This is a genomic window from Pseudomonas sp. TE3786 (assembly GCF_054057335.1).
In genome coordinates this window covers 1-55,460 of sequence record NZ_JBSRZF010000003.1, presented here as the reverse complement: position 1 = coordinate 55,460, position 55,460 = coordinate 1, and the positions used below count along the sequence as shown (strand labels likewise).

Annotated in this window: 53 protein-coding genes and 4 tRNA genes (1 of these 57 running past the window's edge); 30 read left to right on the top strand and 27 right to left on the bottom strand. The window is 61.0% G+C overall.

The genetic code is table 11. The features are described 5' to 3' along the window. From ACVW0Y_RS04655 to ACVW0Y_RS04645, 3 genes are all read right to left on the bottom strand, one after another. On the bottom strand, positions 1-1,039 hold the 5' portion of the coding sequence (locus tag ACVW0Y_RS04655) for an ATP-binding response regulator (RefSeq protein ID WP_457436404.1). Its footprint begins 524 nt before the window's first position; the window shows 1,039 of its 1,563 coding nt (coding positions 1-1,039); its start codon is at positions 1,037-1,039; its stop codon lies beyond the left edge, outside the window. A gap of 34 nt (positions 1,040-1,073) precedes the next feature. Further along, positions 1,074-2,222, bottom strand: a complete 1,149-nt coding sequence (locus ACVW0Y_RS04650) for a response regulator (protein WP_457436403.1) — start codon at positions 2,220-2,222, stop codon at positions 1,074-1,076. 105 nt (positions 2,223-2,327) lie between these two features. Continuing rightward, the gene (locus tag ACVW0Y_RS04645; protein ID WP_457436402.1) at positions 2,328-6,014 is read right to left on the bottom strand and encodes a PAS domain S-box protein; all 3,687 of its coding nucleotides are present in this window, start codon (positions 6,012-6,014) and stop codon (positions 2,328-2,330) included. A 231-nt stretch (positions 6,015-6,245) separates the two neighbouring features. Here ACVW0Y_RS04645 and ACVW0Y_RS04640 point away from each other — a divergent pair, with 231 nt between their 5' ends. From ACVW0Y_RS04640 to ACVW0Y_RS04620, 5 genes are all read left to right on the top strand, one after another. After that, entirely contained in the window at positions 6,246-8,030 is a 1,785-nt protein-coding gene (locus ACVW0Y_RS04640) for a DUF1538 domain-containing protein (RefSeq protein WP_457436401.1), read from the top strand. Continuing rightward, positions 8,027-8,389 (top strand): P-II family nitrogen regulator, encoded by a 363-nt coding sequence (locus tag ACVW0Y_RS04635; protein ID WP_457436400.1) that lies wholly within the window; start codon positions 8,027-8,029, stop codon positions 8,387-8,389. Before ACVW0Y_RS04640 ends, ACVW0Y_RS04635 begins: the two co-directional genes overlap by 4 nt. Further along, positions 8,386-8,778, top strand: coding sequence for a hypothetical protein (locus ACVW0Y_RS04630; RefSeq protein ID WP_457436399.1), 393 nt, complete (start codon positions 8,386-8,388; stop codon positions 8,776-8,778). The genes ACVW0Y_RS04635 and ACVW0Y_RS04630 overlap by 4 nt, the downstream gene beginning before the upstream one ends. Positions 8,779-8,853: 75 nt before the next feature. Further along, positions 8,854-9,528, top strand: a complete 675-nt coding sequence (locus tag ACVW0Y_RS04625) for a DUF3313 domain-containing protein (RefSeq protein ID WP_457436398.1) — start codon at positions 8,854-8,856, stop codon at positions 9,526-9,528. 51 nt (positions 9,529-9,579) lie between these two features. Continuing rightward, positions 9,580-11,079, top strand: a complete 1,500-nt coding sequence (locus tag ACVW0Y_RS04620; protein WP_457436397.1) for a transglycosylase SLT domain-containing protein — start codon at positions 9,580-9,582, stop codon at positions 11,077-11,079. A 21-nt stretch (positions 11,080-11,100) separates the two neighbouring features. Here ACVW0Y_RS04620 and ACVW0Y_RS04615 read toward each other — a convergent pair whose 3' ends face one another. Beyond that, positions 11,101-12,732, bottom strand: a complete 1,632-nt coding sequence (locus ACVW0Y_RS04615; RefSeq protein ID WP_457436395.1) for a SulP family inorganic anion transporter — start codon at positions 12,730-12,732, stop codon at positions 11,101-11,103. A gap of 92 nt (positions 12,733-12,824) precedes the next feature. On the opposite strand from ACVW0Y_RS04615, the gene ACVW0Y_RS04610 reads away from it, so the two are divergent. Next, positions 12,825-13,160 carry a hypothetical protein gene (locus tag ACVW0Y_RS04610; RefSeq protein ID WP_457436394.1) on the top strand — a complete coding sequence of 112 codons (336 nt, stop codon included), beginning with the start codon at positions 12,825-12,827 and terminating at the stop codon, positions 13,158-13,160. A gap of 43 nt (positions 13,161-13,203) precedes the next feature. On the opposite strand, the gene ACVW0Y_RS04605 is transcribed toward ACVW0Y_RS04610, so the two are convergent. Beyond that, complete coding sequence (locus ACVW0Y_RS04605) at positions 13,204-13,683, bottom strand: type II toxin-antitoxin system MqsA family antitoxin (protein WP_457436392.1); 480 nt, start codon at positions 13,681-13,683, stop codon at positions 13,204-13,206. Next, a complete protein-coding gene (locus tag ACVW0Y_RS04600) occupies positions 13,680-13,991 on the bottom strand; it encodes a type II toxin-antitoxin system MqsR family toxin (RefSeq protein ID WP_457436390.1) in 312 nt (103 codons plus the stop codon). The genes ACVW0Y_RS04605 and ACVW0Y_RS04600 overlap by 4 nt, the downstream gene beginning before the upstream one ends. Before the next feature lie 286 nt (positions 13,992-14,277). Here ACVW0Y_RS04600 and dusA point away from each other — a divergent pair, with 286 nt between their 5' ends. Next, complete coding sequence (dusA, locus tag ACVW0Y_RS04595) at positions 14,278-15,291, top strand: tRNA dihydrouridine(20/20a) synthase DusA (RefSeq protein WP_457436388.1); 1,014 nt, start codon at positions 14,278-14,280, stop codon at positions 15,289-15,291. Between the two features lie 59 nt (positions 15,292-15,350). Here dusA and ACVW0Y_RS04590 read toward each other — a convergent pair whose 3' ends face one another. Continuing rightward, on the bottom strand, positions 15,351-16,373 hold the full coding sequence (locus ACVW0Y_RS04590; protein WP_457436387.1) for a zinc-dependent alcohol dehydrogenase family protein: 1,023 nt from the start codon (positions 16,371-16,373) through the stop codon (positions 15,351-15,353). A 188-nt stretch (positions 16,374-16,561) separates the two neighbouring features. Here ACVW0Y_RS04590 and ACVW0Y_RS04585 point away from each other — a divergent pair, with 188 nt between their 5' ends. The 5 genes from ACVW0Y_RS04585 to tal all read left to right on the top strand — a co-directional run bounded on the left by ACVW0Y_RS04585 (position 16,562) and on the right by tal (position 24,703). Continuing rightward, positions 16,562-17,485 carry a LysR family transcriptional regulator gene (locus ACVW0Y_RS04585; RefSeq protein ID WP_457436385.1) on the top strand — a complete coding sequence of 308 codons (924 nt, stop codon included), beginning with the start codon at positions 16,562-16,564 and terminating at the stop codon, positions 17,483-17,485. 230 nt (positions 17,486-17,715) lie between these two features. Then, positions 17,716-18,963 carry a multidrug efflux RND transporter periplasmic adaptor subunit MexE gene (gene mexE / locus ACVW0Y_RS04580; RefSeq protein WP_457436384.1) on the top strand — a complete coding sequence of 416 codons (1,248 nt, stop codon included), beginning with the start codon at positions 17,716-17,718 and terminating at the stop codon, positions 18,961-18,963. Positions 18,964-18,987: 24 nt separating this feature from the next. Beyond that, positions 18,988-22,167 carry an efflux RND transporter permease subunit gene (locus tag ACVW0Y_RS04575; RefSeq protein ID WP_457436383.1) on the top strand — a complete coding sequence of 1,060 codons (3,180 nt, stop codon included), beginning with the start codon at positions 18,988-18,990 and terminating at the stop codon, positions 22,165-22,167. Continuing rightward, positions 22,164-23,570: an efflux transporter outer membrane subunit gene (locus tag ACVW0Y_RS04570; protein ID WP_457436382.1), complete on the top strand. Its 1,407-nt coding sequence runs from the start codon at positions 22,164-22,166 to the stop codon at positions 23,568-23,570. The genes ACVW0Y_RS04575 and ACVW0Y_RS04570 overlap by 4 nt, the downstream gene beginning before the upstream one ends. Positions 23,571-23,776: 206 nt before the next feature. Beyond that, complete coding sequence (gene tal / locus ACVW0Y_RS04565) at positions 23,777-24,703, top strand: transaldolase (protein ID WP_457436381.1); 927 nt, start codon at positions 23,777-23,779, stop codon at positions 24,701-24,703. A gap of 63 nt (positions 24,704-24,766) precedes the next feature. On the opposite strand, the gene rssC is transcribed toward tal, so the two are convergent. Together rssC and rssB are read right to left on the bottom strand one after the other, a co-directional pair. Next, positions 24,767-25,249, bottom strand: coding sequence for an anti-sigma factor antagonist RssC (gene rssC / locus ACVW0Y_RS04560; RefSeq protein ID WP_457436379.1), 483 nt, complete (start codon positions 25,247-25,249; stop codon positions 24,767-24,769). Between the two features lie 46 nt (positions 25,250-25,295). Continuing rightward, positions 25,296-26,480, bottom strand: coding sequence for a two-component system response regulator RssB (gene rssB / locus ACVW0Y_RS04555; RefSeq protein WP_457436378.1), 1,185 nt, complete (start codon positions 26,478-26,480; stop codon positions 25,296-25,298). A 218-nt stretch (positions 26,481-26,698) separates the two neighbouring features. Here rssB and ACVW0Y_RS04550 point away from each other — a divergent pair, with 218 nt between their 5' ends. After that, positions 26,699-26,998 carry a PilZ domain-containing protein gene (locus ACVW0Y_RS04550; protein WP_457436377.1) on the top strand — a complete coding sequence of 100 codons (300 nt, stop codon included), beginning with the start codon at positions 26,699-26,701 and terminating at the stop codon, positions 26,996-26,998. Between the two features lie 137 nt (positions 26,999-27,135). Here ACVW0Y_RS04550 and ACVW0Y_RS04545 read toward each other — a convergent pair whose 3' ends face one another. Next, the gene (locus ACVW0Y_RS04545) at positions 27,136-27,837 is read right to left on the bottom strand and encodes an MlaA family lipoprotein (RefSeq protein WP_457436376.1); all 702 of its coding nucleotides are present in this window, start codon (positions 27,835-27,837) and stop codon (positions 27,136-27,138) included. Between the two features lie 228 nt (positions 27,838-28,065). On the opposite strand from ACVW0Y_RS04545, the gene ACVW0Y_RS04540 reads away from it, so the two are divergent. Both ACVW0Y_RS04540 and ACVW0Y_RS04535 read left to right on the top strand, forming a co-directional pair. After that, entirely contained in the window at positions 28,066-28,803 is a 738-nt protein-coding gene (locus tag ACVW0Y_RS04540) for an HAD family phosphatase (protein WP_457436375.1), read from the top strand. Between the two features lie 124 nt (positions 28,804-28,927). After that, complete coding sequence (locus ACVW0Y_RS04535; protein WP_457436374.1) at positions 28,928-29,191, top strand: DUF4404 family protein; 264 nt, start codon at positions 28,928-28,930, stop codon at positions 29,189-29,191. 136 nt (positions 29,192-29,327) lie between these two features. Here ACVW0Y_RS04535 and queF read toward each other — a convergent pair whose 3' ends face one another. From queF to ACVW0Y_RS04510, 5 genes are all read right to left on the bottom strand, one after another. Next, positions 29,328-30,158 carry an NADPH-dependent 7-cyano-7-deazaguanine reductase QueF gene (queF, locus tag ACVW0Y_RS04530; RefSeq protein ID WP_457436372.1) on the bottom strand — a complete coding sequence of 277 codons (831 nt, stop codon included), beginning with the start codon at positions 30,156-30,158 and terminating at the stop codon, positions 29,328-29,330. A gap of 71 nt (positions 30,159-30,229) precedes the next feature. After that, positions 30,230-31,009, bottom strand: coding sequence for an ABC transporter permease (locus ACVW0Y_RS04525; RefSeq protein WP_457436770.1), 780 nt, complete (start codon positions 31,007-31,009; stop codon positions 30,230-30,232). A gap of 11 nt (positions 31,010-31,020) precedes the next feature. After that, on the bottom strand, positions 31,021-31,953 hold the full coding sequence (locus ACVW0Y_RS04520) for an ATP-binding cassette domain-containing protein (protein ID WP_457436370.1): 933 nt from the start codon (positions 31,951-31,953) through the stop codon (positions 31,021-31,023). 106 nt (positions 31,954-32,059) lie between these two features. Continuing rightward, positions 32,060-32,677 (bottom strand): glutathione S-transferase family protein, encoded by a 618-nt coding sequence (locus ACVW0Y_RS04515; protein ID WP_457436368.1) that lies wholly within the window; start codon positions 32,675-32,677, stop codon positions 32,060-32,062. Positions 32,678-32,793: 116 nt separating this feature from the next. Further along, positions 32,794-33,450: a transglutaminase-like domain-containing protein gene (locus tag ACVW0Y_RS04510; RefSeq protein WP_457436367.1), complete on the bottom strand. Its 657-nt coding sequence runs from the start codon at positions 33,448-33,450 to the stop codon at positions 32,794-32,796. A gap of 159 nt (positions 33,451-33,609) precedes the next feature. On the opposite strand from ACVW0Y_RS04510, the gene ACVW0Y_RS04505 reads away from it, so the two are divergent. Together ACVW0Y_RS04505 and ACVW0Y_RS04500 are read left to right on the top strand one after the other, a co-directional pair. After that, positions 33,610-36,057: an acyl-CoA dehydrogenase gene (locus tag ACVW0Y_RS04505; protein WP_457436366.1), complete on the top strand. Its 2,448-nt coding sequence runs from the start codon at positions 33,610-33,612 to the stop codon at positions 36,055-36,057. A gap of 81 nt (positions 36,058-36,138) precedes the next feature. Beyond that, on the top strand, positions 36,139-36,549 hold the full coding sequence (locus tag ACVW0Y_RS04500; RefSeq protein WP_457436364.1) for a PA2817 family protein: 411 nt from the start codon (positions 36,139-36,141) through the stop codon (positions 36,547-36,549). A 123-nt stretch (positions 36,550-36,672) separates the two neighbouring features. Here ACVW0Y_RS04500 and ACVW0Y_RS04495 read toward each other — a convergent pair. The 4 genes from ACVW0Y_RS04495 to ACVW0Y_RS04480 form a co-directional block, all read right to left on the bottom strand. Then, positions 36,673-36,748 (bottom strand) — tRNA-Gly (locus ACVW0Y_RS04495). Between the two features lie 20 nt (positions 36,749-36,768). After that, a tRNA-Glu gene (locus ACVW0Y_RS04490) sits at positions 36,769-36,844 on the bottom strand. Between the two features lie 46 nt (positions 36,845-36,890). Next, positions 36,891-36,966: transfer RNA gene (locus ACVW0Y_RS04485), tRNA-Gly, on the bottom strand. 24 nt (positions 36,967-36,990) lie between these two features. Next, positions 36,991-37,066: transfer RNA gene (locus ACVW0Y_RS04480), tRNA-Glu, on the bottom strand. 223 nt (positions 37,067-37,289) lie between these two features. Here ACVW0Y_RS04480 and ACVW0Y_RS04475 point away from each other — a divergent pair. Beyond that, entirely contained in the window at positions 37,290-38,060 is a 771-nt protein-coding gene (locus ACVW0Y_RS04475; RefSeq protein WP_457436363.1) for a hypothetical protein, read from the top strand. Positions 38,061-38,208: 148 nt separating this feature from the next. On the opposite strand, the gene ACVW0Y_RS04470 is transcribed toward ACVW0Y_RS04475, so the two are convergent. Together ACVW0Y_RS04470 and ACVW0Y_RS04465 are read right to left on the bottom strand one after the other, a co-directional pair. Beyond that, positions 38,209-38,691 (bottom strand): GAF domain-containing protein, encoded by a 483-nt coding sequence (locus ACVW0Y_RS04470; RefSeq protein ID WP_457436362.1) that lies wholly within the window; start codon positions 38,689-38,691, stop codon positions 38,209-38,211. Next, positions 38,688-39,578, bottom strand: a complete 891-nt coding sequence (locus ACVW0Y_RS04465) for an ATP-binding protein (RefSeq protein WP_457436360.1) — start codon at positions 39,576-39,578, stop codon at positions 38,688-38,690. The genes ACVW0Y_RS04470 and ACVW0Y_RS04465 overlap by 4 nt, the downstream gene beginning before the upstream one ends. A gap of 63 nt (positions 39,579-39,641) precedes the next feature. On the opposite strand from ACVW0Y_RS04465, the gene ACVW0Y_RS04460 reads away from it, so the two are divergent. Then, positions 39,642-42,008, top strand: coding sequence for a response regulator (locus ACVW0Y_RS04460; RefSeq protein WP_457436358.1), 2,367 nt, complete (start codon positions 39,642-39,644; stop codon positions 42,006-42,008). On the opposite strand, the gene ACVW0Y_RS04455 is transcribed toward ACVW0Y_RS04460, so the two are convergent. From ACVW0Y_RS04455 to ACVW0Y_RS04445, 3 genes are all read right to left on the bottom strand, one after another. Beyond that, positions 41,992-42,483, bottom strand: a complete 492-nt coding sequence (locus tag ACVW0Y_RS04455; protein ID WP_457436357.1) for a MarR family winged helix-turn-helix transcriptional regulator — start codon at positions 42,481-42,483, stop codon at positions 41,992-41,994. The genes ACVW0Y_RS04460 and ACVW0Y_RS04455 overlap by 17 nt on opposite strands. Positions 42,484-42,493: 10 nt before the next feature. Continuing rightward, a complete protein-coding gene (locus tag ACVW0Y_RS04450; RefSeq protein WP_457436355.1) occupies positions 42,494-42,979 on the bottom strand; it encodes a glutathione peroxidase in 486 nt (161 codons plus the stop codon). An 84-nt stretch (positions 42,980-43,063) separates the two neighbouring features. Continuing rightward, the gene (locus ACVW0Y_RS04445) at positions 43,064-44,275 is read right to left on the bottom strand and encodes a YbfB/YjiJ family MFS transporter (protein ID WP_457436354.1); all 1,212 of its coding nucleotides are present in this window, start codon (positions 44,273-44,275) and stop codon (positions 43,064-43,066) included. A 140-nt stretch (positions 44,276-44,415) separates the two neighbouring features. Here ACVW0Y_RS04445 and ACVW0Y_RS04440 point away from each other — a divergent pair, with 140 nt between their 5' ends. Beyond that, complete coding sequence (locus tag ACVW0Y_RS04440; protein ID WP_457436353.1) at positions 44,416-45,000, top strand: TetR/AcrR family transcriptional regulator; 585 nt, start codon at positions 44,416-44,418, stop codon at positions 44,998-45,000. Between the two features lie 54 nt (positions 45,001-45,054). Here the strand turns inward: ACVW0Y_RS04440 and ACVW0Y_RS04435 are convergent, their stop codons facing one another. After that, positions 45,055-45,312, bottom strand: a complete 258-nt coding sequence (locus tag ACVW0Y_RS04435; RefSeq protein WP_457436352.1) for a transmembrane sensor/regulator PpyR — start codon at positions 45,310-45,312, stop codon at positions 45,055-45,057. A gap of 228 nt (positions 45,313-45,540) precedes the next feature. Here ACVW0Y_RS04435 and ACVW0Y_RS04430 point away from each other — a divergent pair, with 228 nt between their 5' ends. Beyond that, positions 45,541-46,272 (top strand): substrate-binding periplasmic protein, encoded by a 732-nt coding sequence (locus tag ACVW0Y_RS04430; protein WP_457436351.1) that lies wholly within the window; start codon positions 45,541-45,543, stop codon positions 46,270-46,272. Here the strand turns inward: ACVW0Y_RS04430 and ACVW0Y_RS04425 are convergent. Continuing rightward, positions 46,269-47,477: a PilT/PilU family type 4a pilus ATPase gene (locus ACVW0Y_RS04425; protein WP_457436349.1), complete on the bottom strand. Its 1,209-nt coding sequence runs from the start codon at positions 47,475-47,477 to the stop codon at positions 46,269-46,271. The two genes, ACVW0Y_RS04430 and ACVW0Y_RS04425, sit on opposite strands and share 4 nt — an antisense overlap. A gap of 297 nt (positions 47,478-47,774) precedes the next feature. On the opposite strand from ACVW0Y_RS04425, the gene ACVW0Y_RS04420 reads away from it, so the two are divergent. From ACVW0Y_RS04420 to ACVW0Y_RS04410, 3 genes are all read left to right on the top strand, one after another. Further along, positions 47,775-48,038: a hypothetical protein gene (locus tag ACVW0Y_RS04420; RefSeq protein ID WP_457436347.1), complete on the top strand. Its 264-nt coding sequence runs from the start codon at positions 47,775-47,777 to the stop codon at positions 48,036-48,038. 52 nt (positions 48,039-48,090) lie between these two features. Beyond that, a complete protein-coding gene (locus tag ACVW0Y_RS04415) occupies positions 48,091-48,369 on the top strand; it encodes a peptidylprolyl isomerase (RefSeq protein ID WP_457436346.1) in 279 nt (92 codons plus the stop codon). A 214-nt stretch (positions 48,370-48,583) separates the two neighbouring features. Further along, positions 48,584-49,432 (top strand): hypothetical protein, encoded by an 849-nt coding sequence (locus tag ACVW0Y_RS04410; RefSeq protein WP_457436345.1) that lies wholly within the window; start codon positions 48,584-48,586, stop codon positions 49,430-49,432. 50 nt (positions 49,433-49,482) lie between these two features. Here ACVW0Y_RS04410 and ACVW0Y_RS04405 read toward each other — a convergent pair whose 3' ends face one another. After that, positions 49,483-50,709 carry an acyl-CoA dehydrogenase gene (locus ACVW0Y_RS04405; protein ID WP_457436344.1) on the bottom strand — a complete coding sequence of 409 codons (1,227 nt, stop codon included), beginning with the start codon at positions 50,707-50,709 and terminating at the stop codon, positions 49,483-49,485. 160 nt (positions 50,710-50,869) lie between these two features. Between ACVW0Y_RS04405 and ACVW0Y_RS04400 the strand changes: the two genes are divergently transcribed. From ACVW0Y_RS04400 to ACVW0Y_RS04375, 6 genes are all read left to right on the top strand, one after another. Continuing rightward, positions 50,870-51,778, top strand: a complete 909-nt coding sequence (locus ACVW0Y_RS04400) for a LysR family transcriptional regulator (RefSeq protein ID WP_457436343.1) — start codon at positions 50,870-50,872, stop codon at positions 51,776-51,778. 85 nt (positions 51,779-51,863) lie between these two features. Beyond that, entirely contained in the window at positions 51,864-52,268 is a 405-nt protein-coding gene (locus ACVW0Y_RS04395; RefSeq protein ID WP_457436341.1) for an MbcA/ParS/Xre antitoxin family protein, read from the top strand. A gap of 29 nt (positions 52,269-52,297) precedes the next feature. Further along, positions 52,298-52,948 (top strand): RES family NAD+ phosphorylase, encoded by a 651-nt coding sequence (locus tag ACVW0Y_RS04390; RefSeq protein WP_457436769.1) that lies wholly within the window; start codon positions 52,298-52,300, stop codon positions 52,946-52,948. Positions 52,949-52,979: 31 nt separating this feature from the next. Next, entirely contained in the window at positions 52,980-53,630 is a 651-nt protein-coding gene (locus tag ACVW0Y_RS04385) for a DUF502 domain-containing protein (RefSeq protein WP_457436339.1), read from the top strand. 90 nt (positions 53,631-53,720) lie between these two features. Further along, on the top strand, positions 53,721-54,098 hold the full coding sequence (locus tag ACVW0Y_RS04380; RefSeq protein ID WP_457436338.1) for a MerR family transcriptional regulator: 378 nt from the start codon (positions 53,721-53,723) through the stop codon (positions 54,096-54,098). Between the two features lie 59 nt (positions 54,099-54,157). After that, positions 54,158-55,321 carry an isovaleryl-CoA dehydrogenase gene (locus tag ACVW0Y_RS04375; protein ID WP_457436337.1) on the top strand — a complete coding sequence of 388 codons (1,164 nt, stop codon included), beginning with the start codon at positions 54,158-54,160 and terminating at the stop codon, positions 55,319-55,321. Positions 55,322-55,460 lie beyond the last annotated feature (139 nt).

Below are 55,460 nucleotides of genomic sequence, written 5' to 3'. Positions count from 1 at the left end.
TGATCAGGTTCATCGCCTGCAGCGCGTTATCTTCCAGCAGGCGCAACATGCGCTTCTGCCCGGGCAGCAGGTTGCCGCCATCGAGCATGCCACGGGCGATACCAAGCACGCCGCTCAGCGGGGCCTTCAAATCGTGGCGGGTGATCTGCTCGACCTCCTCGCGCAGCCGCGCCTGCATCAGCAGCTCGTTGCATTCGGCCTGCACCTGCTGGTGCCGTTCGACATGGCGCAACAAGTTGCTCACCCGCAGCTTCAGCAGGCGCATATCCATCGGTTTGTGCACAAAGTCCACGGCACCCAGTTCCAGGCCACGGTGCAGCGCCTCGGGGTCGTTCATCGCGGTGATAAAGATCAATGGAATCTGGCTGGCATGGGGATGGCTGCGCAGCTGTTCGGCCAGCTCGAAGCCGTCCATATCCGGCATCATCACATCCAGCAGAATCAGATCCGGCGGCGTACTCGAGGTGCAGATACCCAGCGCGGTCTGCCCATCCTGGGCCAGACGGACCCGGTACTCGGGCTTGAACAGCCCGGCGATCAGGCCGAGGTTTTCCGGCATATCGTCCACCGCCAGCAACGTTGGTCGCCGCTTGCTGGCCGCAGGTGCTGGTACAGGTGCCGGTGCTGCAACCGGTTGCGTCGGCAGTGCCTGGTATTTCGGCCGATGGCGCATGGCCTGCTCCAGCTGCTGCGCCAGGCTCTGCGGGTTGTAGGGTTTGATCAGGATGCTGCTGACACCACTGTCGATCAGCCGGGTGATCTGCTCCCGCTCGCATTCGGCGGTGATCATCATAAATGGCAGGTGCGCGGTACGTTTGTCGCTGCGCACCTTGATCAACAGCTCCAGCCCGGTCATCACCGGCATGTTCCAGTCCGAGACGATCACATCGACGCGACGGCTATTGATGATGTTCAACGCCTCCAGGCCATTGTTGGCCAGCAGTATCTGCCGCGCCCCCAAACGGCTCAGCTGGTTGCTGTTGATCTTGCGCATGGAGTCGGCATCGTCGACGACGAGGAAGACGGTCTGTTCAAACATCGGTAAACGCTCCGAGGGAAAGGCTGGCGGCTGTTCAGGCACTCAACCGCGGTTGGGCAGTGGCCAGGAGTTCCTGCTTGGCGTGCAGCGTCTCGTCGGTGTCGGCATAGCGCTGGGCGATATCCTGAAACTCCTGCTCCAGGCTCAGAAAGGCCTGCACCACATCCGGATCGAAGTGCGTGCCGCAGCCCTCGCAAATGATTGCCGCCGCCTTGGAGTGGGGCATTTCCGGTTTGTACACGCGGCGGCTGATCACCGCGTCGTAGACGTCGGCAACCGCCATCAAGCGGGCGCTAAGGGGAATCGCCTCGCCGCTGAGGCCCTCGGGGTAGCCGCTACCGTCCCACTTCTCGTGGTGGCAGAGGGCAATTTCCTTGGCGATGCGCAGAAACGGCACGGGCATGCCCAACAGCTCTTCTGCCTTGACCAGCGCTGCGTAGCCCAGGCGCGGGTGATGCTTCATCACTTCGAATTCGTGGGGTTCGAAACGCCCTGGCTTGAGCAGGATATGGTCGGGAATGCCGACCTTGCCGATGTCGTGCAGGGGCGCGGATTTGTACAGAAGTTCGATGCTCGCCTCGTCCAGCACAGCGGCGAAGCGCGGCAACTTGCGCAGCTGGTAGGCCAGCGCACGCACATAGTGCTGGGTACGGCGCAGATGGTTGCCGGTCTCGTTGTCGCGGGTTTCGGCCAGCGAAGCCAGGGCCAGAATGGTCACATCGTGCACCGCCTGCAGCTCGCTGGTGCGCTGTTCTACCTCCTGGTCGAGGTCGGCGTTGCGCTGGCGCAACTGGTCGGCAGCCAGCTTCAGGCGCAATTGGCTGCGAACCCGGGCCAGCAGCACGGTGGGCTCCAGTGGCTTGCTGAGGTAATCGACCGCGCCAAGATCCAGGCCGTACTGCTGGTCTTCGGCTTGCTGCTTCGCGGTGAGAAACAGCACTGGCACGTCGCGGGTCAGTGGGTTGGCCTGCAGACGGCGGCACACCTCGTAGCCGTCCATGTCCGGCATCATCACATCCAGCAGGATCAGGTCGGGCTGGGTGCGCTGGGCGATCTCCAGGGCATTGGTGCCGTTGGAGGCCACCCGCAAGTGGTAGTCGCGGTGCAGCAACTCGTGCATCAGGCGCAGGTTCTCGGGGCCGTCATCCACCACGAGCAGCGTGTGTCGTTTTTTATCGGTCATTTTCAGACACTCCAGGCGGCCCATAGCGGGCTATGACCATTACTCCACGGCCCCGGCTGAAGTGCTGTGAAATGGGCTGAATCAGCATGAATTGCGCTGAATCCTTTAACCGGCCGGTTCCAGCCGCACGCATAGCGCCTCCTCCAGGCAAGCCCTGGCCTTGTCGAATTCGAAACGCTGTAGCGCCGCCGACAAGCGCGCCACCTGCTGAGGAAACGCCGCGCGTAATAACGGCGCATGGCTGGTGAAACAGGACAAGGCTTCACTGTCGTAGTCCGCCAGCAGCTCGGAGAGTTGCGCGCATATCTGCCGCAAGAGCGCGTCGTCCACCTCGGCCGCCACCTCGTACTCAGTGGTCTGCAACTGGCGCAACTGCTCGAGCAACGGCTGCAGCGCCGCTGCCAGCGCCGCCAGCAGCGGCTGACAGGCAAGCGTGACGCCGTGCTCGCGCAACTGCTGTTCCAGAGCACCGGCAGCAGTGGCCACGGCCTCTGCCCCCAGGGTCGCGGAAATTCCGCGGCAACCATGGGCGAGCAGTTCGGCACCCGGTGCGTCGCCAGCGCTCAGCCGGCTTTGCAGTTGCGCCAGCAGGTGTTCCTGGCCGAGTAGAAACTGACCGAGCAATTGTCGGTACAGCGCCTCATTGCCCAGCAGCCGACGCAGCCCCGCCTGGGTATCGACACCCTCCAGCTGCAGCTGCGCTGTCTGGATCGGGGCCTGCACCGGCTGCCAACGCCCGCCCAGCCAGCGTTGCAGCACGCCTTGCAGGGTCTGTGGTTCAAAGGGCTTGCTGATAAAGTCGTTCATCCCGGCGGCCTGACAGGCCTCGCGATCTTCCCGCATGGCATTGGCGGTCATGGCCACCACCGGCAGCCCGGCCAGCTCGGGGCGCAGCCGCAGTGCGCGGGTTGCGGCCAGGCCATCCATCACCGGCATCTGCATATCCATAAACACCAGCTCGTAGTCCTGCCCGGCGAGCAGCTCCAGGGCCTGCTGACCGTTGCCGGCGATATCCACCTGACAACCCATGGCCTGCAGCAATTCGGCCGCCACCTGCTGGTTCAAGTCGTTGTCCTCGACCAACAGCACCCGCACGCCCAAGGCCTGCCCCGCTACCCAACTGGAGCCGCCGCTCGGCTGCTCGCGCAAGGGCGCATGGGCCAACTGCAGGTTGGCGCTGAAGCTGAAGGTGCTGCCCTCGCCCGGCGTGCTGAGCACCTTGACCTGGCCGCCCATCAACTCCGTCAGCTGCTTGGCAATGGCCAGGCCCAGGCCGGTCCCGCCGTAGCGCCGGGTGGTGGAGGCATCGGCCTGCTGGAAACTCTGGAACAGCTTGGCGCACTGTTCGGCACTCAGACCAATGCCGGTGTCGCGCACCGAGAACTCCAGGCACAACCCCGCGCCGCTCGACTGGCAGCGCTGCACAGCGACCTCGATACTGCCCCGCTCGGTAAACTTCACCGCGTTGCTCAGGTAGTTGAGCAGGATCTGCCGCAGGCGCAACGGATCGCCGTGCAACTGGTCCGGCACCTGCGCGGCCACCACCAGGCTCAGCGCCAGGCCCTTATCGAGCAGACGCGCCTGGACCAGGTCGGTGGTCTCCTGCAGCAGGCACTTGAGGCTGAAATCCTGGGGATCGAGTTGCAGCTTGCCGGCTTCGATCTTGGAGAAGTCCAGAATATCGTCGAGGACCCCCAGCAGGTGCCGGCTGGAGCTCTGCACCTTGCCCAGATAGTCGCGCTGGCGCTCGTCCAGGCGGGTCGCCAACACCAGGTGGGTCATGCCCATGATGGCGTTCATCGGCGTGCGGATTTCGTGGCTCATATTGGCCAGAAACTCGGCCTTGATCCGCACCGCTGCCTCAGCCAGTTCACGGGCCTCACGCATTTCCGCAGCGGCGGCGTTCTGCAGCGAGACATCCTTGATCAACCAGATCGAACCCTGGCTCATATCGCCGGGGCTCACCGCCCGCGCGCTGACCGCGCCCCAGAAGTGGCTACCGTCCTGACGGCGCAGATGCAGCTCGCGGCGATAGGTTTCGCCCTGGTTCAGCAGCTGACGGATATCGCTAATGCTGTCATGGTCGCTGTCCGCATCCAGCCAGATCAGCGGCGATTTACCCAGCAGCTCACCCTCGGCATAGCCAAAGAAATCATGCAGGCTGGAGTTGGCTTGCACGATGACCTCGCCGTTGATGAAGGCGATGCCATTGGGCGCGGCCATCAGAATCGCCCGCTGCTGCTCGTGGGCCAGCTGCAGGCGGCGTTCGTGCTGCTTGCGCTCGGTCAGATCGCGAATCACCACACACAGCGACTGACTGTCGCCACTCAACGAAGGCAGCAACGACACCCGTATTTCGATGGGAAACTCGCTGCCATCAAAACGCAGCGCCATACCCTCGCCCACTTGGTTAAGGGCGGGGTCGAGGTAAAAGTTGCGCAGGATGTTGGCCAGCAGCTGGCGCTGCCCTTCCGGCACCAGCACTCGGTAGTGCCGCCCCAACAGGCCATCGCCGGGGTAGCCGAGGATGCGTTCACATTCCAGGTTGGCGAGGATGATTCGCCCACTCATATCGAGCACCAGCAAGCCATCGGGGGCGGCCTCGACTATGCCGCGGTACCAGCGTTCGGTGGCCGTCAGGGCACTGCGCTGATATTCCAGCTGCTCGGCCTGGTCGCGCGCCTGCTGCAACAGACGCTGCTTGTACTCGCGTTGCAACATCAGGCCCCACCAGGCATGCAGCGGCTCGTGCAGGGCCTGCAGCAAGGCCTGCTGGCGGGCGTCGGGGGTCTGTTGCAGGCGCAGATCGAGGGTGTCGTCCTGACGATCGCCCCAGCGCAGCGGCAGACGGTAAAGCCGATCGCCCCCTGCAACCTCCTGGCAGCCCCCCTGTTCGCAGAAGCACACCTCGACACCCGGCAGCCAGGGTTGCACCAGCTCTTCCAGCCGGCTGATCAGCGCGCTGCGGCTCAGGCAGGTCGGCAGCTCCTGGGCCAATTGACCCAGGCAATCCTTGACCCACTGCTGACGCAATACCTGCTGATTGACCACCCGGTAATCATCCAGGGCACGGGCCAGTTCGCCGAGCTCGTCCGGCGCATGGCTATGCTCGAGGTCGTCCAGCTCTTCACCGGTCTGCAGGCGCCGAGTCTGCTCGGTGAGGCGGCGCAGCGGCATCAGCAGCTTGTGGCGCACAAACAGCTGGGCAAGCACCACGTAGATCATGGTCAGCCCCAACACCAGCGCCGCCAGGCGCTTGACCTTTGCCGCCTCGTCGACGGAAGCGGCCATCAGTTGGTTCTGATAGGCGGCGCTGTGCGTGCGGAACTCGTCCAGCAATGTGGAGATTGACAGCTCGCTCTGCACATAGGGTGCCCCTTCCAACAGGCTGCTGCGCCCGGTGGCGTAGCCCTCTTCCATCGCCTGCTGCTCCAAGCGGGTTTGCAACTGATCGGCCTCAAGCACCTGGCGCAACTGGCGCTGCTGCATGGGTAGCAGCTCGGCCTCACGCAATTGCCGAAGCGATTGGTCGATGCCGCCGGCGTGGGCCATCTCCTGATATTGCTCGCGGTAAAACGCGTCGCCAGTGGCCACATAGAGGCGGGCGAACTGGGTCATGCGGCGATTATCGACGGACACCTGCGCGGTCAGGCTGACCACCTGGATGCTCTGCTGCGCCATGCGCAGGCTCTGCTGGTTGTACTGCTCGGCCTGCCACATGCTGAACAGGCACGCACCGCCAATGATCAGCATGCCGGTGGCCAGCCATTTGCTCAATCGATCGATGCTCATGGGCCGTTTCCTCGAGTGCGGGCGAGCAGCGCTTCGCCTCGGGGAATTGACTCATGGACAGCCACACTGGCGCTCTGAAATCAGCTGAAAAGTTATGAAATCAGACGCGATTTAAAACCGGCAGCGGCTTGGACGCAGCTGCAAAAGGTTACTACCCTCTAGCCGACATCGCGGCAAAGCCAGCCCCTGTGTCAGTCGGACCTTGGTAGACCAATCTGAGTAAACGACCTGATGAATGAACCCATTCGCTACGCCGACTACCTGCACATGATCGGCGCCGGTCGCCGGGAAATACCGTTACGGGAAATCGTCGCCGCGCCAGTGAGGGGTGCCGATGGACGTTGGCAGCCATCGCCCCACCAGGGCGCGACCTTACGCTGGAACGAAATAGTCGCCATCCTCAAGCCCTATCTCAATGTGCGTTTGATGGAGCAAGTGCGCGCCGTGGTGCCCCTGGCGCTGTACCTGGCGCTGTTCCAGATCGTGATTCTGCGTCAGGTGGTCGATGACGCGTTGCTGGTGACTGCCGGCCTTACGGCCGTAATCGTCGGGCTGATGCTGTTTATGGAAGGGCTGAAGCTCGGGCTGATGCCGCTGGGGGAAATAATTGGCAGCACGCTGCCGCGCAAGTCGTCTTTACCCGTGGTGTTGCTGGTCACCCTACTGTTGGGCATCGGCGTGACGTTCGCCGAACCGGCCATCGGTGCCTTGCGCGCCGCCGGGCAGAACGTATCGGCAGAACGGGCGCCCTACCTCTGGGCGATTCTCAACCAGTGGACCAGCGAGCTGGTGCTGGTGGTGGGAATCAGCGTGGGCCTGGCGGCCGTTACCGGCACCCTGCGGTTTCTCTACGGCTGGAGCCTGAAGCCGTTGATATACCTGGCCCTGGTGCCGGTGCTGCTGCTCACCGGGTATATGGCCAGCGACGCGGAACTGGCCAAGGTCATCGGCCTGGCCTGGGACGCCGGCGCGGTCACCACCGGGCCGGTCACCGTCCCCCTGGTGCTGGCCTTGGGCATCGGCATCGCGGCAGCCGCGGGCAAAGGTGACTCCGGCTTGTCCGGCTTTGGCATCGTGACGCTGGCTTCGTTGTTTCCCGTAATAGGCGTGATGCTGCTGGCCCTGTACGTGGCGGCCAGCACCTCGCCTGGCGAAATCATCGCCGCCGCCCAGGCGGCAGCCGGTGCCGGGCAACAGGTGATGCAGTGGTACGAGGTAAGCCCCGGTCTGGAGGTGGTGTCGGGGGTGCGGGCCATCGTGCCGCTGGTGATTTTCCTGTTGCTGGTGCTGAAGCTGTTACTGCGCCACACCCTGCAGCGGCGCGCCGAAATCCTTCTGGGCATCGGCCTGACCGTGGTCGGCATGTGCATCTTCAACCTTGGCCTGACCTACGGCCTGTCCGCCCTCGGTGCCAGTGCCGGTTCGTTGATACCGGCGGCCTTTATGGCCATCGAGGGCGTGGAAAAATCGCCGCTGTATATCTATCAAGTGGGCCTGGTACTGACCCTCGCCTTTGCCTGGGTGCTGGGCTACGGGGCGACTGTCGCCGAACCGGCGCTGAATGCCCTGGGCGTGACGGCGGAAACCCTGACCAATGGTTTTATCCGCCGGCGTACCTTGATCCGCGCGGTGTCCATCGGCGTGGCCAGCGGCATTGCCATCGCCGTGGCCAAGCTGGTGTTCAGCCTGCCACTGGCCTGGCTGGTTATCCCCGCCTACCTGTTCGCCGCGCTGCTGACGGTGTTTTCCAGCGAAGAGTTCGTCAACGTCGCCTGGGACAGTGCCGGCGTGACCACCGGCCCGATCACCGTGCCGCTGGTGCTGGCCATGGGGCTGGGGCTGGGTAATGCCACCCATGCCGTCGAAGGTTTCGGCATTCTCTGCATGGCCTCGGCGGGCCCGATCATTACTGTTTTGCTGCTCGGCCAATGGGCCCGCGTGCAGCTGTGGAGGCAAGCCAAAGAGGCGCAGCAACACCCCGTTACGCCAGTCATAAACGCAGGAGAAGTGCGATGAAAACGGACGGCATTACCTACCTTACCGATGTAAGTCTGATTACCTGCATCGTCACCGCCGGGCGCGCCGATCAGGTGATCCTGGCCGCCCAGGGCATGGGCACCCCCGGTGCCATCGTGTTCCACGCCCACGGCCTGGGCCCCCGCGAGCGTCACGGCCTGCTGGGCATCGCCATAGACGCGGAAAAAGAGGTGGTCAGCCTGCTGGTGGCAGCCGATTACCAGGACGCCGTGCTCGAAGCGATTTACTACGCCGCCAAACTCGATGTACCTGGGGCCGGCATGATCTACGCAACGCCGGTGGAGAAAGTCGCCACCTATATTCCCCGTCAGATGCTGGAACAAGGAAACCTCTTGTGAGCGACGCCTTTACCGGTATTCCGGGCGCTGCGGCCAAGCGGATCACCTGCATATTGCCCGACAACGGCAGCGACCGCCGCCTGCTGCAACTGCTGCGTGAAGTGCATGGCATCACCCGCGCCGACAGCCTGCACTGTCGCCGCGTACCCGCCCTGCAAGCGGCCAAGGCAGCGCGCAACAAGGTGCCGGAAGCGAGCCTGTCGCGGGTGGTCAACGTGGTGGTGGATGAAGCACAGGCCGACGCGGTGTTCGAGTTTATCTGTGCCGAGGCCGGGCTGAACGAACCTGGCAGTGGCATGGTGTATATGGTCGCCTTGAGTTTCGCCACGCCGCTGGTGATGCCGGCGGGCGTGCCGGAGGAAGCCCGCGCCAAGGTGGCGGCACCCTGACAAAAAAAAATCTGCCAGCGTGCCTGCACGGCAACGCCGGTTTGTTTCAGCAGCTGACCAAGCGAGTAGTAACGTATGGATGCATCAAGGAATGGCTTGCTGGGCGTGGCGCTCAGCGTATTGGTAGTGGCTGGCTGCACATCGAAGATAACCGAGGAAGATCAGTACTCCGGTTATCTGGATCGCTACGACGTCTTGCAACCCACCGTCGCTTCCAGCGGCGAGCCGACCCTGCGTTGGGTAGCGCCCGACTTCAGTCCGGCAGCGTTCGACACCGTGCTGTTCGATGGCCTGGAGCTGTACCCGGCACCCCGAGCGACGGACCGGATCAATGCCAACACCTTCCAGCAATTGCAGCAGACCACCAACCAGGCGGTGGTCAAAGCCCTCTCCTCCCGCTATCGGGTGATCACCACCCTGCAACCGACGCCCGCCGGTGCGCGGGTATTGGTGCTGCAGGCGGCGATCACCGGCGTCAGTGCCTCGCCCGAGGGCATGCGCTGGTATGAGGTGCTGCCGGTTACCGCCGTGCTCGGCGGAATCAGCGCCGCCACCGGGCAGCGGGATCAAAACAGCGAACTCTATGTGGAAGCCATGCTGCTCGATCCGCACAGCCACCAACCGGTGGTGCGCGCAGTGCGCAAAGTGTTCGGCAAAAAGCTGGCAAATGACGCGGTGCAGATCAGCCCCGCCGACTTCAACCAAGCCATCAACGCCCTGAGCAGTGACCTGAGCGGCTTTATCCGCTGAGTACCAATAAAAACGCGTAACCCTCTTTTTGCCAATTTTGGCGGGAGCAGCATGAACAGGTTCGAGCAAAGGGTCGAGACGTTATTGGCCGCGGTATTGCTGTTGTCGTGCGTGACGGTTCAGGCCATTGAAATACCGCTGACGGGCTTGCAATTGAGCCCCCAGGACGAAGCGCAGGTCGAGGCCATGGTGTTGCATGTGCCGGACAACTGGATCGGCGATTTCAACGGCATGCAAAAGCACCGCGTAGTGCGCCTGTTGGTGCCGTACAGCCGCACCTTCTTTGCGGTTGACCAGGGCCATCAACAAGGGATCAGCTACGAATTCGGCAAGGCCCTGGAGGTCTGGCTGAATAAAAAGCACCCGTTCAAACGCAAGTCGCTGCAATGGCGGGTGTTGTTTATTCCCGTGGCGCGTGACGAGCTGATTCCCAAGCTGCTCGAAGGTGCCGGCGATATCGCCGCCGGCGGCCTGACCATTACCGAGGGCCGCTTGCAACGCGTGGATTTCGCCGCGCCCTTCGCCACCGATATTCGTGAAGCCGTGGTGATCGCGCCAGGCCGCCCGCCGCTGCAGAACATTGAAGCGCTGTCCGGCCGTGAAGTGATGGTGCGCGCCTCCAGCAGCTACTTCGAACACCTCAACAGCCTCAACCAGAGGCTCAAGGCCAAGGGCCTGGCACCGGTCCGGATCAACGCCGCCGACGAAAACCTGGAGCCCGAAGACCTGTTGGCCATGGTCAACGCCGGCCTGATCGAGGCCACGGTCGTCGACCGCTATATCGCCGAAGCCTGGAGCCCGCTGTACACCCAGATGCAGATTCAGGACAGCTTCTATCTGGATAACAGCGCGCAGTTTGCCTGGGCGATCCGCAAAGGCAGCCCGCGGCTGAAACAGGAGCTGGCGGCCTTTGTGAAGACCCACAAGCTGGGCACCTTGTTCGGCAACTCACTGCGCAACAAATACGTCAGCGACGGCAAGCAACTGGTCGATGCCACCTCGGACGCCGAGATGCAGAAGTTTGAGGAAATGGTCGGGCTGTTTCAAAAGCATGCCGATACCTACTCGTTCGACTACCTGATGCTTATGGCCCAGGGCTTTCAGGAATCCCAGCTGAACCAGAACGTGCGCAGCTCGGCCGGCGCAGTGGGCGTGATGCAGCTGCTACCGTCCACCGCTGCCGACCCGGGCGTGGCTATTGAAGGGGTGGACAAGAGCGCCGACAGGAACATCGAGGCCGGCAGCAAGTACATGCGCCTGCTTGCCGACACCTACCTCAACGACCCCGGACTGACCCCACGCAACAAGATGCTGATGACCTTCGCCGCCTACAACGCCGGCCCCAGCAACCTGCGCAAATTCCGCCGCCTGGCCCAGGCATCGGGGCTGGACCCCAATGTCTGGTTCGGCAACGTCGAACATGCCGCTGCCCGCCTGGTGGGGCGTGAGCCCGTCGACTATGTAGGCAACATCTACAAGTACTATGTGGCCTACAAGCTGGCGGCAGAAAAACGCAAAGGCCCGACCGACCCGGTGGTTCGACGCCCGTAACGGTTACGTTTGACCGCGCGTTCAGCCCTGGCTGAGATGGCTGAACGCGGCAGAGGTGGTGCCAAACAGCTGACCACTGAGCTGCTGCTGAATCAACGCGCTGTGCTGCAGTCGGTCCATCACCGGCCCTTTGATTTCCGCCAGATGCAGCTTCACCCCGCGCTCCAGCAGATTGCGATTCAGCTCGCTGAGCGCCAGCAGCCCGGAGTAGTCCACCAGGTTGACCGCCGACATCACCAGCACCACATGCTCAGCCGCCGGTGGCAGCAGTTGCTCCACCCGTTGCACCACCACCCCGGCATTGCCGAAGAACAGACCGGCATCCACCCGCAGCAACAGCGCGTTGTCCAGCGTCTGCACCTGATAACGCTGGACGTTGCGAAAGCTCTGGCCGTCCGGCATGCGCCCGAGCACCGCGATATGCGGCCGACTGGCACGGGCCAGCAGGCTGCCAACCGACACCAGCACACCGATCAACACACCCGCCTCGATACCCAGCGTCAGCACCCCAGCGGCGGTCGCCAGCCAGGCGATACCGTCGCGCCGGTCATAACGCCAGGCAGCGCGCAGGCTGCCGAGGTCGAACATGCCCAGCACCGCCACAATGATGGTGGCCGCCAGCGCCGGCAACGGCAGCCAGGCCAGCCACGCGGGGGCACTCCACAACGCGACCATAAGCAGTGCGGCGCTGATTACACTGGCCAACTGACTATTGGCCCCGGCCGCCATATTCGCCGCGGAGCGCGACAACCCGCCGCTCACCGGAAAGCCGGAAAACAACGCGCTCGCCAGGTTGGCGGCACCCTGGCCGAACAGCTCATGGTTACTGTCGAAACGCCCGCGGTGCTGCTCGGCCGCCATCTGCGCCACCGACTGGCTGGAGAGAAACACCATAAAGGCGATCAGCAGCGCCGGGGTCGCCAGTTCACGCCAATGCCCAGCGCCAACCGGCCATTGCAGCGCTGGCATGCCAGCCGGCAGCGCGCCCAGAACCTGCACCCCTGCCTGCTGCCACTCCAGCGCGCTGACCAGAAATCCAGCCAACACCAAACTGATCACCGGTGCCAGGCGACTGAGGGTAACGGCGGTCTTGGCGCTGAGGCCCAGACGTTGCAACACAGGCGGCAGGCCATAACGCGCCAGCAACAGCAGACCGAGGGTGCTCAGCCCGAGCAGGCATGAGGCGCGATTGGGCGCAACCAGCGGCCCCCCAAGCAGAGCTGGCAACTGCGCCTGGATGATCAACAGCGTGGTCGCACAGGTAAAACCCGCCAACACCGGACGACTGAGCAGATTGCTGAGAAAGCCCAAACGCAACGCGGCACACAGACACAACAGCACCCCGACCAACAAGGCCAGTTGCGCCGCCAACAGCACATACTCCGCCGACCCCGGCGCCGCCAGCCCCGCCAACGCCGTAGCGGTCATCAACGAGGTGATCGCCATCGGTCCCACCGACTGAATGGCACTGCGCCCCACCAGCGCATACGCCAGCGCCGGCACAATGCTCGCGTACAGCCCCACCACCGCCGGCAGCCCGGCCATCAAGGCGTAGGCCATGCCCTGCGGCAACATCATCAAGGCCACCAGCAGCCCGCCACTGATGTCCCCCACGAGCATGTCGCGACGATAGTTCTTAAGCCATTGCAGCACGCGACCTCCTCAGCAAAACAATCTGGCAACCGCACGCTGCGCTGGGTTGAGCATGGTGGGTTGGGGGGAGCATGTTCCGGGGAAATCGTGGGGTGAGCAAGGCCGACAACCAAAGGAGTTTTCCCATGCTCAATCAAAGCCTCGCCCGCCTTACCGAGTTGCACAGGCAACTGACCCCTCTGCTGAGTGCCGATAGCCCAGCGCTCGCCGCTCACCTCCACGAACTGGCCAGGATTACCGAAGACCTGCAGCATTTGAAGGCTGTCGGTTCGCAGCTGAACCATTTGAGCGGTGCCTTTGAACTGTTAGTGGAACTGCCGGGCACAGCGCACAACCGGCAGTTGGATGGCGGACGGTTGCAGTGCTTGATGGAACCGTTGTTGCGCAAGCTGCTCGATGCGCAGCAGCTTTTGGATAAAGTGGCGTAAAACGCCGGGCATAAAAAAGGCACCTACCGAGGCACCTTTTGGCCTAGCCCATAAGCCGGGCTTTTTCCTTTTCGGCGACCAGATGGGTGATCGCCACATTGCCGCCATCACTGAAAATCTCCTCGATCTGCGCCAACAACTCGGGATGACGGTCCAGCAGCGTCATCAGCACAACCAACGGCTGCGGCGGCTCCACTTCCGCGCGTTCATAGCGGGAAAACGCGTTATGACCGCCGCCAGCAATCGCCATCATCTGCCGCTGCGTGCGGTGCAACTTCTTGCGGATTCGCTTCATTTCCTCGGCCACGGCTTGCTTGGCATCTTCAAGAAGCTGATCGCCCGCCTTCGCGTACCGATGGGCGCTTTCCGCGTCGAATTCAACTTCACCGCACGCGGCGCACTCCCAACCAGAAAGCCCGGGCACATCGCGGCTCAGTAACTGGTAGGTGACGGCGAAGGTACGATTTTCGAAGTGGGTCATGCCTTGGGCTGCGCCGCAGCTAACACAAACGTGCTTGTTCATTGCGTCCTCCTCTTGAAGGAAATTACGGGTGGCCCTTGCAGCCGGTAGGTCACCTTCACATACAGCACGACGCCATCAGGCAGCGTGGGAAAGTACACGTCGTGCCAGATGGTGTGGTCTGCGTGCGTCGTCATCGATTTATAAAAGTCACTACGGCGGAGCGCGCCAATCACATCCAGCATCGCGGCACTGCTCAGCCCCATGGCTCGGCCACCGTCCAATGCTGTTTTAGTGAAGGCTGCAACACCCAGCCTGGAAACGTCGGCCTGAATCGTTACGAGGCTGTAATGCGGTTTGCTTTTTTCCATAGCGATTTACTTCTCCTTAAAATTACCCTCAGGGGGTAATTTTATCAACCGTATTCCTTGTAGGACTTGGCAAGTCGCCGGAACAAACCTGCTCAGCAGGCAGGCCGGTCTGTTTGCGGTCGAGCGCAGAGCGTTTCCTGATAAACTTCCCGCCCACCACGCCCCTGCCAGATCTGCGCGATGGCGTTAACTTCGCCGCCAGCGCTGCCAACCATTTTTCGAGTGTCTACTTGTATCGAAAAAATGACTGCAAACGGGCCAATCAGCCAAAACCAGACCCTTCTACATGCCTCTCGAAATCGCTCTTACACCAGCCAGTACCAGCCCTGAACCCTCCCGCCGCTTCAGCGTGGCGCCGATGATGGATTGGACTGACCACCACTGCCGGTTCTTCCTGCGCCTGCTCTCGAAAAACGCCCTGCTCTATACCGAAATGGTCACCACCGGCGCGTTGCTACGTGGCGATAACCCGCAACGGTTCCTTCAGCATGATGTCGCCGAATACCCGTTGGCGTTGCAGTTGGGCGGCAGCGTGCCGGCTGAGTTGGCGGCGTGTGCGCGGATGGCGCAGGAAGCGGGTTATCAGGAGGTGAATCTGAATGTGGGCTGCCCCAGTGACCGAGTGCAGAACAATATGATCGGCGCTTGCCTGATGGGCCACCCGGCCCTGGTGGCCGATTGCGTGAAGGCGATGCGCGATGCGGTGTCGATTCCGGTGACGGTGAAGCACCGGATCGGCATCGATGGCCGCGACAGTTACGCCGAGCTGGCGGATTTTGTTGGGCAGGTGAAGGAAGCCGGTTGCCGCAGTTTTACCGTGCATGCGCGTATTGCGATTCTGGCGGGGTTGTCGCCGAAGGAGAACCGCGAGATTCCGCCGCTGCGTTATGACGTAGCCGCGCAATTGAAGGCGGATTTTCCAGAGTTGGAGATTGTGCTGAATGGCGGCATCAAGACGCTGGAGGAGTGCCAGGCGCACTTGCAGACGTTTGATGGGGTGATGCTGGGGCGCGAGGCGTATCACAACCCGTATCTGCTGGCGCAGGTGGATCAGCAGTTGTTTGGCAGTGAGGCCCCGGTGATCACCCGCCTTGAGGCGTTGCAGGCGTTGCGGCCTTATATCGCCAAGCACGTGGCCAGTGGCGGTGTGATGCACCACGTGACGCGGCATGTGTTGGGGTTGGGGACGGGGTTTTCCGGGGCGCGGAAGTTTCGCCAGATGTTGTCGGTGGACATTCACAAGGCGGCGGACCCGCTGGCGTTGCTCGACCAGGCGGGTGAGTTGTTGCGGGGGAAATAGCCTTCTCGGTTTGACATCGGCGGCGGATACCCGCGAACGGGTATTCGCCCTACCAAGGGTCAGTCGTTTACTTCGATCACTACACGTCCCTGTTTCGGGCATTTTTCCATGTAGCGGTGGGCTTCGACGAAGTCGTTGAAGGCGAATACCTTCTCTACTCGCGGTTGCAGCACCCGGTCGCGGGCCAGTTGGTTGAGCGCGGTCAGGGCATTGGCCACGGCTTCCTGGTCTGGCGGAATGTCCAGTTCGGGCTTGCCGGTAAAGTTACCGATGCAGTGCACGAAGAACTGGATGTTCTTTTGGAACGCGGCGCAGGCCGGGAATGGGGTCTGGTTGCCGCCTTGCAGGCCGTACAACACCAGGCGACCACGCGGGGCAATCACGTCACCCAGCAAGCACATCTGCGGACCACCCAGGCCATCGAGCACCACATCCACACCGCGGTTGTCGGTGTATTTGTTGATGGCGGCGACCAGGTCCTGCTCTTCAGTGACGATCACTTTGTCGGCACCCAGGGCCAGCAACGACTCGCGGTCTTCCGGGTCCTTGGTGGCGGCGATGATGCGCAGGTCCAGAGCTTTACCCAGTTGCACGAACGCCGGGCCGGAACAATGCGCAGCGTCGGTAATCAGCACGGTCTGGCCGGCTTTGGCCTTGGCCAGTTCCACGTAGGCAAAATAGGCGATCAGCAGCGGGGTGTAGAAGCCGCTGGCTTCGACCGGGCTGAGCACGTCGTCGGGGTAACGGGTCAACGAGGCGCGTGGCAGTACCAGTTCGTCGCCGTAGCCGGGGTATTGGTTGGCGCTGTGGCCGGGGAAGCTGGCGACTTTGTCGCCGACTTGCAGATCGTCCACGCCAGCGCCGACGGCGATAACCACGCCGGCCACTTCCTGACCGATACCGGCCGGCAAACGGGCCGGGCTGGGGGCCAGGTTCTGGCGCCAGAGCACGTCGTGCCAGCTTACGCTGATGGCTTCAACCCGCAGCAATACCTCTCCAGCCGCCGGTTGTGCGGTGGGTTGTTCTTCCAGCTTCAAGACCTCAGCTGGGCCGAACTGATGGAATCGGATTACACGGGACATCGCTCACCTCGCATGTGGACTCCCAATGGCCACGGACTTTATCGGGGCTTTACCAGCAAAACCACCCGCATCTATCAATAGTCGACATAAATGCCAATGATGGCACCGCTTGACGCCAGCCTCGCCGCCCGTCAGCCTTTCGCTCCAGGGAACAGCTCCAGAGCACTTCTGGTACAGGGTAGCGCTGAATGAATCGTAACGACCTCCGCCGCGTCGATCTCAATTTGCTGATCGTGTTCGAGACACTGATGCACGAACGCAGCGTGACCCGTGCGGCGGAAAAGCTGTTTCTCGGCCAGCCCGCCATCAGTGCGGCGCTGTCGCGGCTGCGCAGTTTATTCGACGATCCGCTGTTTGTGCGAACCGGTCGTAGCATGGAGCCTACGGCGCGGGCCTCGGAGATCTTCGGTTTGCTCTCACCAGCACTGGATTCGATCTCCACCGCGGTCAGCCGCGCTTCGGAATTCGACCCGGCGACCAGCAATGCGGTCTTTCGTATAGGCCTCTCGGACGACGTTGAGTTCGGACTTCTTCCCGCCCTGCTCCGCCGCGTTCGTGCTGAAGCACCGGGCGTGGTGATCGTGGTGCGCCGCGCCAACTACCTGTTGATGCCCAATCTGCTGGCTTCCGGCGAGATCTCGGTTGGCGTGAGTTATACCGACGAGCTCCCCGCCAACGCCAAGCGCAAGACGCTGCGCAAAAGCAAACCACAGTTGCTGCGGGCCGATTCGGCACCGGGCAAGCTGACCCTCGATGAATACTGCGCGCGGCCCCACGCGCTGGTGTCCTTTGCTGGCGACCTCAATGGCTTTATCGATGAGGAGCTGGAAAAGGTCGGCCGTAAACGCAAAGTGGTGCTGGCGGTGCCGCAGTTCAATGGGCTGGGGACGCTGCTGTCGGGCACGGATTTGCTCACCATCGTGCCGGACTATACGGCGGCGGCGCTGACTGCCACTGGCGGCGTGCGGGCCGAAGACGTGCCGGAAGGCATACCCGAGCGCACCTTCGAGCTGTCCATGGCCTGGCGGGGCGCGCAGGACAATGACCCGGCCGAGCGCTGGTTGCGCTCGCGGATCACCATGTTTGTGTCTGATCCGGATAGCTTGCTCTGATAGGGTCTTGTAGGAGCGGCTTCAGCCGCGATGCCCTTGATCTTGCCGTTTGCAGGGATCGCGGCTGAAGCCGCTCCTACGAGATCAACAGCATGGCTCGTACTATTACCGTCAGATGAACCATTCATCATTAATATTGATATCCAAGTTCGGCTTGTTCGATTCGTCTGACGTCTCATTGCGCCATCACACTCCGCCCATCCTAAAAAACCTATGGCGGAGTCCTACCGATGCACCAGTCCCTTCTAGCCTTACGTTACCCCTTGGCCGCCCTCGCCCTGGTGGTTATCAGCGCGTGCGGTAAAGCCCCGGAAGCCACGGCCCAGCTGCCTGTCGCCAAGGTCAGCGTTGCCGAGGTACTGCAACAGCCGATCAATGAGTGGGATGAATTCACCGGTCGCCTGGAAGCGCCGGAAGCCGTGGATATCCGCCCGCGTGTTTCCGGCTATATCGACAAGGTGGTCTTCACCGAAGGCTCGCTGGTGAAGAAAGGCGACCTGCTGTTCCAGATCGACCCGCGCCCCTTCGAAGCCGAAGTGCGCAGCCTGGAAGCCCAGCTGCAGCAAGTCCGCGCCAATCTCAGCCGAACTGAAAACGAAGCCCAGCGTGGTGAGCGTCTGCGTGCCAGCAACGCCATCTCGGCGGAGTTGGCCGATGCCCGTGCCAGCGCCGCGCAAGAAGCTCGCGCCGGCGTGGCGAATATCCAGGCGCAGCTGGAAAACGCCCGCCTCAACCTGAGCTTTACCCGCATCACCGCGCCGATTGATGGCCGTGTCAGCCGTGCGGAAATCACCGCCGGCAACCTGGTGAACGCCGGGCAAACCCTGCTGACCAGCGTGGTCTCCACCGACCGCGTGTACGCCTACTTCGATGTCGATGAGCGCGTTCTGCTCAAGTACAACGAGCTCGCCCGCCATGGTCAGCGCAGCCAGAACAGCCCGGTGTATCTGGGCCTCACCGGCGAAGACGGCCACCCGCACCTGGGCCAGATGAACTTTGTCGATAACCAGGTAAACCCGAAGACCGGCACCATCCGTGGTCGCGCGGTATTCGACAACAGCGACGGGCGCTTCACCCCTGGCCTGTATGCCCGCCTGAAGCTGGTCGGCAGCGCCACGTACAACGCCACCCTGATCAACGACGAAGCCGTGGGCACGGACCTGGGCAAGAAGTTTGTCCTGGTGGTGGATGCCGAGCACAAGGCCGCCTACCGCGCCGTCGAGCTGGGGCCGAAGCTGGAAGGCTTGCGCATCGTGCGCAACGGTCTGGCCAAGGGTGACCAGATCGTGGTGAAAGGCCTGCAACGTACTCGCCCGGGCTCGCCGGTTGAACCGCAAGTGGTACCGATGGCCAGCGACGCCACCATCGCCGCCCTGGCGCAACAACGCCAGGCGCTGGAAGACAACAACGCGGCGCAAGCCAAGAACGACAAAGTCGTGCAGCAGAAGCTCGCCAGCGCTGCTCCGGCGCGCGGCTAAGCCCTTGGCTCAAGGATTATTGCGATGAATTTTTCCCAGTTCTTCATTCAACGGCCGATCTTCGCCGCAGTGTTATCGCTGCTGATCCTGATCGCCGGTGCCATCTCGCTGTTCCAGCTGCCGATCAGCGAATACCCGGAAGTGGTGCCGCCTACCGTGGTGGTACGCGCCAACTTCCCCGGTGCCAACCCGAAAGTCATCGGTGAAACCGTCGCCGCTCCGCTGGAGCAGGCGATTACTGGCGTCGAGAACATGCTGTATATGTCCTCGCAGTCGACCGCCGACGGCAAGATCACCCTGACCATCACCTTCGCCCTGGGTACCGACCTGGACAATGCCCAGGTGCAGGTGCAGAACCGGGTAACCCGGACCCAGCCCAAGCTGCCGGAAGAAGTCACGCGCATTGGTATTACGGTCGACAAGGCATCGCCGGACCTGACCATGGTGGTGCACTTGACCTCGCCGGATAAGCGCTACGACATGCTCTACCTGTCCAACTACGCCTTGCTCAATATCAAGGACGAGTTGGCCCGCTTGGGCGGCGTCGGTGATGTGCAGCTGTTCGGCATGGGCGACTACTCCCTGCGGGTGTGGCTGGACCCGAACAAAACCGCTTCGCGCAACCTGACCGCTACCGATGTGGTAACCGCCATTCGCGAGCAGAACCGTCAGGTAGCGGCCGGCCAACTGGGTGCGCCACCCTCGCCTAGCAGCACCAGTTTCCAGCTCTCGGTTAACACCCAGGGCCGTCTGGTGAGTGAGGAAGAGTTCGAGAACATCATTATTCGCTCCGGCGAAAACGGTGAAATCACCCGTCTGAAAGACATCGCGCGGGTTGAGCTGGGTTCCAGCCAGTACGCCTTGCGTTCGCTGCTGAACAACGATCCGGCAGTGGCCATTCCGATCTTTCAGCGCCCTGGCTCCAACGCCATCGAAATCTCCAACGAAGTGCGTTCGAAGATGGAAGAGCTGAAGCAAGGCTTCCCGGAAGGCATGGACTACAGCATCGTTTATGACCCGACCATCTTCGTGCGCGGCTCCATCGAGGCGGTGGTACACACCCTGTTCGAAGCCCTGATTCTGGTGGTGCTGGTAGTAATCCTGTTCCTGCAGACCTGGCGCGCCTCGATCATTCCGTTGGTGGCGGTGCCGGTTTCGCTGATCGGTACCTTTGCCGTGATGCATCTGTTTGGCTTCTCGCTTAACGCGCTTTCGCTATTCGGCCTGGTATTGGCCATCGGTATCGTGGTGGACGACGCCATCGTGGTGGTGGAGAACGTTGAGCGAAATATCGGTCTGGGCCTGGCACCTGTCGAGGCTACAAAGCGCGCCATGCGTGAAGTGACCGGGCCGATCATCGCTACAGCGTTGGTGCTCTGTGCGGTGTTTATTCCGGCGGCCTTTATTTCCGGCCTTACCGGGCAGTTCTACAAACAGTTCGCCCTGACCATCGCCATTTCCACCGTGATTTCGGCCTTTAACTCGCTGACCCTGTCGCCAGCCTTGGCCGCGGTGTTGCTGAAGGATCACCATGCGCCGAAAGACCGCTTTACCAAGGTGCTGGATAAGCTGTTGGGCGGCTGGTTGTTCGGGCCTTTCAACCGCTTCTTCGAGAAGGCCAGCGGTGGCTATGTCGGCACCGTGGCGCGGGTAATCCGTAGCAGCGGTATCGCGCTGGTGGTGTATGGCGGCCTGATGGCGTTGACCTACGCCGGCTTCGCCAGCACGCCAACCGGCTTCGTACCGGCGCAGGACAAGCAGTATCTGGTGGCCTTCGCGCAATTGCCGGATGCCGCGAGCCTGGACCGCACTGAGGCGGTGATCAAACAGATGTCGGAACTGGCGATGAAACAGCCAGGCGTGGCCAATGCCATCGCCTTCCCCGGGCTGTCGATCAACGGTTTCACCAACAGCCCGAACAGCGGCATCGTGTTCGTCGCCCTGAAGGACTTCGACCAGCGCAAAGACCCAAGCCAATCGGCCGGGGCCATTGCCGGAGCCTTGAACGCCCAGTACGCCGGGATTCAGGAAGCCTATATGGCGATTTTCCCGCCACCACCGGTACAGGGTCTGGGCACCATCGGCGGCTTCCGTCTGCAGATCGAAGACCGTGGCGGCCTGGGTTACGAAGAGCTGTACAACGAAACCATGAACATCATCGCCAAGAGCCAGAAGGTGCCGGAGCTGGCTGGGTTGTTTACCAGCTACCAGGTGAACGTGCCTCAGGTGGACGCGGCAATTGACCGGGAAAAAGCCAAGACCCATGGCGTGGCCATCAGCGACATCTTCGACACCCTGCAGGTATATCTGGGCTCGCTGTATGCCAACGACTTCAACCGTTTCGGCCGTACCTATCAGGTGAATGTGCAAGCCGAGCAGCAGTTCCGTATGGAAGCCGAGCAGATCGGTCAGCTGAAAGTGCGCAACAACCTGGGCGAGATGATCCCCCTGGCGACCTTCCTCAAGGTCAGCGACACCTCCGGGCCGGATCGGGTGATGCACTACAACGGCTTTATCACGGCGGAAATCAACGGTGGCGCAGCGCCTGGCTACAGCTCCGGGCAAGCGGAAAAAGCCATGGAGAAACTGCTCAAAGACGAACTGCCCAACGGCATGACCTACGAGTGGACGGACCTGACCTATCAGCAAATCCTCTCCGGCAATACCGCGCTGTTCGTGTTCCCGCTCTGCGTACTGCTGGCCTTCCTGGTATTGGCCGCGCAGTACGAAAGCTGGAGCCTGCCGCTGGCGGTGATCCTGATCGTACCGATGACCCTGCTGTCGGCGATTACCGGGGTGATCATGTCCGGTGGCGACAACAACATCTTTACCCAGATCGGTTTGATCGTACTGGTGGGCCTGGCCTGTAAGAACGCGATTCTGATCGTCGAGTTTGCCAAGGATAAACAGCTGGAAGGCATGACCCCGCTGGCTGCGGTACTGGAAGCCTGCCGTCTGCGTCTGCGGCCGATCCTGATGACCTCGTTCGCCTTTGTGATGGGTGTGGTGCCCCTGGTGTTCTCCAGCGGCGCCGGTGCGGAAATGCGTCATGCCATGGGTGTGGCGGTGTTCTCCGGGATGCTCGGGGTGACCTTCTTCGGCCTGCTGTTGACCCCGGTGTTCTATGTGTTGATCCGCAACTTCGTGGAACGCCGCGAAGCCCGCAAAGCACCCAAAGCGCCTGCACTGGAGGCACACGCATGAGCTTGAAAGCCTTCACCCCCGCCCTCCTTGCACTGGCGCTTAGCGCCTGTGCCGTGGGCCCGGACTATAAAGCGCCGGAAACCGAGCCAGCCAAGCTGGCCGCCGCCCAGGGCAACTACGACCGCAGCAAATTCGAAGTGACCTGGTGGCAACAGTTTGATGACCCGACCCTGAACCAACTGGTCAGCCAGTCGTTGCTGGAAAACCGCGAGTTGCGTGTGGCCTTCGCCCGCCTGAAAGCAGCTCGCGCCATTCGGGATGACGTTGCCAACGACCGCTTCCCGGTGGTCAGCAGCCGCGCCAGCAGTGAAAACGGCAAGGCCCAGCAACCCGGCATCACCGACGACCGCGTCCGCAATGAGCGCTATGACCTGGGCCTGGATATGGCCTGGGAGGTCGACTTGTTCGGCCGCATCCAGCGCCAACTGGAAGCCAGCGACGCCGAGCAGGATGTCGCCGAAGCCGAGCTGTATCAGCTGCAAGTCAGCCTGATTGCCGAGCTGGTGGATGCTTATGGCGAGCTGCGCGGTGCGCAACTGCGCGAGAACATTGCGCGCAGCAACCTGAAAAACCAGCAGGAGTCGCGTGACCTTACCGACACCATGCGTGAAGCGGGCGTTGGCAGCGAGCTGGACGTGCTACGTGCCGATGCGCGCTTGGCGGCCACCGAGGCCACCCTGCCGCAGCTGCAAGCCCAGGAAGCCCGTTCGCGTAACCGTATCGCCACCTTGCTTGGGCAGCGGCCGGAGCAGTTGACCGTGGACTTGAGCCCACGGCCGATTCCGGCGATTGCCAAGGCGCTGCCTATTGGTGATCCGGCTGAATTGTTGCGTCGCCGTCCCGATGTGCGCATTGCCGAGCGGCAACTGGCAGCGGCGACTGCCGATGTTGGCGTGGCCACGGCGGACCTGTTCCCGCGGGTGAACGTTGCCGGTTTCCTCGGTTTTACCTCGGCACGCGGTTCGCAGTTGGGTTCCTCGGCCGCTCGCGCCTGGGGCGTAGCGCCAACGATCAGCTGGGCGGCGTTTGACCTGGGCAGCGTACGGGCCCGTTTGCGCGGCGCCGAAGCCGATGCCGATGGCGCCCTGGCCAACTACGAGCAGCAAGTGCTGGTGGCCCTGGAAGAGTCGGAAAACGCATTCAGCGATTACGGCAAACGCCAGGAGCGCCTGGTCTCGTTGCTGCGTCAGAGCGAAGCCAGCCGCGCGGCGGCCGAACAGGCATCGATTCGCTACCGCGAAGGCACCTCGGACTTCCTCGTGCTGCTCGACGCTGAACGTGAGCGTCTGGCCGCCGAAGACGCCCAGGCGCTGGCAGAAGTCGAGGTCTATCACGGCATCGTGGCGATCTATAAAGCCCTGGGCGGCGGTTGGCAGGCACCCGCTGCAGTCGCTACCCGCTAAACCCCGCATCACCCCCGCAGCCCCGTTATGGGCGTCTGGTTTGCCAGGCGTCTATACCGGGGCTGTTGGTTTTTTGTCGGCAAACTGGCGCGCAGGGGCGGTAACGTCAAAAACACCGCTGAATGTCACGTTCCAGCCGTTGAGCGGGGCTGGCGGCTCGGGTAAGGTCTAGGCACTCGTTGCATTCGTTACCACAAGGCCGCGCCATGACCTCCAAGCTTGAACAACTCAGCCAGTTCACCACCGTGGTTGCTGACACGGGCGATATCGATGCCATCGCCCGCCTGAAACCTGTCGACGCCACCACCAACCCTTCCCTGCTACTCAAAGCCGCAGCCATGCCTGGCTACGCCGAGCTGCTCAATCAGGCCGTGGCCGATTGCAATGGCGACCTGGGCCTGGCCAGCGACCGTTTTGGCGTGGCGGTGGGCCAGGGCATTCTCAAGGTGATTCCGGGGCGTATTTCCACCGAAGTGGATGCTCGACTGTCCTTTGATACCGACGCCACATTGGCGCGCGCTTATCGCCTGGTGGAGCTGTACGAAAAGTCCGGCGTGGGTCGCGAGCGCATCCTGATCAAAATCGCCTCGACCTGGGAAGGCATTCGCGCCGCTGAACGACTGGAGCGTGCCGGTATCCAGACCAACCTGACCCTGCTGTTCTCCTTTGCCCAGGCGGCCGCCTGCGCCGATGCCGGGATCTTCCTCATCTCGCCATTCGTGGGTCGTATCTATGACTGGTACAAAAAGGCCGAAGGCCGCGATTTCGTTGGGGCCGAAGACCCGGGCGTAAAATCGGTGACGCGCATCTACAACTACTACAAGGCCAATGGCTACGACACCGTAGTGATGGGCGCGAGCTTCCGCAACCTCAGCCAGATCGAGCAACTGGCCGGCTGTGATCGCCTGACCATCAGCCCGGAACTGCTGCAACAGTTGGCGGATGACAACGGTTCGCTGGAACGCGTCTTGCGCGCCGGCAACCCCGGCGAAACCAAGCAAGTGCCGAGCGAAAGCAGCTTCCGCTGGGCCATGAACGAAGACGCAATGGCCACCGAGAAGCTGGCCGAAGGCATTCGCCAGTTCGCCCGTGACCAGGAAAAACTCGAAGCACTGCTCGCCGCCAAACGCTGAGCAAACAAAAACGCGCGAGGGCCATCGGCTCTCGCGCGTTTTTTTATGCTGCGGAATAGGGTTTTAACCGCGTTCCAGCGCACTCACCAGGTCGTGAAACTCTTCCCGATTGGATTCGTTCAGGCCCATCAGAATGCGGTGCGCTTCCAGCACCTTGGCTTTCACCACTTCTTCCGACTGGTCCTGTGACGGCAGATCCGCCAGGCTGCCTGGGCAAGCCAACGGCTGGTCAACGATATTGAACACCTGATCAAAGCCCATGGATTGCAGCAGACGGGTGATGTCCGCATGGGTGGTGACCACTGTGGGCAACAGGCCGATCTTCTGCCGCGACAGAATCGACAGCTTGGCCAGCAGGCCGAGGGTAGTGCTGTCGATGCTGCGGGTTTCCGTCAGGTCAATGACGATGGACGAGAAGTTCAGCGCGGTGAAAATCTTCTCGATGGTGGTGTCCAACGCCGAACAAAGCGTCAGGCGCACTTCACCCACAAACTTGAGAACGAATGTTCCGTCCTGCTCAGCAAACTGAATTCTACCGGTACTCATGCAACGGTGCCCTTCATACGGCTCATATGGCGCGCGGTCATACAGATCATGCAAGGTTCCTGCTTAACACCAGCAAGGCGATATCATCTGGCATCTCCGAGAGATTGGCCAGTCCAAGCACCTGGCGCAAGCCATCCAGGCTGCCACCCGCCGTGCACACCAACTGTGGTAGCAACGCTTCCTTTTCTTTGAGTGTGTCGCTCGGCAAAAGGTCCAAAATGCCGTCGGAAAGCAAAGTCAGGCTGAAGGATTCGGGCAAATCGATCACGTGATCGTTGTAAGTCGCCTCATCAAACAAGCCCACTGGCAGGCCACGGCCTTCCAGGTAATGCGCCTTGCCTTCGCTGTACATGATCGGCAGCGGCAAATGCCCACCGATGCTGTACGTAAGCTTGCCACTCTGCTCGTCAATCACGCCGCCCAACATGGTGACGTGCTTGCCGAGTTTGCAATTGATCAGGCCGCGATTGATGTGCCCGAGCACATCGGACGGCTTGAATTCGGGGAGCTGACCGCCACGGCGCGACTCATACAGCAGCCGGGTGGTCATGAATTTCAGCAATACCGTGATAAACGCCGAGGATGCGCCGTGGCCGGAAACGTCGGCCAGGTAGAAGGCGATGCGGTGGTCGTCCAGACGGAAGTAATCAACGAAGTCGCCCGACAGGTACAGCGACGGGATGATCTGGTGGGCGAACTGCAGGCCGTCAACGCTCCAGGGCGTCACCGGTAGCATGTTCATCTGCACCTGGCGACCGGCGTTCTGGTCTTCCTGCAGCAGATTCAGGCTGGCCTGTAGCTCGCGGTTGGCGACTTCCAGTTTTTCCCGATAACGCTGGTTTTCCAGGCGCAGATTGGCACGATCCAGGGCGCGATGCACCGAGTGCTCGAGCACGGCAAGGTCTTCAAGGGGTTTGATCAGGTAGTCGGCGGCGCCCAGGCGCAAGGCCTCGACCGCATCGCTCATCACGCCTGCTCCGGACACGACGATAACCGGCGTATCCACCTCAAGCGCGTTGATCCGGCGGATCAGTTCTAAGCCATCGACTTGCGGCATGCGCAGGTCGCAGATCACCAAGTCAGGTTTTTCCTGCTCGAATATCTGCAGACCCTGCAAGCCGTTGCTAGCTTGCAGAACGCTGAAGCCACTGTCTTCCAAGTAGGCAGCCAAGCTGGCGCGCACTACTTCGTCGTCATCAATAATCAGCAGCGAGGCACTGGAATTGTGCATGGGGTACCAGGCAAACGGCGCCAGGGGTGGTTGGCGTGTACGTCAGGCCGATCAGCCGGGACGCGTGTACTAGGGAGATCATGTCAAGGCGCAGACGGTACTCCCATCCGTGCGGCGATTCAAGCTTGCGCCGATCATCGTCTGATGCCTTTACAGCTGAAAGAGGCCAAGGTTATAAGGGCCACCGGAGAGTCCATAAAAACCAGAGGAGCGGGTCAATGAGCCAAAGTGATCATGCCTACACCGAAAAACGCGACTACATCCGTATGCGCCTGGAAGCACCCGTTACCCTTCAATACGCCGGCCGCGACATTGCGGCCCTCTGCCTCGATCTGTCCAGCACCGGCATGCAGCTGGAAGCTGAGAGCGATGTAAAGGTGGGCGACAAGGTTCGCGTCCACATCGCATCCGAACACAACGAACTACGCGGTCTCGACGCCGAAGCCGAAGTTATCCGTGCCAGCGCACTGGATGGCGGCAAACAATCCCTGGGGTTGGCGATTCTGTCGATGAAGTAATTCCGCAGCGAATAAAAAAGGCGACCTTGAAGGTCGCCTTTTTTATAGATCAAAACATCGCCTCGTAGGAGCGGTTTCAGCCGCGATGCTCTTTTCTAAGCCATCGCGGCTAAAGCCGCTCCTACAAGAGCAGCGCGTTAAAAATCATCTTCGACTTGGCCGTCTTTGACTTTGAATTCGCGCATCTGCAGGTAGGCGTTGCGGATAAAGCTGTACTTGTCGCCGCTAATGAATTTCTCGGCCGACAACAGGCTGGCACGGGTGTCGATCAGGTCCAGGCCTCGGGCAACGTTGCGCGCCGGTACGTCATCGATATACGGGTAGGGTTCCAGAAAGCTGTCCGGGATCTTGCCGGAGGCGTCACGCACGGTGCTTGGGCCCAGTAACGGCAGAACCAGGTACGGGCCACTGTTCAAGCCCCAGGCACCGAGGGTCTGGCCGAAGTCTTCATCACTGCGCTGCAGGCCCATCCGGGTGCCCACATCGAAGAAACCAAGCAGGCCGAAGGTGGTGTTGAACAGTACGCGGCTGGTATCGACGCCAGCGGCTTCGACCTTACCCTGCAGCAGGTTGTTGGCCAGGTTGCCGACGTCACCGACGTTATTGAAGATGTTGTGGATGCCGTCTTCGAGGAACTGCGGAGTCACCGCCTGGTAGCCCTGGGCCAGAGGTTTGAGGGCGTAGGTGTCGAGGGTGTCGTTGAAGGTGAAGATCGGGCGATTGAAGCCTTCCCAGGGGTCACTTTCCGCTGCCAGGGTTAGCTGGGACAGCAACGCCAAACCGGCGCAAAGGCAAAGTTGGCCAAACCGCGTGGCCCAATTGCTGGCAAACACATCCATTGCAAGGCTCCAAACACAAATAAGGGATCGCGACAAGCGCGCTTTGCCAGCATAGGCGCTGGCGCAAAAGGCGCACAGTATAAGGGCTGCATTCGGGGTTGGGCAGCTGATACAACCGAGAAAAAACTGCGCTGGCGCGAGGATTTCTCGGTAATTGTCATAAAGTATTCATCGTCGCGTCATCGGCAGTGACTAGTTTGCCTAGAACCCCCGATCCGGATGCGCGTCATGCCAGCACTCGCTTCATCTTCCGCCGACTTCACCGCTGTTCTCTTTGGCCTATCCGGTTGTTTGGTCGATTTTGGTGCCCGCACCCTACCCGTCACGTTGCAACGTCTTTATCCGCAGGCGGCCAATCAGGTTTGTCCGCAACTGTCGCCCCATGCCGCGCTGAGCGTAGCCCTGGGCCGCGAACCCCACAGCAGCGACCTCTCGACCTTGCAACAAGCCCTGCAGGACTGCGCCAATGAGCATGCCCAGGCCACCCCCGGTGCCCTGCATGTGCTGCAAACCTTGCAGCAACAAGGAGTGCCCTGCGCCTGGCTGGATGAATTGCCGGCCAATGCCAGCACGCAACTGGCCAGCGCCCTGCCCGCCTGGCTGCGCGGCACCGACAACAGCGCCGCCCGCCCCTGGCCGGCACCGGATGCCTGCTGGCAGTCGCTGTCGGCGCTGGAGGTGGACAACCTCGAAGGCTGCGTGCTGATCAGCGGCGAACCGCGTCTGTTGCAGGCGGGTTTGAACGCTGGGTTGTGGACGGTCGGTCTGGCTGCCTGCGGGCCGTTATGCGGCCAGGCACCGGCCGACTGGCAGGCCTTGCCCGCCGCCGAACGCGACCATCTGCGCGCCCAGGCCACACTAAGCCTGTATCGCCTGGGGGTGCACTCGGTAGTCGATCAACTGGCCGACCTCGGTCCCAGCCTGGCCGACCTTGCCCAGCGCCGGCACAAAGGGGAAAAACCCTAACAGTGTTACATCTTGGTCTGCCCTGGATCAGGCAAAGCGCCGGGCCTTGGATTACCCTCAAGACTAGAACCTTTGGCTCGGGCCCAAGGTCAATGCTGTTGCCAATCACAGAGGGAGAAACACCATGCCTGCCCGCGAACTGCAGCACCAACTGGACTTACTGCGCGAGCAACTGCAAAGCCAGCCCCCGGTTTCCGCCGAGCAACGCGAAGAACTCGTCGCCCTGGCGCAACAGATCGAACTGCAACTGGAACGGGAAGCCAGCGCCCCGGACACCAATCTGGTGGATGGCGTAAACCTTGCCGTCGAACGCTTTGAAGTGGAACACCCGACCATTGCCGGCACCTTGCGCAACATTGTGCAGAGCCTGGTGAGTATGGGGATCTAAACCTCCCGCCCATTAAAAAGCCCCGCATCTGCGGGGCTTTTTACTTGTTTAACAGCATCGCGGCTGAAGCCGCTCCTAGGAATAGCGGGATCCTGTGGGAGCGGCCGGTACGGCGCTCCGGTCAGCGGCGACTGCTCTACTGACGAACCAACCGCCGATTGTCCGGCTGGATCGCCGCCAAACTGCGGTACGGATTGATATCCAACCCACCGCGGCGCACATAGCGCGCATACACGGTCAGACTCTCCGGCTTCAGCAACCGTTGCAGGTCGAGAAAGATCCGCTCCACACACTGCTCATGGAAATCCGCGTGCTGGCGGAAGCTCACCAGATAGGCCAACAGGCTGGCGGCATCCAGGGCCGGGCCTGTGTAGCTGACCACCACCGTGCCCCAATCCGGCTGACCGGTGACCGGGCAGTTGGATTTCAGCAGGTGGCTGTGCAGGCTTTCTTCCACAACGCGGCTGCTGTCGCAACGCAGCAGTTCCGGCTGCGGCTGCGCGTAGTTGCTGATGACCACATCCAGCTCGTCGATGCACTGGCCAGGCAAAGCGCTGACGCCCTCGGTTTCCACCTCGCTGAGGCTGCGCACGCGCACAGCTACCGGCTTGCCGGCCGCTGCGCTGAGGTCTTTTTCCAGCACCGCCTGCAACTCGACCGCCGTGGCGAACACGCTCTGGTTCAGCGAGTTGAGGTACAGCTTGAAGGACTTGGATTCAATGATATTCGGCGAGTCGGCCGGGATAGCGAATTCGCCAATTGCCACCACCGGTTTGCCCGAAGGCAGCAGCCAGGACAGCTCGAAGCAATTCCAGAAATCCACGCCCTGGTAGGGCAAGGTCTCGGCCGTCAGGCCCAGCTCGGCCCATTTCGGCGCGCGGGGAATCGGGTACAGCAAGGACGGCGTATAGGTGGCGATGTACTCGCTGGCCTTGCCCAGGGGGGAATGTTCGACAGCGGAATGCATGGCGGCGACCTGAATGAAAAAACGCGGCAAGTGTATACAACTTGCCGCGTTTTTTTAACCGACAGCCAGCCTTACTGGCGCATCCCGCGACCGCTGACCAGCAAGCGCACACAGGCGATATACAGCACGGTGGTGGCGGCGAGCATAAAGGCAATGGCAATGCTGATACGGATATCCGACACACCGAGAATGCCATAGCGGAAGGCGTTGACCATATGCAGCACCGGGTTGGCCAGCGACACGGTCTGCCAGAATGGCGGCAGCAGGTTGATCGAGTAGAACACTCCGCCAAGGTAGGTCAGCGGCGTCAGCACGAAGGTCGGAATGATCGAGATGTCATCGAAGTTGCGTGCGTATACGGCATTGATAAAGCCGCACAGCGAGAAAATCGTCGCCGTCAGTAGCACCACCAGCACGGTGACACCGAGGTGATGCACCTGCAGCTTGGTAAAGAACAACGACAGCAAGGTGACGATAAAACCCACCGCCAAGCCGCGCAGTACCCCACCCACTACATAGCCGATCAGAATGGTGTGCGGCGACACCGGCGCCACCATCAGCTCTTCCACCGAGCGCTGAAACTTGCTGCCGAAGAAGCTCGACACCACGTTGCCGTAGGCATTGGTGATCACCGACATCATGATCAGACCGGGCACGATGTACTGCATATAGGTGAAGCCACCCATATCGCCGATCTGCCGGCCGATCAGGTTGCCGAAGATCACAAAGTACAGAACCATGGTGATGGCTGGCGGCAGCAGGGTTTGCGGCCAGATCCGCATAAAACGGCGCACTTCACGGTAAACGATGGTGTTCAGGGCAACCCAGTTGGCCTGCAGCTCGCTGTTCAGATACTCGGGCTTCATACCGCCACCTTCGCCAGGTTCTTCTCCACCAGGGACACGAACAGCTCCTCCAGGCGATTGGTTTTATTGCGCATGCTCAGCACCTGAATGTTCTGCTCGGCCAGTTGGCGGAACAGCTCGCTGATGCCCAGGCTTTTTTCCACTTGTACCGACAGCGTGTGGTCGTCGACCAATTGGGCCGGGTAACCCGGCAGGTTCGGCAGCAAGGTCAGCGAATCTTTCAGGTCGAGCAGGAAGGTTTCCACATGCAGCTTCTGCAGCAGCTTGCGCATGCTGGTGTTCTCGACGATCCGCCCGTGGTCGATGATGCCGATATTGCGGCACAGCTGTTCGGCCTCTTCCAGGTAGTGGGTGGTGAGAATAATGCTGATGCCCTGCTGATTGAGCTCGGTGAGAAAGGTCCACATCGAGCGGCGCAGTTCGATGTCCACACCGGCCGTGGGCTCGTCGAGAATCAGCAGACGCGGTTGGTGAATCAGCGCGCGGGCGATCATCAGGCGGCGCTTCATGCCACCGGACAATTCGCGGGAGGCCGAGTTGCGCTTGTCCCAGAGGCCCAACTGGGTCAGGTACTGCTCGGCGCGCTCTTTGGCTATGCGCAGCGGAATGCCGTAGTAGCCCGCCTGGGTGGTGACAATATCGAAGACTTTTTCGAACTGGTTGAAGTTGAATTCCTGCGGCACCACGCCCAGGCAGCGCTTGAGCTGCGAGGGTTCGCGGTCGAGGTCATGGCCGAACACGTTGACCGTGCCGCTGGATTTGGTCACCAGGGTCGACAGAATGCCGATGGTGGTGGATTTACCGGCACCGTTGGGGCCGAGCAAGGCGAAGAAATCACCCTCGGCTACATCCAGATCGATGCCGTGCAATGCTTGAAAACCGTTGCCGTACGTCTTGGTCAGGCCACGGATAGACAGGGCAGAACTCATAGGAAATACACACTTGAATTGGAAAATTGGAACGGGAAACAGGCGGCGCAGTTTATCGCCAGAACGGAAGCCAGCTAAACAGTTTCCCGGGCTGATGGGTATTGGCTCAAGTCAGCGCCGTCATCACCGCAGCCTGGTATGCCGGGCGTTGTTTCAGGCGCTCGTACCAGGCCTGCAAATTCGGTTGCTCGGGACGTTCGACGGGCATTTCGAACCAGGCATAGATAAAGCAGCCTAGCGGAATATCGCCCATGCCAAAGCTGGCACCGGAGAGGTAAGGCTGGCGGGCCAAGGCCTGCTCAGGCGCCGCCAACAGCTCGGCGCAACGCTTGAGCGCCGCGGCGATAACCTCGGGATTGCGCTGCTCGGGTGGCGTGCGCAGGGTGCCCCAGAACAGATCGCGAAACGGCAGGGCGAAAGTCGCCGTCCAGTCCATCCATTTGTCCGCCTGGGCGCGCTCGCCGGGGTCCTTGGCATACAGCACGCCGTCGGCATACTTCGCGGCCAGGTAACGCACGATGGCGTTGGACTCCCATAGCACCAGGCCGTCGTCTTCAATCACCGGCACCAGGCCATTGGGGTTCATTGCGCGGTAGTGCGGCTCGTTGACCACACCAAAAGCACCGCCCGCCTCGTGCCGCTGGTAAGGCACGGCCACTTCTTCGGCGGCCCACAGCGCTTTGCGCACGTTCGTGGAATTCTTGCGACCCCAAATCGTCAACATCCGGTGGTTTCCTTGTATGTCTGAAATTTCCGCCCAGGCATCCTACCTGCCTGAGCCAAAGAAAACAGAGCTGGAAATTGATGTTAGCTATCGAGGCGCTTCATGGTTCGCCGGTTTCAGCCGGCCACTTCCTTGTGCATATCACCCATCACCAGTGGTGCGTCGTCAGCGAACAGATGGGGATAGCAATGCTGCAGATGGGCGAAGAACAGCTGCTCCGGCAGGTCGGCAAACTGGCCGTGGTCGAGCAGGTATTCCATATGCCGCTGGCCGGCTTGGTTGTAAGGCTGGAACACGCTATCGGTCAGCCCATCGAACTCCAGCGGTGCCACCTTGAACAGCTGACACAGGGTCAGATTGAACGCCGGGGTGGCTTTTACCCAACGCCCCTCAAGGTACAGCTCGGTGTAACCATGCATGGCGAACACTTCACTGCGCAGCGCTTCGAGCAAGCGCGGGGTGGACAGATGGTTACGCACATCCGCCAGGCCAATGCGTGAAGGAATCCCGCAATGCCGGGCGCAGGCCGCCAGCAGAGTGGCCTTGGGCACGCAATAGCTTTCCCCGGCGAGCACGGCGGCGCTGCCTTTCAAGGTGTCGAGATCGCGGCTGAAGCTATAGGGGTTGTAGCGAATCTGATCGCGCACGGCGTAGTAAAGACTGACCGCCTGGTCACGCAGCTCGGGGCTTTCACCGCGATTAAGTTCTGCGAACTCAACTACGAGGGGGTGGTCACTATCAATGAAGCGGCCGGGGTCAAGGTACTCGCGCATAGGTCTCTCCAGAGGGCTTGCGGGTGGTGCCAGGCTCAGTCTAACGACACCCCATCGACCGCGCTCACGACGATAAGGCCAAGCTCGGCGCTCTTCTCGCCAGCGCCAACTACGCTTACGCGGTTGGTTCCCGGCCTGCCGTCTCATGGAGGAATTTGCATGCTCGCTGTCTGGTTACTGGTTCTGGTTGTGGGTGTGGCAGTACTTGCCCACCGTCGCATCTCTCCCCTTCCTGCCCTTGGCATCACCGCCGTTTACTTGGTGCTGATGGGTATTTATGGCCATGCACCCACTTGGCTGATGGCCATTCTCTGGCTGCTGCTGATCGCCATCACCGTGCCGCTGGTATTGCCGGAACTGCGCCGCAAGCTCTTCACTGCGCCGCTGTTCGCCTGGTTCCAGAAGGTGCTGCCGCCAATGTCGGAAACCGAGAAGGATGCTATCGAGGCCGGTACCGTGTGGTGGGACGGCCATCTGTTCAGCGGGCGTCCGGATTGGGACACCTTGCTCGCCTATCCCAAGGCGCAGCTCACGGAAGAAGAACAGACCTTTATCGACGGCCCCACTGAAGAACTCTGCGCGATGGTCACCGACTGGGACATCGGCCAACAGATGGACCTGCCGGAAAAAGCCTGGCAGCACATCAAACAGCACGGCTTCTTCGCCCTGATCATTCCCAAGGAGTACGGCGGTAAAGGCTTTTCTGCCTATGCCCACTCCCAAGTGGCGATGAAACTGGCCACCCGCAGCGGCGATCTGGCCTCCACGGTGATGGTGCCCAATTCCCTCGGCCCGGCCGAACTGTTACTGCATTACGGCACCGATGAGCAGCGGCAGCACTACCTGCCGCGCCTGGCCCGTGGCGACGATATCCCCTGCTTTGCCCTCACCGGCCCGCTGGCTGGCTCCGATGCCGGGGCCATGCCCGATGTCGGCATCATCTGCAAAGGCCAGTGGAATGGCGAAGAGGTGCTCGGGCTGCGTCTGACCTGGGAAAAGCGCTATATCACCCTGGGCCCGGTGGCTACCTTGCTGGGGCTGGCCTTCAAAGCCTATGACCCTGATCACCTGCTGGGTGACGAAGAAGACCTGGGCATCAGCCTGGCGCTGATTCCCACCGATACCCCCGGGGTAGAAATCGGCCGTCGCCATCTGCCCCTGGGTGCCGCCTTTATGAACGGGCCCAACTCCGGTAAGGACGTGTTTGTTCCGCTGGAGTTTCTGATTGGCGGCCAGGCCATGCTCGGCAAGGGCTGGATGATGCTGATGAACTGCCTGTCGGTCGGCCGCTCGATTTCCCTGCCGGCAGTCGGCACCGGTGCCGCCAAGTACACCAGCCTGGTCACCGGTCAGTACAGCCAGGTGCGCGAACAATTCAATGTGCCGCTGGCAGCCTTTGAAGGCATTCAGGAAGCGCTGGCACGGATTGGCGGCAACGCCTGGATGATGGATGCCGCGCGCATTCTTACCGCCAATGCGGTGGACCTCGGGGAAAAACCCTCGGTGCTCTCAGCGATCCTCAAGTATCACCTCACCGAACGCGGCCGCGAGTGCATCAGCCACGCTATGGATGTGCACGGCGGCAAGGGCATCATCATGGGCCCGAACAATTACCTGGGCCGCTCCTGGCAAGGCGCGCCGATCTTTATCACGGTGGAAGGCGCCAATATCCTTTCGCGCAATCTGATGATCTTTGGCCAGGGCGCAATTCGCTGCCACCCCTATGTACTCAAGGAAATGGCCCTGGCCGGCCGCGAAGACCGTGAGCAGGCCCTGGTGGAGTTCGATGAACTGCTGATACAGCACATTGGTTTCGCCATCAGCAACGCCGCCAGCAGCCTGATCCTCAGCCTGACCTTCGGCAAACTTGGCAGCGTGCCGGGCGACAACTTCAGCCAGCCGTATTTCCGCGCCCTCAACCGTCTGGCTGCTGCCTTCGCCATGCTCGCCGACTTCAGCATGATGCTGCTGGGCGGCGAGCTGAAACGCCGCGAACGCTTGTCGGCGCGCCTGGGCGATGTGCTGAGCAACCTGTACCTCGGCTCGGCCGCACTCAAGCGCTACCACGACCTCGACTACCCGGAGCACCTGCGCCCTTCCGTGGCCTGGGCCCTGGAAGAAAGCCTGGGCAAGGCCGAAGACGCCCTGGCCAATCTGCTGGCCAACTTCCCCAACCGCTTCTTTGGCTGCGTGCTGAGCTTGCTGGTGTTCCCGTTTGGCCGTCGGCACAAGGGCCCATCGGATGCCCTGGATGCCGAGATCGCCGGCATCATCGGCCGCCCGGCCGGCGACCCGGCGCTGGAAGCAGTACTGGCCGGCTGCTACCGGCCGCAAGCGCCGACCGATGCGGTCGGTGCGCTGCAGCATGCGGTGAACCTGCTGGGGGCCAGCCATGGGCTGTCGAAAAAGCTGCACGTGGCGGTGAAAGAAGGTCGTCTGAGCGCAAAGCCGGGCGAAAGCCTGATCGATGCGGCCGTGGCGGCTGGCGTGCTGCAAGCCGAAGAAGCGCAGAATCTGCGTGAGGCGGAAGCGGCGCGGCGTCGGGTGATCGACGTGGATGACTACGCCAAGGAAGACCTCAAGCTGGGGCGCGGCAAGATCCGTTAACCAGCCCCGCTGGTAGCAACACGACAATGGGCGCGGAGGCCTTTATACTTCGCGCCCGTTTTTGCTTCTGAGGAACTGTCCATGTCCAGCCCCTACCTCGATCACCACCTGGCCCTGTTGGCGCACTTGCGCAGCATTCTGGTGGCACTGGGCGAAGCCGAGCAGGTTCCCGAAGAAAGCCACTACTTGTTCCTGGAGCGCTTCGACGAACTGCTCACCCTGCTGCCGCAAGAGCCGGAGCAAAGCCTGTACCTGGGCCAGGACCTGATGTGCCAGGTGATCCACCGCTACCCGCAGATCGCCCACTTGGTGCCCCGCGACCTGCTGTGGTTCTTCGGCGGCGACTGCCTGCACTTTATGCCCGACGAAGAAATCACCCTGTTCCAGGCCCTCGACGAGCGCCGCTTTGAAGCCGAGCAGAACGACGAACCCTTCGACTGGGAGCGCGAAAAGCAATTCCTCACCATCCCGCAGGAAAGCGCCAAGCACTAAACCGCTAACGCACAAAAAAGCCCGCTCGGCATTCAGGCCAAGCGGGCTTTTTTATCGGCGGCGTTGCGAGCCTTTTTCCGCGCAAACAAAAACGCCGCTCAATGAGCGGCGTTTTTGTTTATTTGGAGCGGGAAACGAGACTCGAACTCGCGACCCCGACCTTGGCAAGGTCGTGCTCTACCAACTGAGCTATTCCCGCGGTACATCTACAACTTGAAGTGGCGTCCCCTAGGGGACTCGAACCCCTGTTACCGCCGTGAAAGGGCGGTGTCCTAGGCCACTAGACGAAGGGGACATCAACCTTTTTTACCAGCAACGCTTTACAGCACTGCCTTTGAATTTGGAGCGGGAAACGAGACTCGAACTCGCGACCCCGACCTTGGCAAGGTCGTGCTCTACCAACTGAGCTATTCCCGCATCTATACCGTACTGCTTGGAAAATGGCGTCCCCTAGGGGACTCGAACCCCTGTTACCGCCGTGAAAGGGCGGTGTCCTAGGCCACTAGACGAAGGGGACACAGGTTGTGCATGACGCACATTTTCCAACCTTCGAAGCGTCTGCTTGTTGCCTTACGCTGCGAAGTGGCGCGAATTCTAGGGAGCCTTTCGAAGGTCGTCAACACTTGAGTGAAAATTAATTTAAATCAATGACTTCTGCGTAGAAGTTGGCCGGTGCCTATCCGCGATAGCACATAGGCACTACACTCCGGCAGAACTCCAGCAGTCGAGAGGTTATAAAGGTGTCCCCACTCGTGATCACTCTACTGATAGTAGCCGGCATCGTGGTGCTGTTTCTGATCGGCTATATCAACCATATGGTAGAGAACAATAAGCTGGAGAAGGCCCGGCTCAAGGCGGACCTCGCCGATCGTATTCGTCGCTGCACTGACGTATCGGAGTCCCTCCCCGGCCAGTTCATGGCCCCTGCCCTCAAGCTGCTGCTAAGCCGCTTGATGCTGCAATTCGCCGAACGCCTGCTGGCGGTCGACAAGAGCCAGAACAGCGTCAAAGGGCGCGTTGAGGAACTACGCAGCCTGGTGGCCCAGGGCGACGCCATCCCGGTACGCAACCAGCCACAATTGATCAGCAACGAAGCCAAGGCCAAGGAAGTGCGCCTGACTCTGGAAACCCTGCATGGCCTGATCACCCGCGCCGCCCAGGAAAACCATCTGCCCCAGGGCGAGGCCAAGCAATGGCTGCAAGAGGTTCGGCACATTCTGGTGCAGCTGCATATCGAGCTGTTCACCAATGCCGGCCAGAACGCCTTGCAACAAGGTCAGCCAGGCCATGCGCGCCTGGCCTTCGAGCGCGGCGTGCAGTACATCCGCAAGCAACCGGATGCCAAACGCTACCAGACACCTCTGAGCGTTCTGGAAAAACAGCTGGCCCGCGCCAATGCCATGGTTCTGGAGAACACCAAGCCCGCGCTCGACGAAGCCAACGAGCTTACCGACGGCTTGAAATCCATGGATGGCGATGACGATTGGAAGAAGAAGAACATGTACGACTGAGGCTTTCTCAGCACGCACAAAAAAGCCCGGCTCGATGCCGGGCTTTTTTGTGCGTGCTGAAACGGTGGGGCTTCGCCTTTGGCTCAACCCAACCTACGCGCCCGCCAGGCCGTAGGCTGGGTTGAGTGCAACGAAGCTCGACTCGATTTCAGCACTCAGTCAACCGCAGAAAAATCGCTGCCAGCTTCTCGATACCTTGCTGATCTGCCTCGCTGAAACGCGCCAGCTTGGGGCTATCCAGATCCAGCACGCCGATCAACCGCCCTTCCTTCACCAAGGGCACCACCAGCTCGCTGTTGGAGGCGCTGTCGCAGGCGATATGGCCGGGGAACTCATGCACGTCCTCTACCCGCTGGGTCTGCAGGGTGCTCGCCGCTGCGCCGCACACGCCCTTGCCGAACGGAATACGTACACAGGCCACTTGACCCTGGAATGGACCCAGCACCAGCTGCTCCTGTTTATTCAGGTAGAAGCCGGCCCAGTTGAGGTCGTCCAGCTGGGTGTACAGAAACGCCGAAAACTGCGCGGCGTTGGCGACAAAATCACGCTCGTCGGCCAATAGCGCCTCAAGCTGCGCGGCCAGCAGGCCATAGCCTTGCAGCCCGGCACCGGTTTGCTGTAGATCGATCACGACTGTTTCTCCAGTAATTGCAGGCCCACCCAATTACGGGCGAACTGATAGGCACAACGGCCGTTACGGTTGCCGCGACTGGTGGCATAACGGGCGGCGAGCACGCCGAGTTCGTCATTCCAGGTCCAGTCGAGGTTGGATTGCTTGGCGAGCACGCCGATCCAGTGGCGTACCACGTCGTGGAAATGCTCTTGGGTAAAGGGATAGAAGGACAGCCACAGACCAAAACGGTCCGACAAGGCGATCTTGTCTTCCACCGCTTCGCTGGGGTGCAGCTCGCCATTGACCATCTTGCTGTCGAGATTGTCGCTCTCCTTTTCCGGCACTAGGTGGCGGCGGTTGGAGGTGGCGTACAGCAGCACGTTGTCGGGTGCCCGCTCCAGGGAGCCATCGAGCACGCTCTTGAGCACCCGGTAGTCGCCCTCGCCTGCTTCGAACGAGAGGTCATCGCAGAACAGCACAAAACGTTGCGGCAGCTTGGCGATCAGCTCGACGATGCGTGGCAGGTCGGCCAGGTAATCGCGTTCGATCTCGATCAGGCGCAAACCATCGCCTGCCAGCTCCGCCAGCAACGCGCGAACCAGCGACGACTTGCCAGTACCACGGGCGCCCCAGAGCAAGGCGTGGTTGGCCGGCAGACCGGCAACGAACTGACGGGTGTTGCGCGCCAGGTGATCACGCTGGGTGTCGACGCCGATCAGGTCGGTCAGCCGCAGGTCGAGGCTGACTTGCAGCGGCTGCAGGTAGCCGCCACGGCCCTCTCGGTGCCAGCGGGCGGCGATAGTGTGGTTCCAGTCCAGCTCGACACGCAGGGATGGCAACAATGGATCGAGCCGCGCCAACACCGCGTCGGCACGCTCCAGAAAGGCATTCAAACGGGAGTCCACGACTTACTCCTTTACAGGGGAAAAACTCGATGCCTCCACGGCAAGCGATAACGCTATTCAGCTATGCTTGCCAGGTGCTCAGAGACGAGGCTGGCTCATTACCCTATGGATATAACGCTCACCCATCGCCTGTCGTTCAAACAGGCCAGTCTGACGGTTCTCGTGGCGTTGATCCTCGGCACCTTGCTCAGCCTACTGCAGGTGAGCAGCGATTATGCCAGCGAAGACGCCTCGATCAACCGCGAGATACGTGCATTGCTGGAGATCAGCCATAACCCGGCGACCCGCATTGCTTACAACATCGACACCGAACTGGCCCAGGAACTGGTTGCCGGGCTTTTGCGTTCGCCCGCCGTGACCAGCGCGCAAATAGTCGATGACACCGGCACCAGCCTGGCCAGCGCCAAACGCCCGCGCATCGACAGCCCGTATCGGCTGTTCAGTGACCGCCTGTTTGGCCAGAGCCGGCACTTCGAAGACCCACTGTTCGTCAGCCATTCGCCCCAGGAAACCATCGGCCTGCTGCGCCTGGAGGTGGATACCTTCGCCTTTGGCAACAACTTCCTGCGCCGCTCCCTGGTCACCCTGCTCAGCGGCTTTGCCTACAGCCTGCTGCTGTCGATGATCTTGCTGGTGGTGTTCTATTTCATGCTCACCAAGCCGCTCACCGATGTGATCCAGGCCATCAGTGCCCGCGACCTGCGACGCCCGACCCGGCAAAAGCTGCCCTGCCCGGCCGGCCATGAAAACGATGAAATCGGCATTCTGGTGGACGTTACCAATCAGCAGCTGTCCAGCCTTTCGGAAGAAGTCGAGCACCGGCGCAAGGCCGAAGACCAGCTGACCCAATACCTGGGCGAGCTGGAAAACATCATTTCCGCGCGCACCAACGAGCTGAAAGCCAGCAACACCCGCCTGACCCTGTCCAATCAGGAACTGGAAACCGCCCGCGCCCAGGCCAACCAGATGGCGCTGGCCCGCGCCACTTTTCTGGCCAATATGAGCCACGAAATTCGCACCCCGCTCAATGGCCTGCTGGGCATGCTGGGGCTGACCCTGGACAGCCACCTCAGTGCCGAACAGCGCCAGCAGTTGGGCATTGCCCATAACTCGGGCAAGGTGCTGGTGGAATTGCTCAACGATATTCTCGACCTGTCCAAGTTCGAGGCCGGGCAGTTGGAGCTGGAGTCGATTCCCTTCGATTTCGCCACCCTGGTGGAAGACACCGCCAACCTGCTGTCGCAGAACGCCGCCAGCAACGTCGAATTGACCTGCCTGATCGACAACCGTCTGCCCGCCCTGCTGCTTGGCGACCCCACACGGGTGCGCCAGGTGGTCAGTAACCTGCTGTCCAACGCCCTGAAGTTCACCCATAGCGGGCGCGTTGATATCCGCATCAGCTACACCGCCCCCGGCGTGCGCATCACCGTGACCGACAGCGGCATCGGCATTGCCGAAGACGCCCAGGCGCGAATCTTCCAACCCTTCGCCCAGGCCGGCGCGACCATTACCCGGCAGTACGGCGGCACCGGCCTCGGCCTGGCCCTGACCCGCCAGCTGTGCGAAGCCATGCGCGGCACCCTGACGCTGAAATCGAAACTCGGCGCGGGCAGTGAATTCTGCGTACAACTGCCGCTGCAAAGCGCCGCACCGCCGGCGCTGCTCCCCGCCCTGCACGGCCGTGTGGTGGCGCTGTGCAGTGCGCAGAGCGGCCTGGCCGACTTGCTCGACAACTTGCTGCCGAACTGGAGCCTCACCTATCAGCGCCTGGACAGCAGCAGCCCGAAGCCGCTGCTGAGCGCCGACCTGGTGATCACTGATCGCGCCGAAACCCTCGCCACCCTGCGCGAGCACTTCAAGCACACCGTGCTGTTTATCAGCGCCTACGGCAGCTTCTTGCCCAGCGAGCAGGCGAGCACCCTGGCACCCATCGTCCAGCTACCCCGCCCGCTGTCCCGCGCCGCCCTGCACAAAGCCCTGCAACGCGCCCTCGATCCGGGCGGCGAGCCCATCGTCAGCGCGCCCGCCATGGGCGCACCCACTGCCCTGGGGCAGAAGCGCGTGCTGTTGGTGGAGGACAATCCGGTCAATCAGTTGGTGGCCAAAGGCATGCTGAGCAAGGCCGGCTGCGAAGTGGTGCTGGCCACCAATGGTGTCGAGGCTTTGGAGTTGCTGGAGCAGGAGCAGATCGATCTGGTCCTGATGGACTGCAATATGCCGGTGATGGATGGCTACGAGGCGACCCGGCGCATTCGCCAGCAGGCGCGTTGGGCCGATCTGCCAATCATCGCCCTGACCGCCAATGCCCTGCCGGATGAACGCGAGCGTTGCACCACGGCGGGCATGAACGACTACCTGGCCAAACCCTTCCGCCGCGACGAGCTGATCCACCTGCTCAGCCAGTGGCTGCCGGTTACGGCGCTGCTATAAAACGATCCAACAGGCCGCCGAGTTGCTCGCGCAGGCCATCGAGTTCGTCCAGATTGAAACCACTGGCACACAGCAACTGCTGCTTGAGGGGCAGCACCTGCGCTTTCAGCGCCGCCCCGTCGGCCGTCAGCGCCAGATGCACCTCCCGCTCATCGCGGGCGCTGCGCTGACGCACCAGCAGCCCCAGTTGCTCCAGGCGCTTGAGCAACGGCGTAAGGGTGCCGGAATCCAGCAACAAGCGCTCCCCCAGCGCCTTCACCGTTGGCTGCTCCGGTGCCGCCTGCTGCCACTCCCACAACACCAGCATCGCCAGGTATTGCGGGTAGGTCAGGCCCAACTGATCCAGCATCGGCTTGTAGCCACGGATCACCGCACGCGAGGCGGCGTACAGCTTGAAACACAGCTGCTGATCGAGCTGCAGCGCGGTGGCGGGGTCCAGTTGCGGTGCCGCTGGCGGCACTTGGTGTTGACTCATTAGCAATGGCTCACTTGAGCAGCGCTTCAATCTCGCTGGTCAATTCTTCGGGCTTGGTCAGGGGGGCAAAACGCTTGACCACTTTACCGTCCTGACCGATCAGAAACTTGGTGAAGTTCCATTTCACGCCCTGGCTACCGAGCAGGCCCGGCGCGCGCTTTTTCAGCTGCACGAACAGCGGGTGGGCGTCGCTGCCATTGACGTCGATCTTCTTGAACAGCGGAAAGCTCACGCCGTAGTTCAGCTCGCAGAACTCGGAAATCGCCCCTTCGTTGCCTGGCTCCTGCTTGCCGAACTGGTTGCAGGGGAAACCGAGAATCACCAGCCCCTGATCCTTGTAGGTCTGCCACAGCTCTTCCAGGCCTTTGTACTGCGGCGTGAAGCCACATTTGCTGGCGGTATTGACCACCAGCACGGCTTTGCCGCCGAAGTCGGCCAGGGTCTTTTGCTCACCTTTGATAGTGGTGGCGGGAATACTGAAAAGCGTGTCGCTCATAGCGGTAACTCCGAAGAGGGTGACGGGGACGGCGAACAAGATAGCTAACGATTAAATTGTACGCAATTCAATTTATGAACACCGTCAATCGCGCTGCCGCGCCGCAGGCCCCATAACATCCAGCAGCAAGGCCAACAGCACCGCTGCAGCGCCAATCCCGAACAACAGGGTGTAATTGCCGCCGCTGGCCGCGTACAAGTAGGAGTAAGCGTAGCCGGCCAACGCCTGGAACAGCGCAAAGGCCGTAGTGGCGCGGCTCCAGGCATGGTTCTGAGCACTTAGATCGCCCGGTAGCAACTGCTGGATCCGCCCCAGATTGACCGGCACGATGCCCGGTGGAAACGAACCGATCACCAGCACTGCAATCACCAGCGCCGGCACACTGTGGTTCAACGCCAGCAAGACAATGGCCAGGGCTTGCACACCCAGCACCAGGCGGCTGGTGCTGGCAAAACCGATGCGGTCGGCCAGGGCACCGTAGACCATCGGCCCGAGAATCGCGCCAATGCCGTATACCACCCACACCACCGCACCCCAATGCGCGCCCCATTGCAGGCCACGCGCCACGTAGTCCACCAAAAACACCATCATCGGCACCAGGGCCACCGCCATCAGCGCGTACTGGGCATACAGCAGCTTCATGGCCGTCGAGGTTTTTGCCGCACTGCCCGCCGCCGCCACCGCTGGCGCAGCGCCAGGCAACGAGGGCCAACCGGCCCAGCTGACCGCCGTCAGCAGCGCCGACAGCACGCCCAGACCAATCCAGGCTTGCTGCAGACCAAGCTGCAGTAACAGCGGCACCAGCGTGCCGGAAGCGGCGATTCCCAGGCCCAAGCCGAGGAAGATCGCCCCGCTCGCCAGACCTTTGCGCGCACCGGGAATAAACGGCAGCACATTGGTTGCCGCCAGCACCATGATCGCCCCGCCGGCCAGCCCGGAAACGAAACGCCAGACAAAGAACCACAGCACCGACAGCGGAAAGGCACAGGCCAGAAACGCCAGTGAAGCCAGCGCCATCATCAGCCGTAACGTCCAGGGCGCGCTCAGTTGCCGGGCCATGGGCCGACCACTGAGGGCGCCGGCCAAGTAACCGACCAGATTGGCAGCACCGAGGTACATCACATCATTGGCGGCAAACCACTGCGCCTCGATCAGCGACGGAATCAACGGTGTGTAGGCAAACCGCGCCAGGCCAATGCCCACCAGGCTGGCGCACAGGCCGGCAAGGATGGCGTGCATCACGCTGGGTTGGCGAGAATTGGCGGCGACGGTGGTAATGCGGGACTGACTGGACATACTGGGCTCGCTTGGCAAAAGGCTGATCGGCTGTCCGCGCCATCTTTGACATACCTGTCATGCTTGCTAGTGTTAGGAGCTGCCGCCTGCCTGTCAAGACAATATTGACAACACTGTCAAACAAGGTTGAAATCGCCGCCATGGCCGGAATCCGTCAATTCAATGAAGAACAAACCCTGGAGCGCGCGCTGGAAGTTTTCTGGCGCAAAGGCTTCGGCGCGACCTCCATGCCGGAACTGGCGGAGGCCACCGGCGTGCAACGCGGCTCGCTGTACAACGCTTATGGCGACAAGCAGGGACTGTTTCTCGCAGTGTTCGTCCGCTACCAGCAAGGCTTTCTCGCCGCCGCCAGTGAAACCCTGAAATCCACCGATACCCGCCAGGCCCTCAAGGCGTTTTTTGCCTTTGCCATCGCCTCGATGAAATCCGGCGAAGCGGCGCGCGGCTGCCTGTCGACAAAAACCACCGTGGACGAAAACGCCAGTGCCGAGCCCATCCGCGAGGTACTGCGGGGGATGGTCGCGGGCCTGGAAAACCTGCTGGCCGAACGCTTGCGCCAAGCCAGCGAACCATTGGCCCTGCCGATCGAAGACGCCGCTCGGCTGCTGGTCACCCTGACCCGCGGAATTGTCGTGATCGAACGCCTGTACCCCGACAGCGAACGCCTGCAGGCTACCGCCGATGCGTTGGTGGATCTGATCGTAGCGGTGCCATCGCCCGCTTGATCCTTGCCGTCACCTCATCGCTGCGCCGTGCCCGCTACGCATGTCACGGGGTGCTCAAGCGCTAGCGTAGGCGATAGCCACTGCCGATTTTTTCAGGTTGTAGTGGGCGATCAGGCGCATCACATAACCGATCTTCAGTGCGGTCGGGCCGAGAATCACGCCGGCGTGGGCCGCCACCAAAGTGGGCAGATTCAGGCTGCCTTCGTAGCCGTAAGCCACAAACACCCCCACCAGCAGCAGCGCCAGGCCACCGACCAGCAGTTGGTTGGAGATATGCAGAACGTTTTTCGGTGAGTTCAGGTAGGTAAACATGGTCCATCCTCCAATTGAGTGGTGGAAGTTTCTGGCTTCCGTAGCCAATCAATATCAGGATGCGTGCCAAGATTTATTTCCATATAAAACAGCAGCTTGAACCAACATAAGTCAAAACGACACAAAGCATACCGAAGTCATAACGACTCCAAGCAGTCAATTTAACCCAACAAACGTGAGCGCAGCGCACCTCCTATACTGCTCACACCCCTGCCGACGGAATCCACCATGTGGTTTATACCTGCCAGTCTGCTATTCGGACTGCTCGCCTCCAGCGCCCTCGCCCAGCAGCCCAGTGTCGACTTGTATATTCCGGATGCGATGCCGCTGGCGGCCGCCCAGGACCCCATGGGGCACGGCATGATCGGCGACGTGGCGCTGGAAGCGTTAAAACGGGCGGGGTATCAGGTAACGATCAAGACCGAACCCTGGTTGCGGGTGCAAAAACGCGTGCGCGAAGGCAAGAATCTGCTGTTGGTGCCGCTGTCGCGCACCCCGGAACGGGAAGATAAATACACCTGGGCCGCCGCGGTGCTCCCCCTGCCCCGGGCATTTTTCACCTTCGATAAGCCGGTGCAGACCTTTGAGCAGGCCCGTACCCGCTACCGCCGCGTTGGCGTCAGCATCGGTACCGCCCAGGAAGAAATCCTGCGTGCCCATGGCTTTCAGAGCGACCAGATCTACTCCCTGCACCTGGGCGATCACCCGCTGAAACTGCTTGAACTGAACCGCATCGACGCTTGGTTCACCACGGTGCCCGAAGGCCAGTATCACTGGGTGCGCACCACCAGCAAAGCACTGCTGAAAAGCCCGGAAATGGCCACCACCGATATGTATGTGGCCTGCTCGAAGAGCTGTGATGCGGAGCTGGTACAGGCACTGCGCAGCGCGGTCGAGGGGATGCGCGCGGACGGCAGTATCAAACGCATCACCGCCCGCTATCTGAACCCCGCGCGTTAAATCCCGCGACGACCCGGGTCTTCCGGTGGCGGTGCTTCTTCCTCGATATCTTCCAGGGTCAGCTCCATACCCCAATCGCCGGCATCCGCCACTTTGGCAACCGGTGCCACAGGTGCGGCAACCGGCGCGGCGGGCGCAGTCGGAGTTTCGCGGTAGAGCTTGAGTTTCAGGCGCACGTTGTTGGCCGAGTCGGCGTTCTTCACCGCCTCTTCTTCATCGATAGCGCCCTCGTTGACCAGCTCGATCAACGCCTGGTCGAAGGTCTGCATCCCCAGATTGCGCGACTTCTCCATGATTTCCTTGATCTCGCTAAGCTCACTGCGCTTGATCAGGTCACGCACCGTCGGCGTCCCCAGCAACACCTCCACGGCGGCACGGCGCTTACCGTCGGTGGTTTTCACCAAACGCTGGGAAACAAAGGCCTTGAGGTTGTTGCCCAGGTCATTGAGCAGCTGCGGGCGGCGCTCTTCCGGGAAGAAGTTAATGATGCGATCCAGCGCCTGGTTGGCGTTGTTGGCATGCAGCGTGGAAATCGCCAAGTGGCCGGTGTCGGCAAAGGCCAGGGCGTGCTCCATGGTTTCGCGGTCGCGGATCTCGCCAATCAGAATCACGTCCGGTGCCTGGCGCAGGGTGTTTTTCAACGCGGCGTGAAAGCTGCGGGTATCCACCCCCACTTCGCGCTGGTTGATGATCGATTTCTTGTGCCGGTGCACGTACTCCACCGGATCTTCGATGGTAATGATATGGCCGCCGCTATTGCGGTTGCGGTAGTCGATCAGTGCCGCCAGCGAGGTGGATTTGCCCGAACCGGTACCGCCAACGAACAACACCAGACCGCGTTTTTCCATCACGGTTTTCAGCAGGATTTCCGGCAGTTTGAGGTCTTCGAACTTGGGGATATCCATCTTGATATTGCGCGCCACGATCGACACTTCGTTGCGCTGCTTAAAGATATTGATACGGAAACGACCGATGCCGGCCAGAGAGATCGCCAGGTTCATCTCCAGCTCCTTCTCGAACTCGACCCGCTGCGCCGAATCCATGATCGAATCGGCCACCGCCGCGATCTCCCCCGACTTCAACGGCTCGGCACTGAGCGGCTTGAGTACGCCATTGAACTTGGCGCAGGGCGGTGCCCCGGTGGACAGGTAAAGATCTGAACCATCCTGGGTCGCCAGAATTTTCAGCATCGGGTTCAAGTCCATGGGCTACGCCTCCTTGGGTCGGTGGAACTAATACGGTAGGTCAAGATGAGCGAAAGACTCGCCAGCTAATTGGCGTCATTTCGACGACGCGGCGATAGTGGCACATTCCGACACCCGAACGTTTAGCTCGCTCGCTGCAATGCGACTAAGGCTGCAAAAAGTGAATACAACGGACAAACACCTAGCCCCTCGCCTCACCCGTTGCCCGATGCATAAAGCTCGGATAACCGTCCTCAGGCGTGACAATCTCGTGCGCAGTGGCAAAATTGCCGGCAATGACCCCCTGGAGGAAACGCCATGGCAATTCGTCTGGCAAAGCTTGAGGAAGCCTTTCCTGAAATACGGCAGCGTTTGGCGCGGGTCGAAACCACACTCCTGCATAGGGTCACCAAGGCCGACCTGATCAACGAAGTCGGCACCACCGGCCTGGCTGTGACCAACTTCCCAACCGAAATCACTCGACTGAAAGGCTCGATGATCCAATGGTTTATCGGCACCACGATGTTTCTGGTTGGCGGATTCGGCGCGATTGCATTTGGCCTTGCCCGAGCACTCAACTAAACCCTCGTTAACGTCCTGCCTTACCCAGCCCATACAAACACAGGAACTCCCCATGCCAAAAGCAATGGCCCGCCATATTCTGGTGAACACCGAGGCCGAAGCCGCCGCACTGAAAAAACGTATCGCCGCTGGCGAGGCGTTCGATGTGCTGGCAAAAAAATACTCCACCTGCCCTTCCGGCAAAAAAGGCGGCGACCTGGGCGAAGTACGCCCGGGGCAGATGGTGAAATCCATCGACCAGGTGATTTTCAAAAAGGAACTGCGCACCGTGCATGGCCCGGTAAAAAGCCAATTCGGTTATCACTTGGTGCAGGTGTTCTACCGCGACTGAAACTGCCAACCCAGCAGACCTGCAGGCCCGACACTTGCCGCTACCAGCAAGCAGGCAACTGCAGTACCTCCCCCCTTGCAACAAACCAGGCGATTTCGTGGAAAAATCCGTTGATCGTCGCGCGGCATCACTGCGCCAGACGGAAACGTTGCCTATTGGAAGCCGGCCCCACTCGCTGACACTGACCGCTCATTGCCAATTGAGGTGAGGCGAAATGCGCAGCTTATTACTTCGTGGGCTTCTGGCTGTTTATGCAACCGCGTTAACAGCCAACAATCTGGCGCAGGCCCAACCCGGCCAATGGGTCTATCGCATAGACAGTCGCCCGCCGGCGCTGATTTTTTCCCAGGGCTTTAGCAGTGAAGGTCAATCGCCCAATCTCTTCGACCATGTTTTTGCCAACTCCTGCAATGAAGAAGCGCCTGCCAGCAGGTCGATGTGGGTATCGGCCTCAGGACGTAGCGACAGCGCTCTGCAATTTGCTGAAATGGAAATCAGAGGTCGCGAACCCTTGGCCAGTCGAGAAGGCGAACGAGGTACCTGGCTTTACGAGATAAGCCCTGACAGCTCTTACCTGGACGTATATGGGGTGTTTCGCCAAGTCATTGAGGCGGGACGGAATGGACCGACCTATACCGAGGTAGATGCGGCGACTCTAAGAGACCTGCTGTATGCCCAGCATGTCGATACCTACCAGGAAGTGGTGACGCCCAGGATTTATCCCAGCCATATTTTCTCTGCGGTGTTCGTCACCCTGAGTCCGCAAACCGAGCACGCGGCAATCGTCGAAAACTCCATCGTCACTAACGCCGGCTACCAGCAACCGGCGACGCAACCCCTCGATCACGTCGATAACCTACCCAGGCTGGTGCCACCCGGCAGACCCACCGAATTCGTGCGTATGCGCCACCCGGTTATGGAGTTGTGCTTTATGGAATGCGACGGTGCCTACTCAGGAGCCAGAGCAAGCGAGCGAAAACGCCGCAGCCTGCTGAGCGGCGAGCCCTACTGCAAGGCCGCCCCTTCTGCGTCACAGCTCTTTATCGGTAGTGAAGACGAGTAATAAAAAAACCCGCCACGGCTAACCGGGGCGGGTTTTTTCATGCTCTAGCCTTAGTGACTTTTCAGCATATCGGCGGGGATGTGCTTGCCGATTTCAAACTTGCCGATGGCGGCACGGTGTACTTCGTCAGGGCCGTCGGCCAGACGCAGGGTACGCTGCATGGCGTACATATAGGCCAGCGGGGTGTCGTTGGAAACACCAGCGCCGCCGTGCATCTGAATGGCGCGATCAATCACTCGCAGGGCCACGTTCGGTGCCACGACTTTGATCTGGGCGATTTCACTTTTGGCCACTTTGTTGCCGACGGTGTCCATCATATAAGCCGCTTTCAGGGTCAACAGGCGCGCCATGTCGATCTCCATCCGCGAGTCGGCAATGATGTCGACGTTGCCGCCCAGACGCGCCAATGGCTTACCGAACGCAGTACGGCTAACGGCACGCTTGCACATCAATTCCAGGGCGCGCTCGGCCATGCCGATGGAGCGCATGCAGTGGTGAATACGGCCTGGGCCAAGGCGACCCTGGGCGATTTCGAAGCCACGGCCTTCACCCAACAACACGTTTTCGTAAGGTACGCGGACGTTTTCGAACAGCACTTCAGCATGGCCGTGTGGCGCGTCGTCGTAGCCGAAGACCGGCAGCGGACGAAGAATTTTCACACCAGGAGCATCGGTCGGAACCAGAATCATCGAGTGCTGCTGGTGGCGCGGACCGTCAGGATTGCTCAAGCCCATAAAGATCATGATTTTGCAGCGCGGGTCGCAAGCACCCGACGTCCACCATTTACGGCCGTTGATCACCCACTCATCACCCACGCGTTCGGCACGGGCGGCCATATTGGTGGCGTCAGACGAGGCCACCCCCGGCTCGGTCATGGCGAAGGCAGAGCGAATTTCTCCCGCCAACAGCGGCTCGAGGTAGCGTTTCTTCTGCTCTTCATTGGCGTAACGCACCAACACTTCCATGTTGCCGGTGTCCGGTGCCGAGCAGTTGAACGGCTCGGAACCCAGCAACGAGCGGCCCATGATTTCGGCCAGCGGCGCGTATTCCATATTGGTCAGGCCGGCACCCAGTTTCGATTCCGGCAGAAACAGGTTCCACAGGCCTTCGGCCTTGGCCTTGGCTTTCAGCTCTTCCATGATCGCGGTCGGCTGCCAGCGATCACCTTCGTTCACTTGAGCTTCGAACACCGCTTCGGCGGGATAGACATAAGCGTCCATGAATGCGGTAACGCGTTCGCGCAGTTCTTGAACCTTGGGGGAATAAGCGAAATCCATCGGAGACACCTTCTGACGGGCTGTTGGTGAGGTTGGAAAAGATCCTAGATCAGCGATGAAGATTTATCTAACCTATTCTCGGCGTGTATAAACATTCATCACCGATATATGATTGGCTGATACTGAGAACAATCCCAATAAGATCAGGAGCGCGTTGGCAATGAATCTGAGCAAGGTCGATCTGAACCTCTTTATCGTCTTCGACGCCATCTATACCGAGGCCAACCTGACCCGTGCCGGGCAGATTGTCGGTATCACCCAACCCGCCGTTTCCAACGCCCTGGCCCGCCTGCGCGAGACCTTTAACGACCCGCTGTTCGTCCGTACCGCGCAAGGCATGGTACCCACCCCCATGGCGCAGAACATCATCGGCCCAGTGCGAAATGCCCTGTCGCTGCTGCGTGTTTCCGTACAGGAAAGCCGCACCTTCAACCCCCTGCAAGCGAACAAGACCTACCGCATCAGCATGACCGACCTCACCGAGGAGATCATTCTGCCGCCGCTGTTCCAGCGTCTGCGCCGCCAGGCTCCGGCCGTGCAGATCGAAAGCTTTCTGTCGAAACGTCGCGAAACCACCAAGGAACTGGCCGCCGGCCGCCTGGACTTCGCCGTCGACGCGCCGCTGAACACCGACCCGCAAGTGCGCCACGTCAAACTGCTGTCTGACCGCTACGTTTGCGCAATCCGCAAAGGTCACCCGCTGGCCAAGGAAAAACTGACCCTGGATGAGTACATGTCGCTCACCCATATCCATATTTCCAGCCGCCGCAGTGGCCTCGGTTATGTCGACCTGACCCTCGGCAAGATGGGCATTCAGCGCAAGATCGCCCTGCGCTCGCAGCACTACCTGATGGCTTCGATGGTGATGCAGAAAACCGATATGGCCATGACCGTGCCCGAGCGTTTTGCCCGCAGCCATGACCTGCATTACGTCGGTGTGCCGGTGGAAGTGCCCGCCGTGGAAACCCACCTGTACTGGCATGAAAGCACCGACCAGGACCCAGCCAACCGCTGGATGCGCGAGCAGATGATCGAGCTGGCCCAGCAGGTCAGTGCTCAGGACGCCTGAAGCCCGGCGGCACTGCCGGAGGTGGTTTGCGCTCGATCCACAAATGGACTAATGTCAGTTACAAGTCCACTTGTGGAGATCCGCCATGTCACTCGCCAGCCCATCCAACAGCGTTGCCCTTGATCTCGACTCGGCTCACGCGGGCCATGTGGCGCTGAAGTTTTTCTTCAACCTGATGGAGAAATGGAACTGCACTGTTGAAGAACAGACTGTGCTGCTCGGCTCCATCGGCCGCAGCACGCTGTACAAATACCGCCAGCTGCCGGAAATCCGCTTGCCGCGCGACACCCTGGAACGGGTGTCGTATCTGATGGGCATCCATAAATCCCTGCGCATTCTGTTCGGCGACAAACCCTCAACCTACGAATGGATTCGCAAGGCAAACAGCGAAGCACCTTTCAACGGTATGAGCGCCTTGCAGTTAATGCTGGCCGGCAGCGTGATGGATATTGCCGTGGTACGTCGCTACCTGGATGGAGTACGTGGTTGAAACAACCGACTCAAGTTCTGCCTGCATGGATGCGGGCCTATCGCATCGTTTCCAGCTCCTTTCCGCCGATTTCGGTGTTCGAGGACGTTCTGGACCCCGCCGATCTCGAACAAGCCTTTCTGATTGAAAGCCTGACCAACGACCGCCTGCGCGAAGAAGCCGGCCTGCTTAGCCATGTGGCAGCGGAAGACCGCGTCTGCGGCCCCGGTGCCTCGCCATTGATGGCGGCCTTTACCCATGTCGGTGCCAAAAGTCGCTTCACCGACGGCCAATATGGCGTGTACTACTGCGGCAACACCCTGCAGACCGCCATCGCCGAAACCCGCTACCACCGCGAACGCTTTCTGCGCGCCACCCACGAGCCGAGTATGGAGCTGACCCTGCGCACTTATGTGTGCAAGGTGGTGCAGCCGCTGGACGATATTCGCCAGGGCTTCGAAGAACTGTACGACCCTGATCCCGATGCCTATGCCCTGCCCCAACGTTTCGCTGCCGAGCGGCGCAAACAGCGCTCCTGGGGCTTGCTGTACCGCAGCGTGCGGCACGCCGAAGGCGAATGCGCGGCGCTGTTTCGCCCGCCGGCCGCCAGCATTCCGGTGCAGGGTGAGCACCTGCGTTATGTGTGGGACGGCCAATTGCAACAGATCACTCAAGTATTCACCCTCAAAGCCATCGCTTGACCGCCGCCGCTGATTATCTGGATAGCCCCCGATGCTTAAGAAAAGCTTTAACTCCCTGCTGACCACCTGGCTGGCGGGGCTGATCGTATTGTTGCCGCTGACCCTTACCCTGATGCTGCTGACCTGGGTGGTCAGCCTGCTCAATCGCCTGATCGGCCCGTCCACCTATATCGGCAAGCTGTTTGCCGCCATGGGCCAACCCTTTGCCAGCAACACCTACCTCGCCTATGGCCTGGGTACGGTATTGCTGGTGATCGCCGTTTACCTACTCGGCCTCGCCGTTCAGCTGGGTCTGCGCAAGCCGCTAGCCTGGTTGACCGACGTGACCCTGCGGCGCATCCCGCTGTTCGGCAAGCTGTATAACCTCGCCGATCGCTTCGTGGCCCTGCTGGAGAAAAAAGAAGACGCCGATATCAACGCCATGAGCCCGGTCTGGTGTTTTTTCGGCGGTGATGGTGTGGCCGTGCTGGCGCTGATGCCCAATCCGCAGCCCATCGATATCGACGGCCGCCGTTACTACGCCGTGCTGGTGCCCACCGCGCCTATCCCGATTGGCGGCGGCTTGCTGTATGTGCCGGTGGAATGGGTCAAGCCGGCCAACATCGGCGTCGATGCCTTTACCAGTATCTATGTGTCCATGGGTATCAACCCGCCGCCACCCAGTCCCCGTCCAACCGAATAAGCGCGGTACAGCGGAAAAACCCGCCTTGACGCTGTAGGGAAATCTGCTTTACGTTAACGTAAAGGTAAGAACCCCCTAGAGCGTTTTCCCATGCCGACCACTTACAGCATTTCCGACCTTGCCCGCGAGCTGGACATCACCACCCGGGCCATTCGCTTCTACGAAGAACAAGGCATGCTCAGCCCCGAGCGACGCGGCCAGGAACGTATCTATTCGGCGCGCGACAAGGTCTCCCTGAAGCTGATTCTGCGTGGCAAGCGCATCGGTTTTTCCCTGGCTGAATGCCGCGAGCTGATCGAGCTCTACGACCCCAGCGGCAACCACAAACAACTAGAAACCTTTATGCGCAAGATCGCCGAGCGCCGCGAACAGCTGCGCCAGCAATTGCTCGATATCGAACAGATGCAGCTGGAGCTGGACACCGCCGAAGAGCGCTGCCTGGCCGCTATGGCGCAGATTCCCGCCTAAGACTTCAAGGCAGGCCCACAAGGCCGACACCCAACAAAAACAAGCAGCAGGTGCCCCCCATGAGCTATCCCTCCCTCAACTTTGCCCTCGGCGAAACCATCGACATGCTGCGCGATCAGGTGCAAGCCTTCGTCGCCGCCGAACTGGCACCACGTGCAGCGGCCATCGACAGCGACAACCTGTTCCCCGCCGATATGTGGCGTAAGTTCGGCGACATGGGCCTGCTCGGCATCACCGTCAGCGAGGAATACGGCGGCGCCGGCCTCGGTTACCTGGCCCACGTGGTGGCCATCGAGGAAATCAGCCGGGGTTCGGCCTCTGTGGGCCTGTCCTATGGCGCGCACTCCAACCTGTGCGTCAACCAGATCAACCGCAACGGCACGGCCGCCCAGAAAGCCAAGTACCTGCCCAAGCTGATCAGCGGCGAACATATCGGTGCCCTGGCCATGAGCGAGCCGAATGCCGGTTCCGATGTGGTATCGATGAAGCTGCGCGCCGACAAACGCGGCGGCCACTACGTGCTCAACGGCAGCAAGACCTGGATCACCAACGGCCCGGACGCCAACACCTACGTGATCTACGCCAAGACCGATCTGGAAAAAGGCGCCCACGGCATCACTGCGTTTATTGTCGAGCGCGACTGGAAAGGTTTCTCCCGCAGCAGCAAATTCGACAAGCTCGGCATGCGCGGCTCCAACACCTGCGAGCTGTTTTTCGATGATGTGGAAGTGCCGGAAGAAAATATCCTCGGCGTGCTCAATGGCGGCGTGAAAGTGCTGATGAGCGGCCTCGACTACGAGCGCGTCGTCCTCTCGGGCGGCCCCATCGGCATCATGCAGGCGTGCATGGACGTGGTGGTTCCTTATATCCACGACCGTAAACAGTTCGGCCAGGCCATCGGCGAATTCCAGCTGATCCAGGGCAAAGTCGCCGATATGTACACCCAGCTCAACGCCAGTCGCGCCTACCTGTATGCCGTGGCCAATGCCTGCGACCGTGGCGAGACCACCCGCAAGGACGCCGCCGGGGTGATTCTCTACAGCGCCGAGCGCGCTACGCAGATGGCCCTGGATGCGATCCAGATTCTCGGTGGCAACGGCTATATCAACGAATTCCCCACCGGCCGCCTCCTGCGCGACGCCAAGCTCTACGAAATCGGTGCCGGCACCAGCGAAATCCGCCGCATGCTGATTGGCCGCGAGCTGTTCAACGAAACCCGCTGAAGCCCAGCCCTACCTCGACCGTAGGAGCGGCTTCAGCCGCGATGCCCTTGTTTTTAAAAAAAATCGGCTTAATCCCCACCAAACAAAAAAAAAAAATCATTAACGTTTTGACCCCAAATGCAAACAAAAACAACCAAAA

Excerpts from the sequence above, each read along its gene's own strand:
- ACVW0Y_RS04650 (WP_457436403.1), bottom strand. The coding sequence starts at position 2,222 with ATGACCGATAAAAAACGACACACGCTGCTCGTGGTGGATGACGGCCCC.
- ACVW0Y_RS04645 (WP_457436402.1), bottom strand. The coding sequence starts at position 6,014 with ATGAGCATCGATCGATTGAGCAAATGGCTGGCCACCGGCATGCTGATC.
- ACVW0Y_RS04640 (WP_457436401.1), top strand. The coding sequence starts at position 6,246 with ATGAATGAACCCATTCGCTACGCCGACTACCTGCACATGATCGGCGCC.
- ACVW0Y_RS04635 (WP_457436400.1), top strand. The coding sequence starts at position 8,027 with ATGAAAACGGACGGCATTACCTACCTTACCGATGTAAGTCTGATTACC.
- ACVW0Y_RS04625 (WP_457436398.1), top strand. The coding sequence starts at position 8,854 with ATGGATGCATCAAGGAATGGCTTGCTGGGCGTGGCGCTCAGCGTATTG.
- ACVW0Y_RS04620 (WP_457436397.1), top strand. The coding sequence starts at position 9,580 with ATGAACAGGTTCGAGCAAAGGGTCGAGACGTTATTGGCCGCGGTATTG.
- ACVW0Y_RS04605 (WP_457436392.1), bottom strand. The coding sequence starts at position 13,683 with ATGAACAAGCACGTTTGTGTTAGCTGCGGCGCAGCCCAAGGCATGACC.
- ACVW0Y_RS04600 (WP_457436390.1), bottom strand. The coding sequence starts at position 13,991 with ATGGAAAAAAGCAAACCGCATTACAGCCTCGTAACGATTCAGGCCGAC.
- dusA (WP_457436388.1), top strand. The coding sequence starts at position 14,278 with ATGCCTCTCGAAATCGCTCTTACACCAGCCAGTACCAGCCCTGAACCC.
- ACVW0Y_RS04590 (WP_457436387.1), bottom strand. The coding sequence starts at position 16,373 with ATGTCCCGTGTAATCCGATTCCATCAGTTCGGCCCAGCTGAGGTCTTG.
- ACVW0Y_RS04585 (WP_457436385.1), top strand. The coding sequence starts at position 16,562 with ATGAATCGTAACGACCTCCGCCGCGTCGATCTCAATTTGCTGATCGTG.
- mexE (WP_457436384.1), top strand. The coding sequence starts at position 17,716 with ATGCACCAGTCCCTTCTAGCCTTACGTTACCCCTTGGCCGCCCTCGCC.
- ACVW0Y_RS04575 (WP_457436383.1), top strand. The coding sequence starts at position 18,988 with ATGAATTTTTCCCAGTTCTTCATTCAACGGCCGATCTTCGCCGCAGTG.
- ACVW0Y_RS04570 (WP_457436382.1), top strand. The coding sequence starts at position 22,164 with ATGAGCTTGAAAGCCTTCACCCCCGCCCTCCTTGCACTGGCGCTTAGC.
- tal (WP_457436381.1), top strand. The coding sequence starts at position 23,777 with ATGACCTCCAAGCTTGAACAACTCAGCCAGTTCACCACCGTGGTTGCT.
- rssC (WP_457436379.1), bottom strand. The coding sequence starts at position 25,249 with ATGAGTACCGGTAGAATTCAGTTTGCTGAGCAGGACGGAACATTCGTT.
- rssB (WP_457436378.1), bottom strand. The coding sequence starts at position 26,480 with ATGCACAATTCCAGTGCCTCGCTGCTGATTATTGATGACGACGAAGTA.
- ACVW0Y_RS04550 (WP_457436377.1), top strand. The coding sequence starts at position 26,699 with ATGAGCCAAAGTGATCATGCCTACACCGAAAAACGCGACTACATCCGT.
- ACVW0Y_RS04545 (WP_457436376.1), bottom strand. The coding sequence starts at position 27,837 with ATGGATGTGTTTGCCAGCAATTGGGCCACGCGGTTTGGCCAACTTTGC.
- ACVW0Y_RS04540 (WP_457436375.1), top strand. The coding sequence starts at position 28,066 with ATGCCAGCACTCGCTTCATCTTCCGCCGACTTCACCGCTGTTCTCTTT.
- ACVW0Y_RS04535 (WP_457436374.1), top strand. The coding sequence starts at position 28,928 with ATGCCTGCCCGCGAACTGCAGCACCAACTGGACTTACTGCGCGAGCAA.
- queF (WP_457436372.1), bottom strand. The coding sequence starts at position 30,158 with ATGCATTCCGCTGTCGAACATTCCCCCCTGGGCAAGGCCAGCGAGTAC.
- ACVW0Y_RS04520 (WP_457436370.1), bottom strand. The coding sequence starts at position 31,953 with ATGAGTTCTGCCCTGTCTATCCGTGGCCTGACCAAGACGTACGGCAAC.
- ACVW0Y_RS04515 (WP_457436368.1), bottom strand. The coding sequence starts at position 32,677 with ATGTTGACGATTTGGGGTCGCAAGAATTCCACGAACGTGCGCAAAGCG.
- ACVW0Y_RS04510 (WP_457436367.1), bottom strand. The coding sequence starts at position 33,450 with ATGCGCGAGTACCTTGACCCCGGCCGCTTCATTGATAGTGACCACCCC.
- ACVW0Y_RS04505 (WP_457436366.1), top strand. The coding sequence starts at position 33,610 with ATGCTCGCTGTCTGGTTACTGGTTCTGGTTGTGGGTGTGGCAGTACTT.
- ACVW0Y_RS04500 (WP_457436364.1), top strand. The coding sequence starts at position 36,139 with ATGTCCAGCCCCTACCTCGATCACCACCTGGCCCTGTTGGCGCACTTG.
- ACVW0Y_RS04460 (WP_457436358.1), top strand. The coding sequence starts at position 39,642 with ATGCTTGCCAGGTGCTCAGAGACGAGGCTGGCTCATTACCCTATGGAT.
- ACVW0Y_RS04455 (WP_457436357.1), bottom strand. The coding sequence starts at position 42,483 with ATGAGTCAACACCAAGTGCCGCCAGCGGCACCGCAACTGGACCCCGCC.
- ACVW0Y_RS04450 (WP_457436355.1), bottom strand. The coding sequence starts at position 42,979 with ATGAGCGACACGCTTTTCAGTATTCCCGCCACCACTATCAAAGGTGAG.
- ACVW0Y_RS04445 (WP_457436354.1), bottom strand. The coding sequence starts at position 44,275 with ATGTCCAGTCAGTCCCGCATTACCACCGTCGCCGCCAATTCTCGCCAA.
- ACVW0Y_RS04440 (WP_457436353.1), top strand. The coding sequence starts at position 44,416 with ATGGCCGGAATCCGTCAATTCAATGAAGAACAAACCCTGGAGCGCGCG.
- ACVW0Y_RS04435 (WP_457436352.1), bottom strand. The coding sequence starts at position 45,312 with ATGTTTACCTACCTGAACTCACCGAAAAACGTTCTGCATATCTCCAAC.
- ACVW0Y_RS04430 (WP_457436351.1), top strand. The coding sequence starts at position 45,541 with ATGTGGTTTATACCTGCCAGTCTGCTATTCGGACTGCTCGCCTCCAGC.
- ACVW0Y_RS04425 (WP_457436349.1), bottom strand. The coding sequence starts at position 47,477 with ATGGACTTGAACCCGATGCTGAAAATTCTGGCGACCCAGGATGGTTCA.
- ACVW0Y_RS04420 (WP_457436347.1), top strand. The coding sequence starts at position 47,775 with ATGGCAATTCGTCTGGCAAAGCTTGAGGAAGCCTTTCCTGAAATACGG.
- ACVW0Y_RS04415 (WP_457436346.1), top strand. The coding sequence starts at position 48,091 with ATGCCAAAAGCAATGGCCCGCCATATTCTGGTGAACACCGAGGCCGAA.
- ACVW0Y_RS04410 (WP_457436345.1), top strand. The coding sequence starts at position 48,584 with ATGCGCAGCTTATTACTTCGTGGGCTTCTGGCTGTTTATGCAACCGCG.
- ACVW0Y_RS04405 (WP_457436344.1), bottom strand. The coding sequence starts at position 50,709 with ATGGATTTCGCTTATTCCCCCAAGGTTCAAGAACTGCGCGAACGCGTT.
- ACVW0Y_RS04400 (WP_457436343.1), top strand. The coding sequence starts at position 50,870 with ATGAATCTGAGCAAGGTCGATCTGAACCTCTTTATCGTCTTCGACGCC.
- ACVW0Y_RS04395 (WP_457436341.1), top strand. The coding sequence starts at position 51,864 with ATGTCACTCGCCAGCCCATCCAACAGCGTTGCCCTTGATCTCGACTCG.
- ACVW0Y_RS04390 (WP_457436769.1), top strand. The coding sequence starts at position 52,298 with ATGCGGGCCTATCGCATCGTTTCCAGCTCCTTTCCGCCGATTTCGGTG.
- ACVW0Y_RS04385 (WP_457436339.1), top strand. The coding sequence starts at position 52,980 with ATGCTTAAGAAAAGCTTTAACTCCCTGCTGACCACCTGGCTGGCGGGG.
- ACVW0Y_RS04380 (WP_457436338.1), top strand. The coding sequence starts at position 53,721 with ATGCCGACCACTTACAGCATTTCCGACCTTGCCCGCGAGCTGGACATC.
- ACVW0Y_RS04375 (WP_457436337.1), top strand. The coding sequence starts at position 54,158 with ATGAGCTATCCCTCCCTCAACTTTGCCCTCGGCGAAACCATCGACATG.